The organism is Alteromonas sp. AWJ4_197, from assembly GCF_056160285.1.
In genome coordinates this window covers 346,029-403,699 of record NZ_JBSWWW010000006.1, presented here as the reverse complement: position 1 = coordinate 403,699, position 57,671 = coordinate 346,029, and the positions used below count along the sequence as shown (strand labels likewise).

The 57,671-nt window shown below is 49.3% G+C and carries 50 protein-coding genes (2 of these 50 cut by a window edge); 22 read left to right on the top strand and 28 right to left on the bottom strand.

The window, feature by feature from the left end; translation table 11 throughout:
- The 4 genes in view from ACXAGC_RS15595 to ACXAGC_RS15580 are tightly spaced (at most 2 nt apart) and all read right to left on the bottom strand, a layout consistent with a single transcriptional unit that may run on beyond the window.
- Positions 1–147: the 5' end (the start) of a hypothetical protein gene (locus ACXAGC_RS15595; RefSeq protein ID WP_474845256.1), read on the bottom strand. The gene continues 162 nt to the left of window position 1, outside the view; only the first 147 of its 309 coding nucleotides appear in the window; it begins with the start codon at positions 145–147; its stop codon lies off the left edge, out of view.
- Between the two features lie 2 nt (positions 148–149).
- Entirely contained in the window at positions 150–401 is a 252-nt protein-coding gene (locus ACXAGC_RS15590) for a helix-turn-helix domain-containing protein (RefSeq protein WP_349583825.1), read from the bottom strand.
- Entirely contained in the window at positions 394–2,559 is a 2,166-nt protein-coding gene (locus ACXAGC_RS15585) for a peptidase domain-containing ABC transporter (RefSeq protein WP_474845253.1), read from the bottom strand. The genes ACXAGC_RS15590 and ACXAGC_RS15585 overlap by 8 nt, the downstream gene beginning before the upstream one ends.
- Positions 2,559–3,812, bottom strand: a complete 1,254-nt coding sequence (locus ACXAGC_RS15580) for an HlyD family secretion protein (protein WP_474845251.1) — start codon at positions 3,810–3,812, stop codon at positions 2,559–2,561. The genes ACXAGC_RS15585 and ACXAGC_RS15580 overlap by 1 nt, the downstream gene beginning before the upstream one ends.
- Before the next feature lie 406 nt (positions 3,813–4,218).
- Here ACXAGC_RS15580 and ACXAGC_RS15575 point away from each other — a divergent pair, with 406 nt between their 5' ends.
- Both ACXAGC_RS15575 and ACXAGC_RS15570 read left to right on the top strand, forming a co-directional pair.
- A complete protein-coding gene (locus ACXAGC_RS15575) occupies positions 4,219–5,763 on the top strand; it encodes a hydroxymethylglutaryl-CoA reductase (RefSeq protein ID WP_474845249.1) in 1,545 nt (514 codons plus the stop codon).
- Positions 5,764–5,872: 109 nt separating this feature from the next.
- Complete coding sequence (locus ACXAGC_RS15570; RefSeq protein WP_474845247.1) at positions 5,873–6,886, top strand: hypothetical protein; 1,014 nt, start codon at positions 5,873–5,875, stop codon at positions 6,884–6,886.
- A gap of 44 nt (positions 6,887–6,930) precedes the next feature.
- On the opposite strand, the gene ACXAGC_RS15565 is transcribed toward ACXAGC_RS15570, so the two are convergent.
- From ACXAGC_RS15565 to ACXAGC_RS15550, 4 genes are all read right to left on the bottom strand, one after another.
- A complete protein-coding gene (locus tag ACXAGC_RS15565; protein ID WP_474845372.1) occupies positions 6,931–10,203 on the bottom strand; it encodes an amidohydrolase family protein in 3,273 nt (1,090 codons plus the stop codon).
- 233 nt (positions 10,204–10,436) lie between these two features.
- Entirely contained in the window at positions 10,437–10,610 is a 174-nt protein-coding gene (locus ACXAGC_RS15560) for a hypothetical protein (RefSeq protein ID WP_161599083.1), read from the bottom strand.
- Between the two features lie 92 nt (positions 10,611–10,702).
- Positions 10,703–11,401 carry an NUDIX hydrolase gene (locus ACXAGC_RS15555; protein ID WP_474845245.1) on the bottom strand — a complete coding sequence of 233 codons (699 nt, stop codon included), beginning with the start codon at positions 11,399–11,401 and terminating at the stop codon, positions 10,703–10,705.
- Positions 11,394–11,960, bottom strand: a complete 567-nt coding sequence (locus tag ACXAGC_RS15550; RefSeq protein WP_474845243.1) for a nicotinate-nicotinamide nucleotide adenylyltransferase — start codon at positions 11,958–11,960, stop codon at positions 11,394–11,396. Before ACXAGC_RS15550 ends, ACXAGC_RS15555 begins: the two co-directional genes overlap by 8 nt.
- Before the next feature lie 129 nt (positions 11,961–12,089).
- On the opposite strand from ACXAGC_RS15550, the gene ACXAGC_RS15545 reads away from it, so the two are divergent.
- From ACXAGC_RS15545 to nadE, 3 genes are read left to right on the top strand one after another with little or no spacing between them, the layout of a single operon-like run.
- Positions 12,090–12,725 (top strand): isochorismatase family protein, encoded by a 636-nt coding sequence (locus ACXAGC_RS15545; RefSeq protein WP_474845241.1) that lies wholly within the window; start codon positions 12,090–12,092, stop codon positions 12,723–12,725.
- A 19-nt stretch (positions 12,726–12,744) separates the two neighbouring features.
- Positions 12,745–13,953 carry a nicotinate phosphoribosyltransferase gene (gene pncB, locus ACXAGC_RS15540; protein ID WP_474845239.1) on the top strand — a complete coding sequence of 403 codons (1,209 nt, stop codon included), beginning with the start codon at positions 12,745–12,747 and terminating at the stop codon, positions 13,951–13,953.
- An 8-nt stretch (positions 13,954–13,961) separates the two neighbouring features.
- Positions 13,962–16,076 carry an NAD(+) synthase gene (gene nadE, locus ACXAGC_RS15535; RefSeq protein ID WP_474845237.1) on the top strand — a complete coding sequence of 705 codons (2,115 nt, stop codon included), beginning with the start codon at positions 13,962–13,964 and terminating at the stop codon, positions 16,074–16,076.
- A gap of 67 nt (positions 16,077–16,143) precedes the next feature.
- Here the strand turns inward: nadE and gorA are convergent, their stop codons facing one another.
- Positions 16,144–17,493, bottom strand: coding sequence for a glutathione-disulfide reductase (gorA, locus tag ACXAGC_RS15530; RefSeq protein WP_474845235.1), 1,350 nt, complete (start codon positions 17,491–17,493; stop codon positions 16,144–16,146).
- A gap of 124 nt (positions 17,494–17,617) precedes the next feature.
- Here gorA and ACXAGC_RS15525 point away from each other — a divergent pair, with 124 nt between their 5' ends.
- Positions 17,618–18,955: a sensor histidine kinase gene (locus ACXAGC_RS15525; RefSeq protein WP_474845233.1), complete on the top strand. Its 1,338-nt coding sequence runs from the start codon at positions 17,618–17,620 to the stop codon at positions 18,953–18,955.
- Here ACXAGC_RS15525 and nosR read toward each other — a convergent pair.
- From nosR to ACXAGC_RS15505, 4 genes are read right to left on the bottom strand one after another with little or no spacing between them, the layout of a single operon-like run.
- Positions 18,947–20,281, bottom strand: coding sequence for a response regulator c-di-GMP phosphodiesterase, NosR family (nosR, locus tag ACXAGC_RS15520; protein WP_474845231.1), 1,335 nt, complete (start codon positions 20,279–20,281; stop codon positions 18,947–18,949). The genes ACXAGC_RS15525 and nosR overlap by 9 nt on opposite strands.
- Before the next feature lie 36 nt (positions 20,282–20,317).
- Entirely contained in the window at positions 20,318–21,256 is a 939-nt protein-coding gene (locus ACXAGC_RS15515; RefSeq protein WP_303573862.1) for a sensor histidine kinase, read from the bottom strand.
- 1 nt (position 21,257) lies between these two features.
- Positions 21,258–21,623 carry a hypothetical protein gene (locus ACXAGC_RS15510; RefSeq protein WP_474845229.1) on the bottom strand — a complete coding sequence of 122 codons (366 nt, stop codon included), beginning with the start codon at positions 21,621–21,623 and terminating at the stop codon, positions 21,258–21,260.
- 26 nt (positions 21,624–21,649) lie between these two features.
- A complete protein-coding gene (locus tag ACXAGC_RS15505; protein WP_119499978.1) occupies positions 21,650–22,210 on the bottom strand; it encodes a response regulator in 561 nt (186 codons plus the stop codon).
- Positions 22,211–22,570: 360 nt separating this feature from the next.
- On the opposite strand from ACXAGC_RS15505, the gene ACXAGC_RS15500 reads away from it, so the two are divergent.
- From ACXAGC_RS15500 to ACXAGC_RS15465, 8 genes are all read left to right on the top strand, one after another.
- Positions 22,571–24,274 carry a two-component system response regulator gene (locus tag ACXAGC_RS15500; RefSeq protein WP_474845226.1) on the top strand — a complete coding sequence of 568 codons (1,704 nt, stop codon included), beginning with the start codon at positions 22,571–22,573 and terminating at the stop codon, positions 24,272–24,274.
- A gap of 141 nt (positions 24,275–24,415) precedes the next feature.
- A complete protein-coding gene (gene prlC, locus ACXAGC_RS15495) occupies positions 24,416–26,452 on the top strand; it encodes an oligopeptidase A (protein WP_474845224.1) in 2,037 nt (678 codons plus the stop codon).
- Positions 26,452–27,138, top strand: a complete 687-nt coding sequence (locus tag ACXAGC_RS15490) for a DNA-3-methyladenine glycosylase I (protein WP_474845222.1) — start codon at positions 26,452–26,454, stop codon at positions 27,136–27,138. The genes prlC and ACXAGC_RS15490 overlap by 1 nt, the downstream gene beginning before the upstream one ends.
- 123 nt (positions 27,139–27,261) lie before the next feature.
- The gene (gene ubiE, locus ACXAGC_RS15485; protein WP_474845220.1) at positions 27,262–28,044 is read left to right on the top strand and encodes a bifunctional demethylmenaquinone methyltransferase/2-methoxy-6-polyprenyl-1,4-benzoquinol methylase UbiE; all 783 of its coding nucleotides are present in this window, start codon (positions 27,262–27,264) and stop codon (positions 28,042–28,044) included.
- A complete protein-coding gene (locus ACXAGC_RS15480; RefSeq protein WP_474845218.1) occupies positions 28,044–28,688 on the top strand; it encodes a ubiquinone biosynthesis accessory factor UbiJ in 645 nt (214 codons plus the stop codon). Before ubiE ends, ACXAGC_RS15480 begins: the two co-directional genes overlap by 1 nt.
- A gap of 20 nt (positions 28,689–28,708) precedes the next feature.
- A complete protein-coding gene (gene ubiB, locus ACXAGC_RS15475; RefSeq protein ID WP_474845216.1) occupies positions 28,709–30,349 on the top strand; it encodes a ubiquinone biosynthesis regulatory protein kinase UbiB in 1,641 nt (546 codons plus the stop codon).
- 290 nt (positions 30,350–30,639) lie between these two features.
- Positions 30,640–30,849: a transcription antiterminator/RNA stability regulator CspE gene (gene cspE / locus ACXAGC_RS15470; RefSeq protein WP_108568737.1), complete on the top strand. Its 210-nt coding sequence runs from the start codon at positions 30,640–30,642 to the stop codon at positions 30,847–30,849.
- Between the two features lie 259 nt (positions 30,850–31,108).
- Positions 31,109–31,786: a hypothetical protein gene (locus tag ACXAGC_RS15465; protein WP_474845214.1), complete on the top strand. Its 678-nt coding sequence runs from the start codon at positions 31,109–31,111 to the stop codon at positions 31,784–31,786.
- A gap of 56 nt (positions 31,787–31,842) precedes the next feature.
- Here ACXAGC_RS15465 and ACXAGC_RS15460 read toward each other — a convergent pair whose 3' ends face one another.
- From ACXAGC_RS15460 to fadB, 3 genes are all read right to left on the bottom strand, one after another.
- Entirely contained in the window at positions 31,843–32,007 is a 165-nt protein-coding gene (locus ACXAGC_RS15460; protein ID WP_181013645.1) for a hypothetical protein, read from the bottom strand.
- A 171-nt stretch (positions 32,008–32,178) separates the two neighbouring features.
- Positions 32,179–33,342, bottom strand: a complete 1,164-nt coding sequence (gene fadA, locus ACXAGC_RS15455) for an acetyl-CoA C-acyltransferase FadA (RefSeq protein WP_119499987.1) — start codon at positions 33,340–33,342, stop codon at positions 32,179–32,181.
- 19 nt (positions 33,343–33,361) lie between these two features.
- Positions 33,362–35,512, bottom strand: a complete 2,151-nt coding sequence (gene fadB / locus ACXAGC_RS15450) for a fatty acid oxidation complex subunit alpha FadB (RefSeq protein WP_474845211.1) — start codon at positions 35,510–35,512, stop codon at positions 33,362–33,364.
- Positions 35,513–35,840: 328 nt separating this feature from the next.
- Here fadB and ACXAGC_RS15445 point away from each other — a divergent pair, with 328 nt between their 5' ends.
- From ACXAGC_RS15445 to ACXAGC_RS15435, 3 genes are all read left to right on the top strand, one after another.
- Positions 35,841–37,871, top strand: coding sequence for a transglycosylase SLT domain-containing protein (locus ACXAGC_RS15445; RefSeq protein WP_474845209.1), 2,031 nt, complete (start codon positions 35,841–35,843; stop codon positions 37,869–37,871).
- 65 nt (positions 37,872–37,936) lie between these two features.
- Positions 37,937–39,256, top strand: coding sequence for a Xaa-Pro dipeptidase (pepQ, locus tag ACXAGC_RS15440; RefSeq protein ID WP_474845207.1), 1,320 nt, complete (start codon positions 37,937–37,939; stop codon positions 39,254–39,256).
- 69 nt (positions 39,257–39,325) lie between these two features.
- A complete protein-coding gene (locus tag ACXAGC_RS15435) occupies positions 39,326–39,985 on the top strand; it encodes a ZIP family metal transporter (RefSeq protein WP_474845370.1) in 660 nt (219 codons plus the stop codon).
- Positions 39,986–40,011: 26 nt separating this feature from the next.
- Here ACXAGC_RS15435 and ispB read toward each other — a convergent pair whose 3' ends face one another.
- A complete protein-coding gene (gene ispB / locus ACXAGC_RS15430) occupies positions 40,012–40,986 on the bottom strand; it encodes an octaprenyl diphosphate synthase (RefSeq protein WP_349584550.1) in 975 nt (324 codons plus the stop codon).
- 310 nt (positions 40,987–41,296) lie between these two features.
- Here ispB and rplU point away from each other — a divergent pair, with 310 nt between their 5' ends.
- The 4 genes from rplU (at position 41,297) to folA (ending at position 43,753) form a co-directional block, all read left to right on the top strand.
- Positions 41,297–41,608, top strand: coding sequence for a 50S ribosomal protein L21 (gene rplU / locus ACXAGC_RS15425; RefSeq protein WP_119499992.1), 312 nt, complete (start codon positions 41,297–41,299; stop codon positions 41,606–41,608).
- A 15-nt stretch (positions 41,609–41,623) separates the two neighbouring features.
- A complete protein-coding gene (gene rpmA / locus ACXAGC_RS15420) occupies positions 41,624–41,881 on the top strand; it encodes a 50S ribosomal protein L27 (protein WP_070125553.1) in 258 nt (85 codons plus the stop codon).
- A gap of 182 nt (positions 41,882–42,063) precedes the next feature.
- Positions 42,064–43,227 carry an Obg family GTPase CgtA gene (cgtA, locus tag ACXAGC_RS15415; protein WP_474845204.1) on the top strand — a complete coding sequence of 388 codons (1,164 nt, stop codon included), beginning with the start codon at positions 42,064–42,066 and terminating at the stop codon, positions 43,225–43,227.
- 22 nt (positions 43,228–43,249) lie between these two features.
- Positions 43,250–43,753 (top strand): type 3 dihydrofolate reductase, encoded by a 504-nt coding sequence (gene folA / locus ACXAGC_RS15410; protein ID WP_474845202.1) that lies wholly within the window; start codon positions 43,250–43,252, stop codon positions 43,751–43,753.
- A 97-nt stretch (positions 43,754–43,850) separates the two neighbouring features.
- Here the strand turns inward: folA and rpoS are convergent, their stop codons facing one another.
- The 11 genes from rpoS to ACXAGC_RS15355 all read right to left on the bottom strand — a co-directional run bounded on the left by rpoS (position 43,851) and on the right by ACXAGC_RS15355 (position 53,860).
- Complete coding sequence (gene rpoS / locus ACXAGC_RS15405) at positions 43,851–44,801, bottom strand: RNA polymerase sigma factor RpoS (protein WP_474845368.1); 951 nt, start codon at positions 44,799–44,801, stop codon at positions 43,851–43,853.
- 119 nt (positions 44,802–44,920) lie between these two features.
- Positions 44,921–45,781 (bottom strand): peptidoglycan DD-metalloendopeptidase family protein, encoded by an 861-nt coding sequence (locus tag ACXAGC_RS15400; protein ID WP_474845366.1) that lies wholly within the window; start codon positions 45,779–45,781, stop codon positions 44,921–44,923.
- Positions 45,782–45,799: 18 nt separating this feature from the next.
- On the bottom strand, positions 45,800–46,378 hold the full coding sequence (locus tag ACXAGC_RS15395) for a YqaA family protein (RefSeq protein ID WP_474845200.1): 579 nt from the start codon (positions 46,376–46,378) through the stop codon (positions 45,800–45,802).
- Complete coding sequence (locus ACXAGC_RS15390; RefSeq protein ID WP_119499995.1) at positions 46,375–47,010, bottom strand: protein-L-isoaspartate(D-aspartate) O-methyltransferase; 636 nt, start codon at positions 47,008–47,010, stop codon at positions 46,375–46,377. The genes ACXAGC_RS15395 and ACXAGC_RS15390 overlap by 4 nt, the downstream gene beginning before the upstream one ends.
- Positions 47,011–47,094: 84 nt before the next feature.
- Positions 47,095–47,844, bottom strand: coding sequence for a 5'/3'-nucleotidase SurE (surE, locus tag ACXAGC_RS15385; protein WP_474845198.1), 750 nt, complete (start codon positions 47,842–47,844; stop codon positions 47,095–47,097).
- Between the two features lie 39 nt (positions 47,845–47,883).
- Complete coding sequence (gene truD / locus ACXAGC_RS15380) at positions 47,884–48,954, bottom strand: tRNA pseudouridine(13) synthase TruD (RefSeq protein WP_474845196.1); 1,071 nt, start codon at positions 48,952–48,954, stop codon at positions 47,884–47,886.
- Between the two features lies 1 nt (position 48,955).
- Entirely contained in the window at positions 48,956–49,429 is a 474-nt protein-coding gene (ispF, locus tag ACXAGC_RS15375; protein ID WP_474845194.1) for a 2-C-methyl-D-erythritol 2,4-cyclodiphosphate synthase, read from the bottom strand.
- Positions 49,430–49,443: 14 nt separating this feature from the next.
- Positions 49,444–50,145: a 2-C-methyl-D-erythritol 4-phosphate cytidylyltransferase gene (gene ispD / locus ACXAGC_RS15370; RefSeq protein ID WP_474845192.1), complete on the bottom strand. Its 702-nt coding sequence runs from the start codon at positions 50,143–50,145 to the stop codon at positions 49,444–49,446.
- A gap of 3 nt (positions 50,146–50,148) precedes the next feature.
- Positions 50,149–50,439 (bottom strand): cell division protein FtsB, encoded by a 291-nt coding sequence (gene ftsB / locus ACXAGC_RS15365; protein ID WP_119503280.1) that lies wholly within the window; start codon positions 50,437–50,439, stop codon positions 50,149–50,151.
- 56 nt (positions 50,440–50,495) lie between these two features.
- Positions 50,496–52,205: a TIGR03545 family protein gene (locus tag ACXAGC_RS15360; protein ID WP_474845190.1), complete on the bottom strand. Its 1,710-nt coding sequence runs from the start codon at positions 52,203–52,205 to the stop codon at positions 50,496–50,498.
- Between the two features lie 23 nt (positions 52,206–52,228).
- Positions 52,229–53,860, bottom strand: coding sequence for a methyl-accepting chemotaxis protein (locus ACXAGC_RS15355; protein WP_474845188.1), 1,632 nt, complete (start codon positions 53,858–53,860; stop codon positions 52,229–52,231).
- Between the two features lie 370 nt (positions 53,861–54,230).
- Here ACXAGC_RS15355 and putA point away from each other — a divergent pair, with 370 nt between their 5' ends.
- On the top strand, positions 54,231–57,671 hold the 5' portion of the coding sequence (putA, locus tag ACXAGC_RS15350; protein ID WP_474845186.1) for a bifunctional proline dehydrogenase/L-glutamate gamma-semialdehyde dehydrogenase PutA. It continues 360 nt past the right edge of the window; 3,441 of the gene's 3,801 nt are visible here — the first part of the coding sequence; it begins with the start codon at positions 54,231–54,233; the stop codon falls past the right edge of the window.

Sequence of the window (57,671 nt, the reverse complement as noted above, 5' to 3'; positions counted from 1 at the left end):
CAAACCCACCACCCACATATCGGGTAATGTACTGGTAATCGCGAAATAAATCAGGCAGCACAGCGATGCTGCAGCCATGGGAATGAGACTGTTCATAAACAGGACTTCTGTCTCAAACGCCACGGTTTTATTGATACGAAAGGACATTGCTATCCCTCTTGCTCTATCCGTGTACCGGGCTGATGAAACTGCCGGTAGTAGCTCGCCATCAGTGAGGTACGGTTGTGGATATCCAGCTTGCGGTAAATGTTGGCGCAGTGAAATTTCACCGTTCTCTCGCTGATAAATAGCTGGGAAGCGATTCGCTTATTCGGCAGCCCTTCCATAATTTTATGGGCAACCTGCAGTTCCCGGCGGGAAAGCTGCTCCAGGCGATCATTGATAGGGGTTGGATTAGTCATGACTCTCTCCTTGTTGTTCAATAACGGGGTTGGTACTGACGGGGTAGATTTCGGTTAATTTGCCTGCTTCAAGCCGGAACACACGGTCTGCCATGGCGATGGTTTGCGGCCTGTGGGCGATAATAATGCGGGTGATGTTCAGCTGTTTCAGGTTGTGGTTTACCTGTGCTTCGTTGTGCATATCAAGGTGACTGCTTGCTTCATCGAGGAACAGGATCTGCGGCCGTTGATACAGTGCCCTGGCCAGCATAATCCGCTGGATCTGACCGCCGCTCAGGGTGCTGCCCATGTCGCCGACCAGTGTCTGGTACTGCATTGGCATGGCTACAATGTCATCGTGAATACAGGCCAGTTGTGCCGCGCCTGCTGCCCGCTGAATATCAGGAGAATCACAATAGCCGGCTATATTTTCAAGAATGCTGCCGTTGAGCAGGGCGTCATCCTGATACACTGCCGAGGATACGCCCTTCAGTGCGCCCTGACTGACAGGCTTTGTGCCGAAATATACTGAGCCTGAACTGAGCGGGTGAATACCGGTAATACATTTAAGTAACGTTGATTTTCCGCAGCCGCTTGCACCGGTGATCGCTACTGCTTCGCCGGGGGCAACGGTCAGGTTGATATTTTCAAGTACCGGTGCTGAAAAGCTGTCGTAAGCATAGCTGACCTGTCTAAGGGATAAAGTTGCCGGGCCGGTATTGTCTGTGCCGTCTACACCGGAAAAAGCGACTGGTACGTCTTCACATTCAGCCAGCACCACATCTGATAGCCGGTCAATGTGTAGCGATAACATACGCCATTCCAGTGCGGTGGTGATCAGACTTTCAGCGGCGGTAACAAAGCGGTTTTTGTAGCTGATAAACGCATACAGCATACCGGTGGTCAGTGCATTTTCCATAGCCATCTGTGCGCCAAGGTAAATCACTACAATGTTTTCGGCACCGGTGATGACCTGTTTGGCAATGCTGGTACGCAAACCCCATTTGCCGATACTGATGTCTGCATTTAAGGATGATGTCAGCCGGTTCAGCCAGTGGCCGTGGCGGCTCGCCTCCAGGTTAAATTGCTTGATTGTCTGAATGGCCCGCATGGATTCGATGAAGTGCGTTTGCTCCTTTGAAGCCAGCTCCAGTTTGTTGGCGTGATGAGGCCGGACGCAATGCCAGGCAAACACGCGGAACAGCGCATACAAAAAGGTGATAACAATGACTACCGTGGCCAGAAGCGGCGCATAAACATACATGACTGCCACTGTCACCAGTGCCATCAGTCCGTCCATGATCACGGTAATGAAGCTGGCAGTGAGAAAATCCCGCAATGCATTTAATGAACTGAAACGGGAAATAATGTCGCCGGTGTGCCGGCTGTGAAACCATTTTAGCGGCAGTTGCAGTAAATGACTGAATACCCTGGCGCTCATCAGCAGTTGCAGGCGGCTGGTGAAGTGTAAAAGGATATGTTGGCGTAACGCTGAAGTCAGACATTCAATTAACAGAAAAAGCGCAAAGCCTATGGTTAATGCGGTCAAAAAGTCAGACGATCCTGCGGGCAGCGCATCATCTACCACCATTTGCATGTAATAAGGAGACAACAGGGCAAATAACTGAATAAGCAGGGTAATACAGAAGGTAAGCAGCAAGGTTCTGCGAAGCCCGCTGAGACCTGAGAAGAAACTGCTTATTGTCAGCTTTGGGGTAGCCGTGACCGGTGTAAAAGCCGGGGCCGGAGAGACTTCCAGAGCAATGCCGGTGAAATGAGCGGAAAAACGGGATAACGGCATTTTACGTTTACCCGTGGCCGGATCATGAATGGTTACGCTGTTTTTGTTCACTGCGGTGAGTACCACAAAATGCTTCATATCCCAGTGAACTACGCAGGGCAATTGCAGTTTTGGCAGATCATCCAAGTCCAGTTTCAGCGCTCTTGCAGATAAAGAAAGGCGCTTAGCGATGGTAATAATGTCTCCCAGCGTTGCCCCTTTCAGTGACAAGCCATATTCCTGCCGGAGTTCGGCCAGTGTTCTTTTATCGCCATGGGCCTGCAATATCATACACAGGCAGGCCAGTCCGCATTCTGCGGCTTCCGCCTGATACACCACCGGTGTTTTAACAGAACGGCGAAGGGAAGGGAGCGGGTTTGCTGATAAGAGGGCCTGCATTACCACGCCCCTTTTACAGACAGTAATGGTGCGAAAAGCCATTCAATCAGGCTGGACTCCCGTGTCGTCACATCGGCACTGAAGGTCATGCCGCTTCTCAGTGGTGTTTCCTGTCCGTAGGTGGCGATGCTTTGTTTATTCAGCGAAACCTGAACCAGATATGCCGGTTCGTCTGTGGTGACAGGAAACCATTGCTTACTCTGTGGCTGGATAAGATCGTCAGATATTTGCGTAATAACACCGTCAACGGTGCCGTATTGCTGATAAGGGAAAGCATCCAGTTTAATGCGGACTGACTGACCCTGTTGCAGTAAACCTGCCGACCGGGCTGGCAGCAACACCTTACCGGTAAGGGTGTCAGAAGAGGGTTGTATATTCAGTAGAGGTTTAGACGTATTGATGAAGTCACCGCTACGTACAGACAAATCGGATACCACACCAGCTCTTGATGCGGTAATCACCTTCTTGTGCTGACTGTCCCACTGCAGCATCTGATTGCGTAATGCACTGAGTTGATGCTGAAGATCAAGGCGCTCCTGCTCCTGACTGGCGGGGAGCCTCGCCAGCTCGTGGCGATTTTCGTCAAGGTAGGCGAGCTTACTTTCACGCTCCCGCTGGTATTCCAGTAATTCCTGCTTTAGCGATAACACAGCACGGGCGGCACTGAGATGTTCATTTTTCGCCAGTAATCTGGCATCGGCGAGTGTTGCCATCGAGTTAGCAGACGTTTCTGCCAGAGCGATCCGCTGGCCTACCAGCTCAATGAGTCCGTTAAGCTTGCTAATATCCCGCTCCAGTTGCGTGCCGGTATTTCTGGTCGTTGCAATTGCCAGTTTATGGGCGACAGTGAGATAGCGTAGTTGTTGTTCAAGCTGTTCCTGCTGAACTTCATACTGACTGTGCACTGCAAAATGCACGTCTTCGCCGGAGCCCAGCGTCTGGCCGCTGTTGATTTTAAGTAAGGGGGTTCCCGCCTCAACCTCATCGCCATTTTTCACGAGAATAGCGGCAACCCGTCCGCCGGTATTGTCCGGATAAACCGGCGTACTGCCTTCTGACATTTCCAGCCAGCCGTTGATCCGGGTGAAGGTTTTGTATTCCTGACTATTCAGATACCAGGCCATCACGATGACCCAACCTGTTACCATCAGGCTGATCATCCTGACAGGCAAAGACGGTAAAACAAATACGTCTCCCTGACTGGCTGTCAGCTGATGTTGCAAAGCCTGTTGTCTGAACAGCTTGTGTTCCATGATTTACTCCTTGCTAAATAAAAGTCCGGCAGATTACCCCTGAACAGCATCCTTAACTGATCAATTGAATCCCTGGCATCGTAGTCCCTGACACCTCCTTTTCCGGTAACAGGGGCAATCTGTCGAAAACACATCAGCGTCCTGCTGACGGAATTAAATTTACAAGAAGCAGTGCCGTAGGCTTTCAAATCACGGACACTGGATAATTTGTGTACAAAAAATGTGCGTTATGTCCGTTTTTGTTAAGTCATGTCCGTTTCAGGCAAGTCCTGAAAGGTTGACGGGGGTCAACCCAGTGGCTGGTTTGACCGGGAAAGAAGTGAAATTGTTGTTAACTGACGCTACTGTATTACATTGATAATAAGCGCGTCTCAAAAAGCGTCAGCCATTAAAAAGGAAGTGCCTCATGTTTATCCCCAGCATGCTTTTAAAGCAGTTGTATACCCACGGCAGTCTGCAAAAAACGGAAGATGGTTTGTGCTTTATGCTGAAAAACCGGTTGAAAGACGCCAGTATCAGCGAAATTTTACATATCGTGCTGGATGGCAATCATATTCCGAAAGAGAAAATTACTCTGAAAGTCGGGGCGGACATGCTGCTCTCTGCCGAGGAAATTAATGCAAAAGGGGACATTTCTTTTCCGCTACGGGAAGTTATTACGGTTTTTTTGAACGTGCGGGCAAAGGCCGGGCCTGAAAAGCTTAAATTGGGACTTTCTTTCAAGGCCTCTCCATTCGGTAAGCTGAAGTTTGAAGTCGAAGACAACATTTCAGACATCAGTGCCAAACCGGAGGGGATCCCAAGAGATCTCCATGACGACTATCAGGCAGAAATCATCAAAGCCCGTCAGGCATATTTCGCTTCTGCAACCGGCGCGCCGGTGAATCATGTAGGCAACTATTCCATCGACCCCAACACACTCAAAGGCAATATTGAGCACTTTATTGGTGTGGCGCAGGTGCCCATTGGCATAGCGGGTCCGCTCACCATCGACGGAGAATATGCGAAAGGCGATTTTGTGGTGCCGCTGGCTACCACTGAAGGCACGCTGGTGGCGTCTTATAACCGTGGCATGAAGCTATTGAATATGAGCGGAGGTGTAAAAGCAACGGTGGTTGATGATGCCATGCAACGGGCACCGGTTTTTGTTTTTTCTGATGCGCGCGGGGCACGGGATTTCGTTAAATGGATAAATCAAAATATTGAAAAGATCCGTGAGGAAGCAGAAGCGACATCTTCGGTGGCGAAGCTGACTTACATCGACCATTTCCTGTCTAACAAATTTGCGTTTCTCCGTTTTAACTACAGAACCGGAGATGCCGCCGGTCAGAATATGGTGGGGCGCGCCACATTTGCTGCCTGTGGCTGGATCATGGATCACTACGAAGGGATTGTGAATTTTTATCTGGAGTCTAACTTTGCCACCGACAAAAAGGCCTCGCAGATAAATATTATGCGGACCCGGGGAAAACGGGTTACTGCAGAGGCTACCATCAAGCGCGAGCATTTACTTAGCGTAATGCGCGTGGAACCAAAACAAATTGATTATCATGGCAGAGTAGCGGGTATCGGTTCGTTTTTATCCGGCGTCAATAACACCGGCCTGCATTCGCCTAACGGTATCACCGCCATGTTCATTGCCACGGGACAGGATGTCGCTAATGTCTCTGAATCCTCGGCGGGGATCATGTACTCCGAGCTCACCGAAGAAGGGGATTTATATGTCTCGCTGACTATCCCTTCTCTGATTGTTGCTACCTACGGCGGTGGAACCGGCATAGGTACACAGAAAGAGTGCCTGGAGCTGATGGATTGTTACGGCAAAAATAAAGTGTACAAATTTGCCGAGATTGTAGGAGCGGTGGCACTGGCCGGAGAGATCTCGCTGGCTTCGGCCATTTCTTCATCTGACTGGGTGTCATCTCACGAACAATACGGACGTAACCGGTAACTGAGACGCCGTGCGGGTAACATTCTGAAACTGATCTCCCTTTGCGCAGAGAACTGACCATGCAGTAAACTTTACCGGTGGCATGGTTAAGCAAACAGGGAGTGTTGCTATGCAGAAATCTGCTCAGTATCGTCTTATCTATTTCGTTCTGATGGTCGCTACATTTGCCGGCGGCTATTACTTTCTACCTGACACAATCCGGTTACCGCAGGATAAGTGGCTCACCGCACTTTTTGCAGGCCTGTATTTTATTGTTTTGCCTGCAGCGTACTATGTTTGTGTTGTTGTGAAAGGCAAACAGAAACTGTGGAAAATAATCATCAGTTTTAGTCTCGCGGCGGTGGCCGCGCGGTACACCTTCCCTGAAGATCTTGCTGCTTATTTTGAGTTTATTTCCTGGCTACGTTATCCCATTGCGGCAGTGCTTATTATTCTCGAATTTGCATTGGTTTATATGGTGGTTAAAAGCTTGTGGAAAGCCCGCCATCTTCCCGGTGATCCGAGATTGCATGCTCATAAAGCGTATGCAGAGGATGACAAAAAACGAATGACTGCTGTTTTATGGGCCCATGAACCGGCATCCTGGTTTTATGCCATTCCCCGGTTTACCCGCCGGCATGTGTCGCCCGTGGGGAAACTACATACCAAATCAGACAGCGTGATTTATCAATGCGTGCTGACAGGCGGAATAGTGTTTGCGGCTGCGCTTTCATACTGGCTTTTGGCTGAATGGAGTCATACCGCAGCGGTTATCGTTTGCAGCCTGATCCTCTGGACGATGATTTCTGCCATTGCCAGTATCCGTATAGGAAAGCATTTCTCGCTGTATATTCAGGACGATGATCTGGTCATCAATCCGGGTTTCTACAGTACCCTGTTCGCCAGGCTGTCTGCCATTGAGTCTGCAGAGGCAGGGAGCTGGAGCAGAGCTGACTGTGGTGATGCATTGATTTTGGGGCAGGGTGATGAAGCTAACGTGCGCATCAGATTCAGTAAGCCGGCGCTGTTATATTCAATGATGGCGACATTTGAAGACTGGCAGGATGAGGTTTATCTTATTTGCCGCGATCCACAACAGGTCGCTGACAGTCTCAAACCTGCGATGGCGTTGCCAGCAGCATGAAATAAAAAGGGCGCCTTATCAGGCGCCCGTACAGGTTTAAGGTATCAATGCCTCCAGTGATACATATGCGCTTTGGCGTTGATTTCCTGCGCAGTCTCTTCCGGCATAAACAGTTTGTTATCTGCCTCGAAGAAGAACGGCTTACGCTGTTTACGGCTGCCCACCTCATTCATCGTCGCAGCCTCATAAACCCGTCCGTTCAGCACGGTATACTCAACAAATTCGCTTCTGCGGATATCGCTCAGTACATCACCGTCAATCACAACTAAGTCGGCCAGCTTACCTTTTTCTATACTGCCAAGGTCGTTACCCATGCCTAAGTGTTTGGCACCGTCAATGGTTCCGCCACGCAGGGCTTCCCATGGCGTGAAACCACCCTGAGCCATACTCCACAATTCCCAGTGAGCGGCTAAACCTTCACGCTGGCCATGGGCACCGATGTGCACGCTCACACCTTTGTCGCGCAGTGTTTTTGCATACGCTGCCACTTCGAAGTGATTGTACTGGTTATCCGGTGCGGTAGGACGGCGGATAGCACGGCTGTCGAGAATGGTTGACGGCACATAGCGTAGCAGGCGCTCGTTCTTCCACACTTCAGTTCTGTCGTACCAGTACTCTTCACCCATCAGGCCACCATACGACACCACGAAGGTTGGTGTGTAACCCGATTCTGTGGCTGCCCATAACTGGTTAACATCATCATAGCCTTTCGCCACAGGGAAACTGTGCTCAAGACCGGTATGTCCGTCTACCACCATAGTCAGGTTCTGCTGCATTTTACCGCCGCCTTCCGGCACAACCATCATCTGCTGTTCGTGTGAAGCCCACAGAATTTGCTGACGTTGGTCCCGACGGGGCTGGTTATAACTTTTTACTGAAATCGCACCAGCTTCTTTCAGCCTTTCAACATGGAAATACGCATCATCGTAGTTGTTGATAATGGCTTTATAACCCAGTGACTCGGCACCGTATAAAATCGCGCCGGTGGAATAAATGCGCGGAGCAATAATATCGCCATGTCGTTGCAACTCTGAGGCGGCAAAGATTTCAGTGGTGTCGTTGGATGGATCGTGAATCGTGGTCACACCAAATGCTACGTTGGCAAATTGTCCCCAGTTTTGTTGAGGAATAATTTCGTTACGCCCCTGAGAACCGTGAGCATGGGCATCGACTAAGCCCGGAATAATGGTTTTTCCGTGGGTATCGATGCGCATGGCGTCATCAGGAATAGTAATATCGTCAAGTGAGCCAACGGCTTCAATCCGGTTATCGCGAATAAGCACTACGCCGTTTTCGATGACTTCCTGTGTGTTATCTGCATCACGCATGGTAACGACTTTGCCGCCGACCAGCGCTTTGTAGCCACCGGGTTTATCTGCCTTCGATTTGAAAGACAGGTTCATGCCTTTGGTTTCCGGTTCCGGCAGTGCATCTTTTTCTTTACCGGCAACAAAAGTAAATGCATCTTCCAGTGCGCGCTCGTAATACACCGGTCCGTGGAACCAGCCTACCGACGTACTATCAGGACTCCAGTTCAGGTACTCGCCGGCGCGGGCAGAGAGCTGTGTAACCGGTAATGATGTCATGTCCGGTCCCAGCGTAATTTTCTGACCATTGTCTACGAATGGTGCTACGTAGGTCTTGAACTGGTAAACAAAAGCCACCCACTTTTTATCATGAGACAAACGATATTCGCTGACTTTATCCGCGCCGTATAAATGCGTGCGTTTGTCTTCACCGCGTAAATTAGTGCTGCTCAATTGCGTTTCAGGGTAAGCAGAACCGCCGGCGCGTTCGGTGAAATACACACGACCATCATCACCGGCAAAATGGGGTTGTGCACCACTTTCGCTGACTCTGACTTCAGTGTCGTTCTTCAAATCAGCCACATATAACCCCGGCTCTACCGAATAAGTAGGATCTAACAAATAGCCGCCGCTGAATTTCCGGAATGCGACATAACGGCCATCCGGTGAGAAGCTTGGCTCTACATAATGCCCCGGCTTTTTGGTGATCACTTTCCCTTTGCCACCTTTGGCAGAAACTATGCGTACATCACCCAGCTTTTCGTCATTCCAGGTGGTGTACACAATGAACTTTCCATCGTTGGTATAACGGGGAAAATATTCATCGTGCTCATTTTGTTTCGTAAGGCGGGTCATTTTGCCGCTTTTAATATCTTTAACATAAAGCTTGCCCAGGGCCTGGAACAATATACTTTTGCCGTCCGGCGACTTTTGCGACCAGCGAATCATTTTTACATCGAATTCTTCCGGTGCCACATCCACATCGAAGCGCAGTGCATCTGCATAATGCAGTGTCGCTTTTACGCTGACATCAATATCTCCGATATTGCCGGTTTTAATGTCGATGTTGTGAAACTTACCACCTGTCCAGTAAACCAGAGACTGGCTGTCGGGCATCCAGTCGTAATAGGCAAAGTAGCCTTCTGAACCAAAGCCTTCCTGCATATCCCGCTCAAGGGTAAGGGTTAGCGGTTTCTCAAGGCCGGTTTCCAGCTCTTTGAGGAAAAGCCCGGTTTTGTTTTTAACCCTGCGGATAAAGGCGATGTATTTACCATCCGGTGAGGGCACAGGTACAATAGCGCCACCGGTGCCACTGATAAAACTGTCCTCTTTGCCGGTTTCGCGGTCGAAGCGGGTGATGTCGAAAATCCCTTCAAGGGGATCTCTGTTGTACTCGAAGCCTGCACCCAGCACGGTGTTGTGGGTGTAATAGATGTACTGGCCATCATGTGAGAACACCGGGTCGGCAATATTTTGCTGGTCTGCGTTCCCGTGCTCGCGGGCTTTGATTTGCAGACCGTCACCACCGGCAATGTGATACATCCAGATTTCACCGGCCGGAATACTCCGGCTGGACATAATCCCTTTGGTGGCAACAATGTACTGCCCGTCCGGACTCCATTTCGGAGAATGAATGATGTTTTTCTTTTCCGTAGTCACCTGACGCAAATTACTGCCGTCGATATCCATCACCCACACATTGGACAAACCGCCGCGGTCTGAGATAAACGCAATATGCTTACCGTCCGGCGAAATGGCGGGATGAATGTTCCAGGCAAAATCCTGTGTTAGCGACGTTGCAGCGCCGCCGGATAACGGCACTTTATACAAATCGCCAAGCATATCGAACACCATAAATTTGCCATCCGGTGAGATGTCCAGGCTGGACCAGGTGGTTTCGCTGGTTTCAATATCCACGCTGTTAAGTGCGAAGGGAGGCTTGAGCACATCCCAGTTTTCGTTTTCTGATTTGTCTGTCGTTTCGGCCAGTGCAGCACTGCTGCCCAGCATCAGGCTGACAGCAAGTGCCAGACTGTTTCGGGTGATTTTTATCATTATGCGTTCCGGTAAAGGTACTTGTTGTGTGTTATGCGGCTGGCTGGCATCAATGCCGGCGAACAGCCCGTTTCCCGTTCAGAAGCATACGACACGGCTTACCGGATTTGCAAAGCGGATGGTTTTACTAAAGAGGTTATTCATCGTATCTGGAGGTTTACGACAACGACCCGCAAACTGAGACAGACCTAAAGCGATGCGGAAGAAGGGTCCAGTTCAGTGAGGATCCAGCGGATGCACAAATGAAAAAATGACACCATTAAGGCTGAAAAACCGCTCATCACCAGGTTTGCAGTCAGAACATAGGTTGCAACAAACGCAACAGCGAACAACACAGCGACAGTTGAAATACCCGCTCTCATAATATAACTCTCCATTAAATTTAATGAATGTATTATGCGCGGTATTTCAGAAAGTGCGTAACGGGACTAATTGATAGACTTAATCTTAAAAATTAATCAAACGCACCTTGCATGACCCGGGAGAAAAAGTGGGGCTTTAACGGGTGTTTGTGGGTGTAAAGTTTGGCCCGGCTTCGTTTGACAATTTTACTGTCACCGGTTTCTTCCACTGACATACTTTCTTCAATCCGGTCTCTGAAGTTCTTTTTGTGCAGGGGTTTGCCAAGCACGATTTCATACACCGTTTGCAATTCTGAGAGGGTAAACGGATTCTTGAAAAAGTAATTGGGTTCGGTACTGTATTTTGCGCGGTGATAAAGCCGTTGAAAGGCTTTCTGTATAAGTTGCTGATGGTCAAACGGCAGTGTCAGTGAGGGTGAATCACGCAGAAAATCGCTGACATCATGCCAGTGAACATGCTCAAGACACGGCGCAGAGTCGTCCACCAGACACAAATAAGGACAGGTAATACTCCATCCCTCCGGATCCCGGCTGATGTTACCCTCAAATTCCAGTTTAGCGATATAAGACGGGCTCAGGCCCACCTTTGACTGCAAATTGCGAAGGAGTGTGTCGTTGAGTGTCTGATCCTTGTCGGTATGAACAAATCCGCCCGGCAATGCTAATACGTTGGCATATACCCGCGCATCAGCAGGGCGGCGGATCAGGGCAACTTCCAGCTTATCAGCACGGATACGCAATAAAATGGCGTCAATGGTACACACCGGGGTCGGGTAAGCAGTTTCACGCATATAACTGATGCCTGTTGATGTAGTCAGCCACGGAAGGGGTTATCAGCGATGTTGCGGCATTCCCCTCTGCCAGCGCCTCACGGACCATGGTTGAACGGATAGATTGCCGTTCAGGTACCACCAGAACATGCCACTTTTCTTCAATTTCCTGCGCTTTATAAAACTTCGGCCAGTTTGCTTTGTTATCCGGCCCGATGACGAAAGTAAGCTGATCGCCGCTAAACTGCGTATTGTGTAAGTAAGACAGTACATCGTAGGTGTACACAGGGCTTTCACCGTCACTGATGAGATGCTCAACGGGCAGGGCATGTATACGGTCATCCTGAAGATCACTCACGAACGCATTCAGCATGGCAACCCTGTGACTGTAATCAATCATGTTTTTCGCGAATGCGTGGCAAAAAGAAGGGATGAGCACTACCCGTTCATAGTGATTTGCATGTGCCAGAATCGATTCAATCGCATCAGCATGCCCCTTTGTGGGCGGATTAAACGCTGAACCAAACACCGCTACTTTCATATTGAATACCTTCTTAATGAGTGTTTTTAAAATACTCATTAGTTACCAGAAAGGCAAATAAAACCACGACTTAAAAGACTCCAAATAGGTTAGGTAGTGATTGATTAAATTTTGATTGACTTTAAAGGGTATTGATAGAATACTCTTTAAAAAGTGAGGAGCTTATTGATGACAATTGCATCCGTTAACGTTGATCCGCAAAAAGGGTTTACCCCTTTATGCCCCGATGAACTGCCTGTTCCGGGCGGAGATGAGATCGTACCGGCGTTGCTGGCGCAAAATGCACTGGCGGATTTCATTGTGGGTTCCAGCGATTCTCATTGTGATGCAGCCTTGTTCCGGGTGGAGAACGACGATGAACAGTTTCAACCGCTGGAGCATCCGAATACCGATTGCACATTTAAAATGCACTGCAAGCCGGGAACAAAAGGCTTTGAGCTGCTTGACGGTTTACCTGCGCCCACAGAGTACGATTTTTTCGTCTGGAAAGGCGTGGCTCCCGACCTTCATCCCTATGGCGCCTGTTACCATGACCTGGCTGAAAAGCTGTCCACAGGGTTAATCGAGTACTTACGCTGTAATGACGTGACAACAGTAATTGTAGGTGGCCTGGCGACAGATTTCTGTGTCGCTACTACCGCCCGTCAGCTACAAAATACAGGCCGGTTTACTGTCATATTGCACCTTGATGCGTGCCGGGGCATTGCGCCTGACGGTATCGACACCCAAATTCAATCTCTTAAAGAATCAGGAGTTGTCATCGCCGCTACCATCGACGATGTCAAAAAGGCCCTTGCTGCATAATCCACTAAGAAACAAACCCATGTCCCGAAATTCTCTGTTTAAGGAACACTTAAACTTCTCTGCGTTAGATAACGACTTCTACAAAATGAACATGTGGCAGTGTTTTATGCACCAGTTTCCATATGTTGAAGATGTGGAATACCGGTTTGTGGTGCGCAGCGATGTGGATTTACGTCCATACCGGGCTGAAATTCAACAGGAGCTGGAAAAGCTCGACGGCCTCCGGTTTACGCCGGACCAGATAAGCTGGCTGGAATCCATCCCCTGGTACACGAAAGACTTCATTGAGTGGCTTCGAATGTGGTCTTATCAGACACGCTTTTTGCATTTGTCAGAAGAAGACGGTCAGTTGTCGATTCGTGCGAAAGGCCCCCTGATGCACGTACATAACTTTGAGATGCCAGTATTGTCTACCGTGGCAGAAGTGTACAACCGCCGGAACTATCCAAACAAAACCTACGAGGATGTGCGTCAGCCTTTATTCGAAAAGGTGAAATGGCTGAAAGAACAGCATGAAAAGCACGATTTGTCCGGTTTATCCATTGCTGAGTTTGGTACCCGTCGTCGCTTCAGCTATGAAGCACAGCTTACTGTTATTGATATGCTGAAAAGCATGGTGCCGCAATTTCTTACCGGTACATCGAATATGCATCTGGCGAAAGAGTTCGACATTTTGCCAATCGGTACCATGGCCCATGAAATTTTTATGTTGTCCCAGCAAGTTGGCGTGCAGCTGGTGAATTCACAAAAGCACACCCTTGAAGCCTGGGTGAAGGAGTTCCGTGGCCAGTTGGGTTACGCGTTAACCGATACCATTGGTATGGACGCTTTCGTCCGTGATTTCGATTTGTACTTTGCAAAACTGTTCGATGGTTTAAGACATGACTCCGGTGATCCGATAGAATTCGGGGAAAAGGCGATTCGCATGTATGAGAATTTGCATATTGATCCGCGAACGAAAACCATTATTTTCAGTGACGGGCTGGATTTTAAAACCATGGTAACGCTGTTTTTGCGGTTCCGCGGGCGAATCAAAACATCATTCGGGATTGGTACCTTTTTGTCTAACGATGTTCGCGGCGTGACGCCACTGAATATCGTGATGAAACTGGTACGGGTTAACGGTAAGCCGGTGGCGAAAATATCTGATGCGCCGGGTAAAAACCTTTGCGAAGATCCTGAATTTGTAAGCTACCTGAAAAAGGTATTCGAAGTAGACTGGGCATAAGATCACCTATGGCAAATTACACCCGAATCGGCACAGCAGCGCTGCGTCAAATTCCTTTCGACTTTAAGGGCAATGTTTCCCGAATCCTTGGCGCCGTAGAGCGTGCAATGGACGCCCATATCAATATCCTGCTTATGCCTGAACTTGCACTGACAGGCTACGGGTGTGAAGACAATTTCAGTTACCAGGAATTTAACCAGGCGACGGAAGCTGCGCTGAACGATGTGCTCGCCGGCTATCAGGCGCTGGCCCATGAGCGCGAACATGCCGGCAACATGCTTATTGCTATGGGCATGCCGGTGATGTTTCCGGGCGGGCAGGTGTATAACACCACGGCATTTATCAGTGCTGACGGCCTGCATGGCTTTGCCTGTAAACAATATCTGGCCCGTAATGGCTTGCACTATGAGCCGCGCTGGTTTGAAGCCTGGCCACGGGGCAGGGTGGTAAATCATCCGACATTCAACGTGCCTTTTGGTGATGTGGTAGTGAATGCCGGTGGCCTGCGTATTGGCGTGGAAACCTGCGAAGATGCCTGGGTGGCAAACCGTCCGGGGCGTGATCTCTATCATCGTAACGTGGATGTATTATTAAACCCCAGTGCCTCTCACTTCGCGGTAGGCAAAAATTTTATCCGCGAGCAGTTTATTAAAGAAGGCTCCCGTGCCTTTGGCGTGGTGTACGCCTATGCTAACTTAGCCGGAACGGAAAACGGTACCAGCATTTTCGATGGCGGTTCACTGATTGCTTCAGAAGGTAAAGTGGTTTCCCGTGGTGACCGCTTCAACGTGCGCGACGTGGTGATGAATCAGACGCTGGTGAATGTTAGTGCCAACCGTGTTTCCCGCGTTATCAGTTCTGAAACCATCGATATTGACGACACTAATGTGGTGGATATCGAACTGTCACTCACCCTGCCTAACGATGCCGTGCTGGCTGCACGCAGCAACGACCGCGTAGATTCCGCCAAAGACGAGCTGCCGGTATTCTGGGATGCACTCAGTGGTGATGACTACGCCTACACCGAAATCTGCTATGCGCTGGGCAATGGCTTGTGGGACTGGACTACCCGTACTCACACCGACGGTTACGTGGTGAGTTTGTCCGGCGGTGCGGATTCCGCGCTGGTGGCGGCTTCGGTGTATGTGTCGCATTTCGTGGCGCTGGAACAACTCGGCGTACACGATTACCTGGCGACCTTGCCGAAAGGGTTAGCTGCGAAAATAGACGCCATCGCGCCGGGCGAAGATAAAATTGCCTGGCTGAAAGAAAAGGCCATGCCGAAGGTGTTGCTGTGCTTATATCAGGGCACAGATAACTCCTCTGAAACCACGTTCAACGCAGCGAAATATCTGGCGGAAGAAATTGGTGCAACTTTCCATAGCTGGAATATCGAACCGGTGGTACAGCAATATCACTCGCTGGTAAATGGGTTATATCCGGACCGGCCGCTAAGCTGGAAAACCGACGATATCGCCATGCAAAACATTCAGGCCCGCAGTCGTAGTCCGGGTGTATGGATGCTGGCGAACCGTGAGAACAAATTGCTGATTGCGACTTCTAACTTGTCTGAATCAGCACTGGGTTACGCCACCATGGATGGTGATACGTCCGGTGTGATTTCTGTGATTGCCGGTATCAACAAAACCACTATCCGTAAGGTGAATCGCTGGTTGGAAGAAGTGGGACTGCCGCTGTCTGTTGACGGTAAAAGTGCCCGTCATCAACTGAAAGAAATGCACCGCGTGAACGTACAGCAGCCTACTGCGGAACTGCGCCCGGAAGAGCAGACCGATGAAGCGGATCTGATGCCTTACGTGGTGTGCGATTTCATCATGGATTGCTACCTGGCCCGCCAGATGTGGCCAAAGAGCATTCTGGTGGAACTGATGCTCAACGGCTTCGACAAAGAACACGACATGCGCCAACTGGCTGCTTATGTTGAACGCTGGTTCAGACTGTTCTGCCGCAATCCGTGGAAACGCTACGGCACCCGCGCCGGTTTCCACATCGAACAGGTATCGCTTGATCCGAAAACCTTCCACCGCTTCCCGCTGCTGAATAATGGCTTCAGCGAGCAACTACAGCAAATGTGGGATTATGTTGAGGAAGTAGAGGGGTGATACAGGTCATCTGAACAGAAAAGCCGGTTTATGGAAACCGGCTTTTCTCGTTTATACGGCACGCAAATCAGGTCATGGTGACAAACTCTTCGGCGCTGGTGGGGTGAATCGCAATACAGCTGTCGAAATCGGCTTTGGTTGCGCCCATCTTCATGGCGACAGCAAAACCCTGCAGAATTTCATCCATGCCCATTCCTATACCGTGCAGGCCAACCACCCGTTCCTCTTCACCGGCGCATATAAGCTTCATTTTCGTAGCCTGACGGTGTTTGGTGACAGCCGTGTACATGGCGGCAAACGATGACGTGTAAACTTTCAGGTTTTCCTTACCGTAGGCTTCTTCTGCTTCCGGCTCTGTCATGCCCACAGTGCCTATTGGCGGGTGGCTGAATACGACGGTTGGGATGAGATTGTAATCTAGGTGCGCATCGCTTTGGCCATTGAACAAGCGTTCACTGAGCAAACGTCCGGCTTTAATGGCAACCGGCGTCAACTCTGCATGGCCGGTAACGTCGCCCACACAGTACACGCCATCTACCGTGGTGTTCTGGAATTTATCAACTTTAATGAAACCTTTATCGTCGGTGTCGATACCGGTGTTTTCCAACGCCAACTTGTCGCTGGATGGTACCCGGCCAATGGCCCAGATAAGCACATCGGTTTCAATGATTTCACCGGTGGAAAGGGTGATTTTCAGTGAATCGTCATCCTGCTTTTCCACTTTTTCAATTTCTGAAAACTTATGCAGGGCAGGGCCTTCGCTGTCGATAATTTCCGTGAGCGTTTCAGCAATCATGGGGTCGAAATGACGAAGTGGCTGACCATGACGGATAACCAAATCGGTTTTTGTGCCCAGTGAATGCAGTACGCCCGCCAGTTCCACACCAATGTAGCCGGCTCCTGCAACCACTGCCCGTTCGGGCTGTGTTTGCAGGGCAAAGAAGCCGTCGGAGTCGATGCCGTGTTCTGCACCGGGAATATCCGGGAAGCGCGGACGACCGCCAACGGCTATGGTGATATGTTCTGCGGTGTACTGCTCGCCATCTACTTCAATGGTGTGATCGTCAACGAATGTTGCAAAGCCTTTAATAACGGTAATATCGTTGGCACCAAGCACGCGATCATAGGAAGCGTGGATACGCTCAATGTACGCCTGACGGTTGGCCACCATCACTTCCCAGCTGTAGTTATTGACGGTGACATCAAAACCATAGTCAGGGCCATACTTATGAATGGCTTCTGCCACGTTCGCGCCGAACCACATTGCTTTTTTCGGCACACAGCCCACGTTTACACAGGTACCGCCAATATCAGCACCTTCAATGAGTGCGACTTTCTTGCCGTGCTTTGCTGCCCGGTTGGCCGATGCGATCCCGCCACTGCCACCACCAATACAGATATAATCAAAGGTTTTCATAATCATTTGCCCGTTAAGAGTAATATAGCTATTCTGGCACGAATAATTTCTTCGCTCAAAATGCAACAACTGTCTACACTACGAAGTAGCAAGAAATAAAGTCTAACGGGTTATGCGATGGGATATGAGTAGTATGCCTCAGGTAAATGACACGCGCGGTAATCAATCTGTACACATACTCATGCAAGAGCTGGGAAGTGTACTGTGCCTGGACTGCTCTTTGCACACTCTGCTGGATAAATACATTGAGCTGCTGGTCAATCATTTTGAGGCCCGCTGCGGCTTCTATACACCTTTCTGGTTCGAAGAACTTTCTCTGGTTTCCTCATTGCGGGTATTCAAAGAAGAAGCCTGGTCCGGCGATGATGCTGAACTTGATGCGTTGTGTGAGCGGGCGAGAAAGCGATACGCGGCTTATCCTGATGACACATTTCTTTACGACGGAGATGACGACCCTTTTATTTGTTTGCGGCTTGCTGACAATGGTCACCCGGAAATGTGGTTGATCATCGTGCTTGAAAAGCCATTGAGTGATGAGGCATTGAATGCTTTTGTGCCCCTGGTTAGCTGGTTTCAGAATGGAATGGTGCAATGCCGGCGCAAAACCACGCTGGACAGTACGCAAACCCGCATTGATGAAATGACCCGGGGAATGGCAGAAACCATGGCTCAGCTTGTACAGGCTGAGAAAATGTCGGAGTTAGGCAAACTCACTGCAGGTATCGCTCACGAAATTAATAATCCCATCGGTTACATCCGCTCTAACCTTGAAACCCTTGTGCAGTATGTGGAAACGTTTGAAGAACTGTTTGCAGAAATCGCACAGTGGGCGAAAACTAAACCTGGTTGCTCAGAGATGTTGCAGGAACTGGAAGCCAAATACGATTTGTCATTTTTATTAGAAGATGCCCATGAGATCGTAGCAACTAATGTCAGTGGTATTGATCGTATTCGCGACATAGTCAGTGATTTATATGCGTTTTCCAGGAAGGGCGAAGGTAAGATGATGCCGTTGTCTTTACAGGATGTTATACAGCGGTGCGTGAAGCTCACTAAAACCCGTTTCGATAATCATCATCAGATTCAGGTCGATGTTCACACAGACACCCCTTACTGTGTGGGGGATGCTTCACAGCTTGAGCAGGTGATGATTAATATGATGATAAACGCAGCGCATGCTATGCCAGCTGGAGGCGTGTTATCACTAGACTTAAGCAGTACGGAAAACCGTCTTATTCTGAAAGTGAAAGATACTGGCGTCGGCATGGATAAGGTCACTCAGCAGAAAATTTTCTCGCCATTTTTCACTACCAAGCCCACCGGAGTGGGAACGGGGCTGGGGTTGTCGATTTCTCACGGAATTTTACAGGCGCATAACGCCACTGTGTCGGTGGAAAGCGCAATCAACGAGGGGACTGAATTTACCCTGTCGTTTCCCCTCTACCGCGAATCGTCAGATTGATTCGGGTTCGGCCTGATTTTCTGATTCACCCACGTCCAGCCGGCCAGCTTTAATCGTGATTTCAAACATCTTGCCGTGGTCATCTTCGAACTGACATAGTTTGGCAATCGTTGACTCGGTAAATACATGCCCTTCCGGCAAAATCAGAATATGACTGTCGTTGTACAGGTTGGCCGCCAGTACCATGCCGGGGGTAAGCTCGTTGGCAGTAAACGTGTTGTCTATGTGCTTAGGCAATCCGATTTCCTGTGATTCCAGCAGGATATCCAGATACGTTGCGTCATAACGTGTGTTGCGGTGTTTCTTAAGTTCCTGCTTGGCTTCGTTCGGTGTCATGTGTTTTTCGGTCAGGCGTCCGGTGATTAACCGCCAGTAGTCGCGACTTATCGATAAAATTCGGGCACCGTCAGGGATCTCTTTCGCCACCTTGTGATACAAACCGGAACCGTTCCAGTGTTCAAACTGTAATTCGATAATGTCAGAAATCGGTTGCAGATGCTGGGCAGGTGCCAGGATAGTGGCCGCCTGTTTTGTTTGCGACAGAAAATTCTTTTGTTGCTCGTAGTTCAGCTTGTTAAACGGAGGCGCATAATCCGCCGGTGTCAGACCGAGACATCCCAGTTCACAAATTAAGCTGGCATAACGGATCAGTTTAATTTCCTCTGCGGGTAATCCGGCACGCTCTGCTAAAAGGGTCGCAAGCTCACTGACTTCAATGGCAAACTTGCCATCTATATCAGGGTTGATGCTGATCACATTGAATAACACCTGCTCAAGTGCCAGATTGTGTTTCTCAATGCGCTGAAGCGCCAGTTTGATTTGCTTAGTCCGCTTAATCACCGTTTGTTCTAGATTGGCGTTAATGTCCTTAAGCTTTTTATTCTGCAGTCTTGTCAGTTTTTGCAGTCGGGCATTTTCGTCTTTTAATTTAACCCGCTCGAGCCCTTCTTCCAGGGTATTCATTAATTCCTGATTGTCCCAGGGTTTCTGAAGATAACGGTGGATTTTGCCCTGGTTAACGGCCTTTATGGTTGAATCAATGTCTGCGAAACCGGTGAGGACGACACGGAATGTGTCGGGATATAATTTGGCAACCTGTTCTAGCAATTCTGCGCCTGACATATGCGGCATCTTCATGTCAGATACCACAACGTGAACTGTGTGGCTTTCCAGTAACTCAAGGGCTTTCTTGCCGCTCTCTGCCAGCAACATGTTTATATTCATTTTGAACAGGGCACGCTTCAGCGCCCGAAGAATATTCGGCTCATCATCGACAAACAGAATCGTGTACTTCTTTTCCTCTTGAGTGGGCGTCTGCTCGCTCATGTATTCTCCTGTGAACCACGCTTGCTGCTGCCGGCTTTAGCAGTCTGATTCCGGCTCCTGCTCATCTTCCGGGCCGGTCGTCGGCAGACTTAATGTGAAGGTGCTGCCTACGCCTTCTTTACTGGCGACTTTCAATTCGCCGCCATGTTCTTCGGCAATGCCAAATGAAATCGATAAACCCAGTCCGGTACCTTGCCCCTCAGGCTTGGTGGTGAAAAACGGATGAAACAATTTATCGAGGTGCTCCTGTTTAATTCCGGAGCCGGAATCAGTCACGCTGATATGAACATAGTCCCCTTCATGCCATGACTTAACAATAATTTGCCCTTGTTTGCCGGTAGATTCAATCGCCTGACCAGCATTTATTAACAGGTTAGTAAAGATTTGAGTAATTTTCCCTACATTTATATACACCTTTGGTATATCTTCGAGACGCAATTCCTGCTGACAAATATATTTCAGTTTGTTATTTACCATACTCAATGTGGTACGCATGCACTGGTTAATATCAAACCACTGCCGGTCGTCAGAGTCTATACGGGAGAATAACCGCAGCCCGCGCACAATTTCACTGACACGCTCCAACCCTTCGGCAGATTCATCTACCAGCGCCAGAATATCTTCGCTGATAAATTCGATATCGTGTTCTTCAATGGCACTGGCCAGTTTCGATTTAATCGTGTCCTGCTCAGTATTTTCCGGACTTGCCAGCTTAAGAACCTGCGTCATCACTTCCTGGTAAGCATGAACGTAATCAGCCAGAGTGGACAAGTTACTGGAAACAAAACCTACCGGATTATTAATCTCGTGTGCAACGCCGGCGGCAAGCTGACCGACTGAGGCCATCTTTTCTGCTTGTAACAGTTGTCGCTGAGCATCGCGGAGATCTTTTTGCAGGCTGTCTATCAACCTGTCTTTTTGCTCCAGTTCCAGCTGCAGTTGATCTGCGCTTTTGCCATTTTCATGTTGTGTCATGTTAGCCCGCACTGCGAAAGGTAAAGAATAAGCCCGGTGGCGAAGCCGGATATCCTGTCGGAACGTCATTACGCGTCAGGGCAGGGGAGAGTAAATGTAATGCATCACAGATATGTGGTGCTTTTATCGGGTATTTTACTTCTTTAACTACTGCCATGCTTTGCCCGGATTTTTGCCATCCATCATAAAAATAGCCGGGTATTTCCGATTTATGTAGTTTTGCCGTGTAAATCGCAGAAAAATCAGGTGTTGTGAGTTCTGTCACCGGTGTATCGTCATGCTCAGATGCCAGACAGGCACATGTCATCACGACAAACAGTACCGCACTTAACACCGGGGGATGCAAAAATACAGAACGCTTCACCATTGACAGACTCCTCAGGCAAACAGGGCTTACACCGTCATAAATTTATCTAACAGTTCTGTCAGATCATGATTAGAAAAAGGCTTGGACAGTACCGCGTCAGCGCCAAGATCCAGTGCCCGTTCAAGGCTGTTGTCGTCGAGGGCAGAAATGACAATGATTTTCAGGCGCTTGTATCTTGCCTGCTCGCGGGTAAATTGAATAACACTGTAGCCGTCCATACCCGGCATGCTTAAATCCAGTGTCATCAGTCTCGGATTGTGCTGGCTGAGCATGACACCTGCCTGAAAGCCGCCGGTGGCAATCATAGTGTCGTAGCCCGCACGCCTCGCTACGCGCTGGATTGACTTTGCTACAGGCAATTCGTCGTCTACAATCAAAATGCCAGGTGTTGCTTCTCCCTGCAATTGTGAGGGAACCGGCATATTGTGATGTTCGAGAAATTCAATAAAGTCGTCTACCAGTACACGGTTGTTACCCCGGCCGGGTAACTTAAAACCCTTGAGTTTTCCGCTTTCAATCCAGCGGATGACGGTTCGGAGATTCACATCGCAGTAAGATGCGATTTCGCCAGACGTTAACGTCTTCATAAAGTATTGCTCCGCAAGATGCTCAAATAATGACCTTTGTATTTATAGCACTGAAAATTTAAAGTGACAATAAAGACTAAAGTATAGTAAATGACATTTGTGACAATTGAAGTGTTTGTTTGATTTTTAAGTTTCTGAAAATAAAGGTGTTTATATTTTCTGGATTAGAGAAAATTTACTTTTGTGTAATTATTATACCAATTTATAAGTGTGTACTTATACAAGATACGGTAAAAAGGAATGGTATCGTATAATTACAGGTAAAAGCGGCACTGTCACGTGCCTGCGTTTTGCTTTTAACACACGAGTACATGCGATGCGTGTACTCCGGGTCTCCGGCCCCCGGTAATGAGGTATTTCATGTCTGGTTCTAATGCTGCTGTAACGAGGTTGAACAAACTGGAGCTGCTGATTGTTGATGATGAACCTGCGGTGCTGAGTTCAATCAAACGGGCTGTCCGTCCCTCAGGTTATGTCGTTCATACGGCTCAAAACGGCAAGGAAGCCATGAAGGTACTGGCGAACAATAATATCGCCGTGGTACTTACAGATCACAGGATGCCGGGCATGACCGGTGCGGAGCTGCTGAAATATATTAATCAGTTTTATCCGCAAACCATCACGCTGATGCTGAGCGGAGAAAGCAATTTTGATATGGCGGTGGGCTTGCTGAATAACGGACTGGCGAATAAATATCTTACCAAGCCATGGAATGCAGGGCAGCTCATCAATGAAATTGACCAGGCATTTGAGTATTTTAAAGGACGCCGGAATCATGGCTGGCAACGACGCATCGCAGAACTTACCCGTCAGGTAGATGATGCCGGTGAGCCTCAGATAGCGCCTAATGTGGTCAACATTGATGCCAACGCTGCGCTTATCGCGGTGAAGCTGGTGAATATGGATGATGTTTCCTACAGTCATGGTGAAGATACTATGGCCGCGCTGGTCAGTGAGGTAGGGCAGCTCATTGAAGATGCTGTTGACGGTAACTGTCGTGTACGTTGTGATGAATTCGGGTTGTTCTCCTTTCAGATGCGTGAAACCAATGAAGAAGAACTTGAGTCCTGGTGTGCCATGTTGCGCCGGAAACTGCAGCGCACATACAGTATTGATAAACGGGCAGTGTATTGCCAGGTGGGCGTTGGCTTCCGTGTACTCGGGAAATCGCCGGTAGATTACAACACACTGATAAAGAACCTTGAGCTCACCATTTTACGGGAAATGCACTCCAGCCACGTATCCAATCTCGACGATGGCACCATAGAGCGTTATCAGCGTCAGCAATTTATTCGCGCTGATGTGCAAAATGGTCTAGACAATAATCAGTTCAAACTGGCTTTTCAGCCCAAAGTAACATTGAAAAACGGGTTGGTGGAAGGTGCTGAAGTGTTGCTGCGCTGGCAGCATCATCATCTTGGCTGGGTGCCGCCTGCAGAGTTTGTCCGTCTGGCTGAACTCGACGGTCAGATTGAAGCCATTGGCGAGTGGGTGTTGCGCCAGAGTGTACGTAGTGCCTCTGAGTTGATGCGTTTCAGCCCTGATATCAAGCGTATTTCCATGAACGTGTCGGCCAAACAGCTGCAAAACCACCGGATCGTCCAAATCTTAAAAGACGAAATTGAGCGCTATTCGGTGGACCCTGCATGCCTGGAGCTGGAAATTACAGAAACCGCTATTGCTACCAACTGTGATTACGTGAATGGCCTGCTCTGGCAATTAAAGTTGCTGGGAGTCAAAATCGCCATCGATGATTTTGGTGCCGGTTTTACTTCTATGTCGTACCTCGCGAAACTGCCTGTGGACGTACTGAAGTTAGACAAATCGCTGGTGGACAACATCGATTACGAGGTCAATAAGCGGGAACTGGTGAAAAGCCTCATTGAAACCTGCCAGCGTCTGAATATCGGGACCATCGCCGAAGGAGTTGAAACTGAGCAGGTGCTCCGGATCCTGCAAACTATCGGGTGCGACCAGGTGCAGGGCTTTTATTTCAGCAAGGCAGTACCGAGAAATGAGCTGGAAAAAGTAGTGATTACCCAACCATTTGTGTCAATGATGTAACTGCGCTTGTTTTTGTGTTGTGTGATCCCAACATCTGAGTAAATGTTATTAAGTGAAGCAGGCAGTCTGTGCGGTTGCCTGCTGTGACACTTAGCCACCATAATCAAAGTCACATGACATCAGATAACAAGCGAGATCATTATGACTACCCCTGCTATTGAGCAAGTTGACGGGCTGCCGCTTTTTTCCGGTATCGTTCCGCAAGATATTAAGCCAGCGATTGAAAAAGCCATCGAACATTGTAAAGCCACCATCGACGAAGTGGTGGAAAGTAACGATTTTAGCTATGCCAACGTGGTGGCAAAAATTGAAGAGGCTGATGACCGCCTGGGGAAAATGTGGTCACCGGTCTCCCACATGAACTCTGTGGTCAGCAGTGATGAACTGCGGGAAGCCCACGATGCCTGTTTGCCTTTGTTGTCTGAATACGGCACTTGGGTTGGTCAGCACGAAGGCCTGTTTAATGCCTATAAATCTCTTAAAGAAAGTGACGAATTTGCCGGCCTCGATGAACAGCGTAAGAAGCTGATTGATAATACCATCCGTGACTTTACCTTATCCGGTGTCGCCCTGCCGCCTGAAGAGAAAAAACGCTTCGCTGCCATTCAGGCCCGCTTAAGCGAGCTGTCTTCTACGTTCAGTAACAATGTGATGGACGCCACCATGGGCTGGTCGAAACATGTTACCGATGAGTCAGAACTGGCGGGCTTACCTGAATCCGCACTTGCTGCGGCAGAGCAGGCAGCCCATCAGAAAGATCTGCAGGGCTGGTTGTTCACACTGGATATACCCTCTTACCTGCCTGTCATGATGTATGCCGACAATGCTGCCCTGCGGGAAGAAATGTACCGCGCCTATACGACCCGTGCGTCAGAGCAGGGGCCAAATGGTGGCCAGTGGGATAACACAGCCATCATTCAGGAGACTCTGTCCCTGCGTACTGAAATTGCAAAACTGCTCGGGTTCAGCAGCTATGCGGAGCGGTCTCTGGCAACAAAAATGGCCCAATCTACCGATCAGGTAACAGGATTTCTGGAAGATCTCGCGGCAAAATCACGTCCGCAGGCACAGGAAGAACTGGAGGAAGTCAAAGCGTTTGCTGAATCCGGTTTCGGAATTACGTCACTGAACGCCTGGGATTTACCTTACTACAGTGAAAAACTGAAGCAGGAAAAATACACCATTTCTGATGAAATGCTGCGTCCTTATTTCCCCGAAGACAAAGTGTTGCATGGGCTGTTCCGCGTTGTGCATCAGCTCTATGGTTTGACGATTGTTGAGCAGCCGGGAATCGATGTATGGCACGACGATGTACGCTACTTCACGATTACTGATGACGCGGATGTGATGAGGGGCAGTTTCTACCTTGATTTATATGCACGTGCTAAAAAGCGTGGCGGCGCATGGATGGATGAATGTCGTGTACGCCGCTACAGAGTGGATGGTGAGCTGCAATTACCGGTCGCGTATCTGACCTGTAATTTTAATGGCCCTGTGGGCGGCAAGCCGGCATTGTTCACCCATGACGAAGTGGTTACCTTGTTCCACGAGTTTGGTCACGGCATACATCATATGCTGACTAAAATGTCTGTTGCCGGCGTTTCCGGTATCAATGGCGTGCCCTGGGATGCCGTAGAGCTGCCAAGTCAGTTCCTTGAAAACTGGTGCTGGGAAGAAGAGGCGTTAACCTTTATTTCCGGTCACTATGAAACCGGCGAGCCGTTACCCGATGAACTATTGGATAAAATGCTGGCAGCCAGAGATTACCACTCTGCCATGCAGATGGTGCGTCAGCTGGAATTCAGTTTATTTGATTTCAAAATCCATCAACAGGATGGTGCGAATGTGGATGTTCAGGGAGTACTCGACAGCGTGCGCGGGCAGGTTGCCGTGGTTACACCGCCTTCATTCAATCGTTTCCAGCACAGCTTTGGCCATATATTTGCCGGCGGCTACGCAGCAGGTTATTACAGCTACAAGTGGGCTGAAGTGCTGTCTGCTGACGCGTTCAGCAAATTCGAAGAAGACGGTATATTCAACCGTGATACAGGCAAAGCGTTTTTAGAAAACATCCTTGAGATGGGCGGCAGTAAAGAGCCCATGGAACTTTTCGTTGCGTTCCGGGGCCGTGAGCCTCAGGTAGATGCATTGCTTCGCCACTCGGGGATCAGAACCTGATGGCTGCCGAACCGTTTTCAGAAATTCAAAAACGGGCGGCACAGAGAAAGGGCGGCGCTGCCGCCCTTTCTCATTTAGTCAGTCAGCCTTTATCAGCAAAAGATGTAGCAGCCATTCCTGATGACCGTTTCTTAGCGGCAATGACAAAGAAAGTGTTTCAGTCCGGGTTTGTATGGCGGGTTATTGAAGCCAAATGGCCGGATTTTGAAACCGTTTTCTTTGGCTTTGATATTGAGAAAGTGTTGCTTATGCCCGATGAAATGCTTGAGCAGAAAGCCACTGACAAACGCATCGTGCGCAATTACAAAAAGGTCATGACTGTGCGTGACAACGCTATGATGATTCAGGACATCAAACATCATCATAATAGTTTCGGTGAATTTGTTGCTGGGTTCGGCCCTGAACGTATCACTGAACTCTGGTTGTATCTGAAAAAGCACGGTGCCCGTCTGGGCGGCAATACGGGACCTTATACTTTACGTGCGCTGGGCGTTGATACTTTTTTGTTTTCCCGTGATGTGGAAGACTACCTGCGCAAGCACGAAATCATCGACGGTTCACTGACCAGCCAGAAGTCGTTGAAAGCTGCAAACGCCTGTTTTGCCCAATGGCAGCAGGAAAGCGGGTTGTCGCTGCAGGAAATCAGCCAGACATTGTCACTAAGCTGGGGCCCCAACGGAAATTAATGTTCACCGTCAGGAGAACACTGCAAAGTTTGATCTAAATAAGCGTAGCGGCGGCAAACCACTGTCGTTCGTTACCGCTTTTGGGTACACTTCTTCATACTGAAATTTAAAGACAGGACAGCCATGAGCGATAATACGGCGAGCCGGGCAGATACCGCTGCGGAAACATCCACAACCCATTTTGGCTATAAACAGGTCGATAAAACACAGAAGGCATCTTTAGTTGCCAATGTTTTCGATTCTGTGGCAGCTAAATACGACGTGATGAATGATTTAATGTCGTTAGGCATTCACCGTTTGTGGAAGCGCCACGCCATTGACTGTTCAGGCGTCCGCACAGGGCATAAAGTGCTGGATATCGCCGGCGGTACCGGTGATTTGACAGCAAAGTTTTCACGACTTGTAGGCCCTGCAGGTCAGGTCACTCTGGCAGATATTAACCTGTCCATGCTGAAAGTTGGCCGTGACAAATTACGTGACCGGGGTCTGGTTAACAATATCGATTATGTGCAGGCCGACGCCGAAGCATTGCCGTTTCCTGATAACACCTTTGATGTGGTGACCATGGCATTCGGTTTACGTAACGTGACTGAAAAACAGAACGCCCTGAATTCTATCTACCGCGTATTAAAACCGGGGGGCCGGTTACTGGTGCTTGAGTTTTCTAAGCCCACCACTGAGCAGCTCAGTAAACTGTACGATATGTATTCTTTTCACATTCTTCCTAAAATGGGTCAGCTTGTGGCCAATGATGCTGAGAGCTATCAGTATCTGGCAGAAAGTATCCGCATGCATCCGGATCAGGAGACATTGAAGGGCATGTTTGAACAGGCGGGTTTCGAACAGTGTGACTATCAGAATCTGACCGGCGGCATCGTGGCGTTACACCGGGGATTCAAGTTTTAATGCCTGCCATTGCACTGGTTACGGCCGCTGTTGAAACGGCTCTTAACCGCTTGCTTGCGCTGGATAAGCATGCTGCAGAACGTTTAAAGCCTCTGAACGGTAAGCGGCTTACCATATTCGTTACCGGCACGCCGGTAGCGTTGTCGCTGGTGTTCTCCCATCGCATCGACGTGCTTGGTGAAAACGGTACATTTGAGGATGTGGTCGCGCAACTGGATAAGCATACCTGCTGCGTCCGGGCCGGATTGGATGTGTTACCGGAGCTGAAGCAAAGCAGCAAAATTACCAGCCTTATTCAGGCCGGCAAATTGTCGGTTGAGGGCGAACTTAATATTGCCCAGCAGGCCAGTGCTTTGTTTCAGCAACTGAACATCGACTGGGAGGAAATCGCCTCAGGGTACGTGGGTGATGTGACGGCACATTCGGCGTTTGCGTTATTAACGAAAGCCCGGCAATCTGCCACGCAATTTTTAAACAATGCGAAAGCCGGCCTCAGTAATGCTCTGACCGAAGAGAAAGATATCGCTGTGCCCCGTATAGCGGTTACCTGGTATGCTGACCAGGTCTCGGAACTCAGAGACGATGTGGCCCGTTTTGAAGCCCGGCTGTCAAAACTGGAACAAAACCCTCCTTCTAACGGATAAAGCCTGAACCGGATTTTTTCATGCGTATTGGTCGTCTGTATTTCATCAATAAAATTCTGCTGCAACATGGTCTTGATGAGCTAATTCCATCCCGCTGGTTACCCTGGTATGCCCGCCTGGCGCGGAAACTGATTTTCTGGATCAGCAACGAACATAAAGATAAATCTGCCGGCGAACGGATAACCCTGGCGTTGCAGGCGCTGGGGCCGGTTTTTATCAAGTTCGGTCAGATGTTATCTACACGGCGGGATTTACTGCCACCGGCAATCGCCAATGAGCTGGCCAGGCTACAGGATAAAGTGGCGCCCTTTTCCAGCGACGCCGCCACAGCTATCGTGCTGAAAAGTCTGAATATACCTAAGCTGAACCTGGTGTTCAGCCAGTTCGATGAGCAACCTCTTGCATCAGCTTCTATTGCCCAGGTTCATGCCGCGGTATTAAAAGAGAATGGTCAGCATGTGGTGGTAAAAGTATTGCGACCGGGGATCCGCAAAACTATCGACGCAGATATGGAACTGCTGTATACCCTGGCCGGCGTACTGCAGAAGTGGTTGCCTGATGGCAAGCGCTTGCGTCCGGTGGAGGTTGTTACCGAGTACCAGAAAACCCTTGTGGATGAACTGGATCTGATGCGTGAGTCGGCGAACGGCATACAGCTGCGCAGAAATTTTGAAGGCTCACAGAGCCTCTACGTTCCTGAGATGTACGGTGATTATTGCCGTCATGACGTGCTTGTCATGGAGCGTATATACGGTATTCCTATTTCCAATATTGAAGCCCTGCTGGCGCAAAATACCAATATGAAAAAGCTGGCAGAACGTGGTGTTGAAGTGTTTTTCACCCAGGTGTTCCGTGACAGCTTCTTCCATGCTGACATGCACCCCGGAAACATTTTTGTCTCTGCAGAGCACCCCGAAAATCCGCAGTATATTGCCATCGATTTTGGCATTGTGGGTACGCTTAACAGAGAAGATAAGCGTTACCTGGCGGAAAACTTTATTGCCTTTTTTAACCGGGATTACCGCAAGGTGGCGCAACTTCATGCCGATTCCGGCTGGGTACCTGCCGATACTAATATCGATGAATTTGAAATGGCAATCCGGACGGTGTGCGAGCCTATTTTCCAGAAGCCGCTGGCAGAGATTTCTTTCGGCAACGTTCTGCTTCAGCTGTTTAATACGGCCAGGCGTTTCAATATGGTGGTGCAGCCTCAGCTTGTTTTGCTGCAAAAAACATTACTTTATATCGAAGGGTTAGGGCGGCAACTCTATCCGCAACTGGATTTGTGGCAAACGGCAAAACCGTTTCTCGAAAACTGGATGAAAGAACAGGTTGGTGTCCGTGCCATGTTATCCAAGGTAAAAGATAACCTGCCTTTCTGGTCCGAGAAATTGCCGGAGATGCCTGATCTGCTCTATGACAGCTTAAGGCAGGTAAAAACCATGCCTGTGCAAATAGCCAGAAATCATCAGGAGCTGGCACGTTTGCAGCTGGAAACAGCCAAGGCCAATCATTGGGTGGTGGTCGGGTCCACGTTTATCATTGTGGCGGCCATTCTGCCTGTATATGTTCACCACTGGTCATTCGCTGCACTGAGCGGTGTAGTGGGGTTGGGTTGCTGGATTCAGGGCTGGCGTCATAGTCACCCCAAGTCTTCGTAAGTAAGGGAATCTGACACTCCGGTTACGAAATTGTGATAATTTTCTGTTAGCGGTGAATTTTTGTATCATTTTTCCCGCCAACTGTTATAGTGGTTTTAGGCTGTTTTAGCCTAAGGTCTTTTTAAGACGAGATTATTTTTGTTTCTACCATGATGTTTTGAACGCTCTGGTTACACCTGTAATTGTTGTAAGTTGTTTGTCCATCCCATGTAAGACCCAAATATCCCGTTGCAATGAGGCCACGAGTAAAGCGCCTTTGGCGCAGTTTTATTGAAAGTTTTGAGGTCTACATGTCTAAAGTTACAGGCACCGTTAAATGGTTTAACGCAGATAAAGGTTATGGATTCCTGACTCAGGATAGCGGCGACAAAGATGTATTCGTACATTTCCGTGCTATCGTTTCTGAAGGGTACAAAACCCTGAACGAAGGTCAGCGAGTTGAGTTTGAAGTTGAGCAAGGTCAAAAAGGCCTTCAAGCTGCCAACGTCAACGCTATCTGATTTCAAAAAAACGGTGACATCTGTCACCGTTTTTTATTTCCCCCACCGTTTATCATCGGCGATTGTCATCGCGTCTTAATTGCAGTTGCAATTTTCTCTCTTTCCGCTTTTATTGAATTGTTACACTTAGTTATTAGCATCACCGGCAAGGTTACATTATGTTACTGTTTGAACCGTTGTTATTTGCTTTTATTCTGTGTATCACGCTTATGGACAACCGCGTGGTTTAACATACCGGTATTCTTTTCAAGGAGCATTCATGTCGTATCCGTTTAAGCGACTTTTTCTTTTATTCATTTTAGGCACAACGTTATCCGCAGTTGCGCATGCTCAACAAAATGTAGTGGCTACTTTGCTGGGTAAACCAGTGACAGAGCGCTCTGTATCGCCCACAGAGAAGCAGCTCAATGCACTGGCTAAAACTATGAATGTGTCCCGAGAAATGGCCGTAGCGCAATTTCAGCAGGCCAGACTCACCGAAATCATTGTGGATGGTGTGTTAAAGGATTATGCTGAATCTAAAGGTATCGAACCGGACGCTGAACTGGTGGCACGTTTCGTTGAAGTGTTTAAAGACAGTCTGGATACCGCTACCCCTCCGCCAGAACCCGAGACGGAAGAAGATAAAGAGCTGGCATCAGCATTTACTCCGCCACCAAAACGTAGTGTGCAGGAGATTGCTTCAGAACAGGTTAAACACTGGCAAGTTGAAAAGGCGATGTTCGAGGAGTTTGGCGGTGCAGTTGTCTTTCGCTCCAACACCCCTCAATATCCGGTAGGCGCCTACAACAAATTATTGAAAAAGTACGAGAAAGAAGGAAAGCTGACAATCAATGCAGCAGAATTCTCCGGGGTTTTCTGGCGTAGCTTCGCTCCCCCTTATACTGCAGAAATTGATCCTCAGTATGTGGATTTCAGCCATCCATGGTGGTATTGAAATCGTCATCAGATTACAGCACGGTGATTAAATGCACGTGCTTGAGTCTTTCAGTTTTATCCGGCACGTTTGCGGGGAAACAGACCCGTCCAGAACACGCCTTCTAACACGAAGCCAAGTACAACAAAAAGAAATGCACCGGTTTGATGTCCTGCGCTGTATGCAGTAAGTGCTGCAATCAGCAAGAGGAAAAGCCCCAGACATCTGAAAATCACTTTCATTTTATTCCCTGCAACGGTTAATTGTTGAACTTTCAATATAGCAGAGTGTAGCAGGGATCTGTATACCCCGGCAGGTTTAGTTGTAAGGCTTATGCAGTACTAATCCAATTTCTATATCCGGGCATAAAGAAAGGGCCCGCAGGCCCTTTCTTCAGAGTAATCTATAAAAGATTAAACACGTTCGAAGACGGTAGCAATACCCTGACCTAAGCCAATGCACATGGTGGCGAGGCCCAGAGTTTTATCTTTCGCTTCCATCAGGTTCAGCAAGGTGGTGCTGATACGTGAGCCTGAACAACCCAGCGGGTGACCAAGTGCGATGGCACCGCCGTTCAGGTTGACGTGGTCATCGTATTTTTCCAGCCAGCCCAGTTGTTTGATACACGACAATGCCTGTGCAGCGAAAGCTTCGTTGAACTCGGCAATTTCAATGTCATCCATACTCAGACCCGCCCGTTGCAGCGCCTTTTTAGTGGCTGGTACAGGGCCGTAACCCATGATTGCAGCGTCACAACCTGCCACCGCCATTGAGCGGATTTTTGCCCGTGGCGTTAAGCCCAGTGCTTTCGCTTTGTCAGCTGACATAACGAGCATGGCTGATGCACCGTCTGATATTGCAGAGGCGGTACCGGCGGTGACTGTACCGTTTACCGGATCAAATACGGGGCGTAAGCCGGATAAGGTTTCGACGGTCGTTTCGGGACGAATGACTTCGTCATAATCAACCATTGTCAGCACGCCGTCTGCATCATGGCCCTCAACGGGTACAATTTCATTTGCCCAACGACCTTCAAGGTGGGCCTGATGAGCCAGCTGGTGCGAGCGGGCGCCGAAGGCATCCTGCATCTCACGGCTAATGCCGTTTTGACGACCGAGCAGCTCGGCAGTCATACCCATATTCCCCGATGCTTTGGCGGTATATTTAGCAAGAGCAGGGTGGAAATCGACGTTGAAGGTCATGGGAACGTGACCCATGTGTTCAACGCCGCCTATCATGTATACATCACCGCGACCGCTCATAATACCGCTGGTGGCATCATGCAGGGCCTGCATAGAAGATCCGCACAAACGGTTCACCGTCACTGCCGCTGTGGAGCGGGGAACGTCAGTCAGCAACTGCGCATTTCGGGCAACGTTAAAACCCTGCTCTTTCGTTTGCTGCACACAACCCCAGATAATATCTTCAATCTCAGCAGGATCGAGGTTCGGGTTTCTTTTCAGTAATGCGGTCATCAGGTGGGCAGATAAAGTCTCTGCACGGACATTTCTGAATACGCCACCTTTGGAACGGCCCATAGGTGTGCGAATCGCATCAACAATTACTACATCTTTCATATTCTTCTCCCTGGTTCCGTTACGCGAAATAAGACTTACCGTCAGCGGCCATCTGGCGCACGCCGTCGGAAATCTGATAGATCGGACCTAAGTGGGCATACTTGTCTGCCAGAGCAACAAACTGCTCAAGGCCCAGTGTTTCGATATAACGGAAAATTCCGCCACGGAAAGGAGGGAATCCCAGTCCGTAAAGCAGCGCCATATCGGCTTCTGCAGCACTGGCAACAATGCCTTCTTCCAGACAACGGATAGCCTCGTTTGCCATAGGAATCATCAGGCGGGCAATGATTTCTTCTTTATCAAAGGCTTTTGTTTCAGCAGTGTTTGCGTTGATCAGGCTGTAAGCCTCTTCTGCGGCTTCTTTACTGGGACGTCCCCGTTTGTCAGTACCGAAGTTATAAAAGCCTTTGCCGTTTTTCTGACCCAGGCGTTTCGCTTCGTAAAGCAAAGTGACCGGATCATTCTCAAGTTTCGCCATGCGCTCCGGAATACCTTCAGCCATAACGCCCGCAGCGTGATCAGCCGTATCCATACCTACCACATCCAGCAGGTAAGCAGGCCCCATTGGCCAGCCGAAGTCTTTCTCCATGACCTTATCAACCGCAACGAAATCGGCACCGTCTAGTACCAGTTTGCTGAAGCCGGCAAAGTAAGGGAACAACACACGGTTCACTAAAAAGCCGGGGCAATCATTGACCACAATGGGGGTTTTGCCCATTTTCAGCGTGGTAGCAACGACGGCATTAATTGTGTCGTCAGTGGTTTTCTCACCACGGATGATCTCTACCAGCGGCATGCGATGTACGGGGTTAAAGAAATGCATGCCACAGAAGCGCTCTGGTTTGTCGAGGTTTTCAGCCAGCTGGTTAATGGAAATGGTGGATGTGTTTGAACATATAATGGCGTCATCTGCCACCACACCTTCCACTTCTTTCAGTACGATGCCTTTTACTTTCGGATTTTCGACAACCGCTTCAATGACAACGTCTGCATCTTTCAGCGTGCTGTATTCGAGAGTCGGGGTAATGGCATTTAACGTGGCTGCCATTTTCTTCGCGTCGACTTTGCCGCGCTCCATGCCTTTATTCAGAATTTTGGCGGCTTCACTCAAGCCTAAATCAAGCGCCGGAGTGTTGATGTCTTTCATCACTACCGGTAAGCCTTTGGATGCGCTCTGATAAGCGATTCCACCGCCCATGATGCCGGCGCCGAGAACCGCATTAAGTTTGACTTCTTTGGTGGCGGCTTTGGCCATTTTTTTGCCTTTGCCTTTCACCAGCTGGTCAGCCAGGAAAATACCGATTTGAGCTTGTGCCGCGTCGGTTTTAGCCAGTTTAACAAAGCCCTGGTTTTCCAGTTTCAACGCGCCGTCGCGATCCAGGCCGGCTGCATTTTTAACGGTCTCTACCATCATGTGGGGAGCCGGATAATGTTTACCTGCTTTGGCCGCTACGAATGCCTGCGCCGTGGAAAAACTCATCATTGCTTCATTTTGATTCAGTTTTAACGGTGCTTTTTTATTTGCACGGCGGGTTTCCCAGTCCAGCTTGCCGGCAGCGGCATTGCTTACCATTGTGGTAGCTGCATCAAGAAGCTTCTCCGGTGCCACGACTGCGTCTACCGCACCTTCATCAAGTGCTTGCTGGCCTTTTCTGTCTTTGCCGGTGGTCATCCATTCCAGAGCATTATCGGACCCAATCAGGCGGGGGAGGCGAACGGTACCACCAAAGCCTGGCATCAGGCCCAGTTTGACTTCCGGCAGGCCAATAGAAGCGGTAGTGTCAACAACGCGGAAATCACAAGCCAGTGCCATCTCACAGCCACCGCCCAGCGCGAAGCCATTTACCGCTGCGATGGTGGGGAAGGGAAGATCTTCAAAGCGATCGAATACCTGTGATGTTTTAGCTACCCACGCAAGCACTTCTTCTTCCGGTTGCTCAAACATAGCCGTAAATTCGGTGATATCAGCACCCACGATGAAAGCCGGTTTGCCACTTCTTACTACTGCACCTTTAATGCCACCATGAGCAGCCATAGCCGCAGTGGCTTCATCCAGTTCAGCTACCGTCTGGCGGTCAAATTTGTTGACTGAACCTTGTGCATCAAAAACCAGTTCAGCAATACCATCATCTGACAACGTAACGGTCAGACTCTTGCCTTCGTATATCATTCTCGTCTCCTTCGGCAATGGCGAGGATGTCAGAAATGAGGAACCGGAACTGCAAGCCGGTGTCTTACTCTGACGTGTTAGGGTGGCTTGATTGTGACAATGCCACGGAAAATTTCAATAAAAATTCAAACAAGTGTTTACATTTTTTTCCTAAATGGCGATTGAACAGCAAAAAATCAAGCTCGAATTCACATCACAAGGTTGTATAATGGTAAGGAAATCGGGTGTTCGCCAGCGCTATTTTAAATTTTCGGGTTGTTTTGTTTTTTACCCCTTATTTTCTGGTAACGCCCCTGTCATTCACTCGTTTTTGGATGGATGGTTTTGAATGCAAGTATCTTCGGCCGCTTCCGTGAAGCGCATTCCGGTGTCTTTTCTTGTTGCCAGTTTCTGGCTGGGTGTGATGAGTGTTGCAGGTATTGTGCAAGCTCAGCCAACGCCTTCTTCTCCCGAATCAGAGTTAAAGCGGGCACAGTTTACTGAGCTCGAAAAACAGCTTGGCCGCGCCAGCCGGAAAAAAGTGGCTGCGCTGGAAGACGATGTTGCCGCATTAAAAGACTATCCCCTTTATCCTTATCTTTTGCGGCAGCAAATCGATCAGCGGATGGACATAGCTCACCGTGAAGACATAGAGTCTTTCCTGCTGAATTATCACAACCAGCCTTTTACCTATGGCTTACGTGGCCGCTGGCTCCGTTACCTGGCTACTCATGGTGAAAAGAAAGCGTTTCTTGCTAATTATCGCGATGGCATGGGGGCAACCATTACGTGTCAATATCTGCAATATCAGTTGGAAGACGCGGGCCAGCCTGAATACTGGTTAGAAAAAGTTGAGCCCATCTGGCTGGCAGGCCGTTCACAACCGGACGAATGTGACCCTGTATTCAAAAAATGGCAGCAGGCCGGCATGATGACCGGTGACATGGTGTTAGGTCGAATTGAGAAAGCGGCGTTGTCCGGTAACCCGAAGCTTATTCCTTACCTGAAGCGTAAGCTTCCTGCAAAAGAACAATATCTGGCTGATTTATGGCAGCGTATCCGTACTTCATCATCACTGGTACTGAAGAAGTCTCAGTTTCCGCTGAAGAATAAAGAAACAGAAGGAAAAATTCTTGCTTACGGTATGGAAAAGCTTGCCTGGCGGGATGCCGGTGATGCAATTAAAGCCTGGTACCTCTGGCAGCCGGCGGATGTGTTAACGCATCAGCAGCAACTGGATGTGACCAGGGCAATTGCTCTGAGTCTTGCCATTGACGACAAACCGGAAGCAGATGAATGGTTAAAGCGGGCTGATGTCAGTGGTGCTGCAGATGACGTAAAACGCTGGCATATGTCTTACTTGTTGCGTCATGAAAAATGGCAGGACGTGCTGGATCTAATCGCGGCAGCACCGGAATATGTGCAGCAGGATGAAGCCTATCGTTACTGGCAGGCCCGCAGTCTCGAGGCGATGGGGTTACAGGAGCAGGCTGGTATCCGTTATCGTGAACTGGCTCAGGAACGGAACTATTACGGTTTTATGGCCAGTGCCAGAGTTAATGAGAAACCTTCGCTGAAACACATCTCTACGCCCCGCAGTGACGAAAATATGCAGATGATTGCTGAGCGTCCGGCGGCAAAGCGGGCGCAGGAATTTCTCGCTCTTGGCCGCTTAATTGATGCCAGACGTGAGTGGCGTTATCTGGTGAACTCACTGGATACTTCGCAAGTGAAGGACGCGGCCTTACTGGCCAGCGAGTGGGGTTGGTTCGACCAGGCAATCATCAGTTTTACTCAAAGCGGCTTTCTGGATGACGTGGAGAAGCGCTTCCCTATGGCCTATGCCGAACAGTTTGATGATGTCGGACGGGCCTACGATATCCAGCCTGCATTTGCCATGGCAATTGCCCGCCGGGAAAGCTCGTTTATGGTCGATGCTGTGTCTCCTGCCGGTGCCCGCGGCCTGATGCAGTTAATGCCGGGCACTGCGGGATACATTGCCGAAAAAAGAGTATCCACAGATGAATTGTTTGATGCAGGTCAGAATGTTCAGTTTGGTGTGCAGTACCTGCGTTATCTGATGGACAAAATGGGCGATAATCCGGTACTGGTTTCGGCGTCATATAATGCCGGGTGGCGGCGGGTTATGGAATGGTTACCTGCCGGCAAAAACGTAGAAACGGATATCTGGATTGAAACGATTCCATATAAAGAAACCCGCAGTTACGTAAAAGCGGTGATGGCATACCGTTATATTTACGAACATCAGCTGGGTGAGTCTTCAGGGCTGTTTGAGCAACTGGCAAAATCTGCTATTCCGCCGGCTACCGGCCTTTCTTCTCCCGGAGGAAGGGCAGGCGGCACTTACGCACCCAAATAAGGCCGGTGGCATACCGCCGGTCTTTTACAAATTAAAACAATTAACGACAGAATATATGAGGGTTTATGACCACACTTACCGCGTCCTACCGCGCACATATTGAGACACTTCAGTCCCGTACCAGAGAAGCTTTGCAGCGGGAAGGTCTGGACGGGCTGGTTATTCATGCGGGACAAAGTAAACGGCTTTTCCTCGATGACAATGATTATCCGTTTAAGGTGAATCCTCATTTCAAAGCCTGGGTGCCTGTTGTAGATAACCCGCATTGCTGGCTGGTTGTGAACGGTACCGATAAACCGAAACTCATTTTTTACCGTCCTGTGGATTTCTGGCACAAAGTACCTCCTGAACCGGATGACTTCTGGACGGCTGAGTTCGATATCGTCCTGCTAAAGCAGGCTGACGCTGTTGAAAAACATTTGCCTTACGATAAGCAGAAATATGCCTATGTAGGTGAGTATATTGAAGTGGCCAGCGCATTGGGATTCCACATTGTTAATCCGGACCGGGCGTTAAATTACCTGCACTTTCAGCGGGCGTATAAAACTGATTACGAGATGCTGTGTATGCGCAAAGCCAATAAACTGGCTGTGCAGGGGCACCGTGCTGCCCGCGAAGCATTTATGGCAGGTGAAAGTGAGTTTGCCATTAAGCAGGCTTACAACAGCGCGGCGGGTCAGGGAGACAACGACTTACCTTACACGAGTATTATTGCGCTCAACGAGCATGCATCTATTCTGCATTACATGCATTGTGACAATGCAGCGCCGGATACGTCACGCTCGTTTCTCATTGATGCCGGTGCCTCTTTTCATGGTTATGCCGCCGATATTACGCGGACGTACAGCCACTCAGATCCTCTGTTCGCTGAGCTAATCGCACATGTTGATAAAGTTACGGTGACATTAGGCAATGCACTTAAACCCGGTGTTGCTTATACCGACATTCATATTCTTGCCCACGATGGCATTGCACAAATTCTTCATGATGTGGGACTGGTCAATCTTAAGCCTCAGGAAATTGTTGAAAAACAAATCACCAGTACTTTCTTTCCTCACGGTATAGGCCACTTCCTTGGCTTACAGGTACATGATGTAGGCGGGCTGGTAGCTGATGACCGCGGTACGCCAAAACCGGCACCAGAAGAGCATCCATTCCTGCGTTGTACCCGCGTGGTGGAAGCCCGTCAGATCTTCACTATCGAGCCCGGGTTATATTTCATCGACACGCTGCTGTCCAATTTGAAAGCCAGCGATAACTCTAAGTACATTAACTGGGATATTGTTGACCGGTACCGGCCTTTCGGCGGGATCCGTATTGAAGACAATATCATTGTACACCGGGACAGAAATGAGAATATGACCCGTGATTTGGGTTTGAATTAAGGAGTCAGATCTGTGGTGGATCACAACCTGATCAGCGTGATCTTTATTGCGCTGATTGCCGGATTAGCTATGCCAGCCGGAGCGTTACTGGCCAGGAATGACCGCATTCAGCCTGAGTGGCTGGAGCAGGAAATTCGCCACGGCATCATGGCGCTCGGGGCGGGAGCACTACTTTCAGCTGTAGCACTCGTTCTGGTGCCTGAGGGCATCACTGCGCATACACCTCTGACTGCCACTTTGTGTTTTACCGCAGGCGCTCTGGTATTCATGAGTCTGGATATCTATCTGGCCAGACAGAACACTCCGGCCAGTCAGTTAGCGGCAATGTTAAGTGATTTTGTACCTGAATCTCTGGCGTTGGGAACGACTGCAGCATCCGGAGGTGGAACCCTGTTACTTGGTTTGCTGATTGCTATTCAGAACCTGCCGGAGGGCTTTAATGCTTACCGCGAAATGACAGGCGGAAATTTAAAGTATCAGAATAAACTGATTTGGAAGTTTGCTGCAATGGCGTTGCTGGGGCCGGTGATGGCCGTCGCCGGATTTTACTGGCTGGCTGATTATCCCACAGTCATTGGTGGCATAATGTTGTTTGCCGCCGGAGGGATCCTTTATTCTGTCTTTCAGGATATGGCACCGCAAATTTACGTGGAAAAACAATGGCTGCCACCCATGGGGGCTATTGCAGGTTTCTTGATGGGTATGATCGGATTTATGGTTGAGAATTAGGCCCGCAACATCGGGCCTGAGAAGTCTTATTTAGTTCGTTCTACAGCGATATGCGCTAATGCAATCAGCGCCTGTTTGTAGTCAGATTCCGGCACTGGAGCCAATGCGGCTATGGCTTTCTGCGTTTCTTCATCCGCGCAGCGTTTGGTATATTCCAGCGCACCGGTTTCACTCATAATATTGACTATTCGTGACAGGTGAGGCAGGCCATTTGCTTTCTCAATGGCTTCTCTGATCAGTTGTTTATCCGCTTCATCTTCAGCGTGCCACATGGCATACAACAGGGGCAGGGTAGGCTTACCTTCTGCAAGATCATCGCCGGTGTTCTTACCCATTTCGTCTTTATCAGCCGCATAATCGAGAATGTCGTCAGCTAACTGAAAAGCGGTGCCCAGGTGTTTACCGTAATCCTGCATGGCTTTTTCAATGTGCTCAGGCTGCCCCGTCAGCACAGCGGCAAGCTGTGTTGCTGCTTCAAATAAGCGGGCAGTTTTGCCGTAAATTACGTCAAAATAGCGGGCTTCTGTGGTGTCCGGGTCATTACAGTTCATTAACTGCAATACTTCACCTTCGGCAATACGGTTGGTTGCGTCAGATAAAATCTCCATGACACGCATACTTTGCAGATCGACCATCATCTGGAATGAACGGGAGTAAAGAAAATCGCCCACCAGTACGCTTGCCTGATTACCAAATATTGCATTCGCCGTTTGTTGACCCCGGCGTAATGTGGATTCATCAACCACATCATCATGAAGCAAAGTGGATGTGTGGATAAATTCAATGATCGCGGCCAGCGTGTGATGCTGATCTGTTGTGATCCCCATTGATCTCGCTGCCAGAACAGACAACAACGGGCGCAGCCTTTTTCCGCCACTGTTGACGATGTAAAAGCCTAACTGATTGATTAGAGCAACTTCTGAGTCGACTTGCTGCTGTATAAGCGCATTTACCGCTTTCATGTCCGCAGCTGTCAGCTCGCGGATCGCATTTATGTCCATGGGCATGTCGTGGGTATGTTTTACTGATTTCATTCTGAGCGCTGATTGTACCTGAATCTGAAAGGGTATCCACCCGCATGGTTTAAAAAACTGAAATGAATGAAAAAATAATCCCTTAGCAGCATTTCCCTGAAGGGGAAAATGCAGGTAAAATGCGGGCTTTTAGTAGTTCTGGCAGCGAATTGAGCCGAAGCGCGAAAAATAATCAAATTTTGTGTTTTTCGGGGTTGAGATCTCAGGATGTTTCACGTACAATTCGCGCCCTGTTTTTTGAATTGAAGCGTCAATGAGACGCAGAGCGGAGTAGAATATGTACGCGGTTTTCCAAAGTGGCGGTAAACAGCACCGTGTGGCTGAAGGCCAGACCGTTCGTCTAGAGAAGATCGAAGTCGCGCCGGGCGAGACTGTTGAATTCGATAACGTATTAATGGTTAGCAACGGTGACGACGTTAAGATCGGCACCCCTTTAGTTGCTGGTGGCAAAATTACTGCTGAAGTAGTTCAGCACGGACGTGGCGATAAAATCAAAATCGTTAAGTTCCGTCGTCGTAAACATCACCGTAAACAAGCGGGTCACCGTCAGTGGTTCACAGAAGTGAAAATCACTGGTATCAACGCATAATAGGAGCACGAACACATGGCACACAAAAAAGCTGGTGGTAGTACCAAAAACGGTCGTGATTCAGAAAGTAAACGCCTTGGTGTTAAGCGCTTTGGCGGCGAATCTGTGCTTGCTGGTAACATCATCGTAAGACAACGTGGAACTCGTTTCCACGCTGGCGACAACGTAGGTATCGGTAAAGATCACACGTTGTTTGCTCTGAAAGACGGTAAAGTTCAATTTGACGTTAAAGGCAAGAACAACCGTAAATTCGTGAGCATCATCGGCGAGTAATCGCGGATTGACGTTACGCCGAACAGGCTTAAAAAACCCCGCGTAAGCGGGGTTTTTTGTTTTTAGTAACAAGATTTTTTCCGGGGTCCGCAGCCCTTCACCAGATTGGCGATGTAGTGATTGTCACAATGGTGTAAACTTAGCTTTCAAATACGGTAGTCGACAACGACTCGGAGTGACTAATGAAATTTGTTGATGAAGCTGAAATTCGTGTTGAAGCCGGCGACGGTGGTAACGGCACGGTTGGCTTTAGACGTGAAAAATATATCCCGAAAGGTGGTCCTGACGGCGGTGATGGTGGTGATGGCGGTTCTGTTTATCTGCAGGCCGATGAGAACCTGAACACCCTCATTGATTATCGCTTCGAGCGTTTCCACCGTGCTGAGCGTGGTCAGAATGGCCAGGGCGGAAACTGTACCGGCCGTGCAGGTGAAGATCTTACGGTAATGGTACCGGTTGGTACCCGTGCGACAGATGTGGAAACGGCAGAAGTGCTGGGCGATCTGACTAAGCACGGCCAGCGCCTGAAAGTCGCGCAGGGCGGTTTTCACGGTTTAGGTAATGCCCGCTTTAAAAGTAGCGTAAACCGTGCACCCAGACAGAAAACAAACGGTACGCCAGGTGAAATCCGCAATCTGAAGCTGGAGCTCATGCTGCTTGCCGATGTGGGCCTGCTCGGTATGCCGAATGCCGGTAAATCTACCTTCATCCGCTCTGTGTCTGCTGCTAAACCTAAAGTCGCCGATTACCCCTTTACCACACTGGTACCTAACCTGGGGGTTGTCAGACAGGATTCACAACGTAGTTTCGTTATTGCTGATATTCCCGGACTCATCGAGGGCGCGGCCGACGGTGCCGGTCTGGGTATCCGCTTCCTGAAGCACTTAGAGCGCTGCCGCGTATTGTTACACATGGTTGATCTGTTGCCGGCAGATCAGAGCGATCCCGCGGAAAACGCGAAGAAGATCATAGAAGAACTTGAAAAGTACAGTCCTAAGCTGGCAGCCAAGCCACGCTGGTTAGTGTTCAACAAAGTTGATCTGCTTCTCGAGGAAGAAGTGGAAGCGTTGTGTGAATCAATTAAAGAAAAGCTGGACTGGGATGGTCCTGTTTATCAAATTTCTGCTTTCCAGAAAATGAACACACAACAGCTTTGCCACGAAATCATGAATTACATTGAAACACTGCCTGCCGGCATCGACGAAGACGATGAGAAAGAGACGGTAGAGTTTAAGTGGGATAGTTACGATCGCGAGACCATGCAGGGCGATCTGGATGACGATCTCGATGACGATGATGACTGGGATGAAGACGACTACGACGTTGAAGTAGAATACCGTCGCTGATATCGCGTCTTAAGGAGTAGTGATGAAGATTGCGATGATTGCCGCCATGGCACACAACCGGGTTATCGGCGCTGACAATGATATGCCCTGGCACCTGCCGGCCGATTTGAAGCATTTCAAGGCGGTAACGTTAGGTAAGCCGGTGATCATGGGACGCAGAACCTGGGAGTCAATTGGCAGACCTTTACCTGGCAGACCCAATATCGTCATTACTTCTGCAGCAGCTTCAGATTTTCCTGACACGGTGACTGTGGTTACTAACGTCGACGAGGCACTCAGCGCTGCCAGTGAGATGGTCACGGAAGATGATGAAGTGATGGTGATTGGTGGCGGTAAGGTCTATGAAGCTTTTCTGCCTCAGGCAACCACTCTTTATCTGACACAAATAGCGTTAACTGTCGAAGGTGACACCTGTTTCCCTGATTACGATTCTCAGGGCGACTGGGTACGTTCAGATGTGGTTGAAAACCGTGCCGATGAGCATAATCCTTACGACTACACTTTCTTCACATTAACACGTAAATAGTCTTAAAATACATCAATCGGTATTTTATACAGTGCCGCCCGGTGCAACATACCGGGCAGAACGGCATAAACTGTATGGTCGGGTCAGACGGGTGAAATTACTCACCCATCTGATCGAACAGACTTTCCAGAGACAGTCCCTGATGACCCAGCATATCGCGCAGTCTGCGCAGTGCTTCTACCTGGATCTGACGGACTCGTTCCCGTGTAAGGCCAATTTCCGCACCCACATCTTCAAGGGTAGACGGTTCGTACCCTAATAAACCAAAACGACGTGCTAACACTTCCCGTTGTTTCGGATTTAACTCACCGAGCCATTTCACGATATTCGACTTCATATCGCTGTCCTGCAGGTTATCTTCCGGACCAAATTCATTATGGTCGGCAAGAATATCCAGCAGTGCCTTATCGTTTTCACCACCGATAGGTGTGTCCACCGATGTAATGCGCTCATTCAGGCGAAGCATACGGCTGACTTCGTCAACAGGCTTATCAAGCTCTGTAGCTATTTCTTCTGCAGTAGGCTCGTGGTCGAGCTTCTGTGAGAGCTCACGTGCACAACGCAGATAAACATTTAATTCTTTGACTACGTGAATCGGTAAACGAATCGTGCGGGTTTGATTCATGATCGCCCGTTCGATCGTCTGACGAATCCACCAGGTCGCATACGTAGAGAAACGGAAACCACGTTCAGGATCAAATTTCTCAACTGCACGGATAAGACCCAGGTTACCTTCTTCAATCAGGTCAAGTAATGCCAGACCGCGATTGTTGTAGCGACGGGCAATTTTCACAACCAGACGAAGATTAGATACAATCATACGCTTACGGGAGGCCTCACAGCCTTTCAGTGCGCGACGTGCAAAATAAACTTCTTCTTCTGCGGTAAGTAGGGGTGAGAAGCCAATTTCTCCCAGGTACAACTGGGTGGCATCCAGGTTTTTCGGTAAGTCCTCCTGAACAAATACTGCATCATCCTCAGTATCATCCAGATCATTGTTAATTGCTTCACCAGCTTTCATATCAACTGGCATGTCCATCTCGTTCAACTCATCCCGAGACTTTGATTCGATTACAGCGGCTTTTGTTTGACCCACGACTGCATCTCCTGCGTTGTTGGTTACCCTGCGATGTTCTCCTCAAATTTTCTTATTATTTATTGTTATTATTATCTTTCTGGCAGATACCTTAGGGGGTCTAACGACTTGCCCCGGTATCTCACTTCAAAATGAAGCTTGACCGAATCTGTTCCACTATCTCCCGTTGTCGCAATTTGTTGCCCTGCGGCGACCCATTGCTGCTCCTCTACAAGGAGCTTGTCGTTGTGTGCATAAGCACTCAACAGGGCATCGGTATGTTTAATAATTACCAGGTTACCGTACCCACGTAATGCACTGCCTGCGTAAACCACTTTGCCTTCCGCAGCGGCCAGAACTGGTGCGCCTCTTTGTGCGCTGAAATCCAACCCTTTGTTGCCCGATTCCGCATTACTGAATGTTAACGCTATGTTACCTTTACTGGGCCAAACCCATTTTGACACCCTTTCGGGGAAATCCCTTCTGGCTGAATCTTTGACACCTTTCGTCAAAGGTTTGACACTAGTAACTTCTTGGTTGTTAACATTAATTTCACGACCACTGTACGCCTGTGGTTTATCCCGGTCAACACTCCTTTCGTCGTATATATCGCTGGTCGTACCAGTTTTTTCTTGAACTTTTGGCTTAGAAGTGTTCCCTGTCAACGCTGTCACAGATTGTGGGTATAAGCGTAAAGTTTGACCCGGGTAAATATCGTAAGGTGCTGATAAAGAATTGTATTTAGCAAGATCTCTATAGTCATTTCCGGTAAACCAGGCGATAGCGAACAACGTATCACCCTTTTTTACCAGATAAGTTTTACTTTCTGACCCTTTTTCAGAATATTCAGTCTGACTATTGAGTAAAGTCACCGGTGCAGGGGCTGTTCTGCCACTGCAACCCGTCAAAAAAATGGCGAAAATGCAGGCGATTGAAGCATTTGTTGCTCGCATTTTGCCCATTAATCTACCTTAGTGGAGTAAAAAGTACGCAAGAACGGCCAGTCCGATTGTTAACCAACCGAGTATTTCCACGTATTCACGGAGTTTAGCTTCCATGGCTGCACCACCCCATTTCATGAGACCGGCAACCAGAAAGAAGCGGGCTCCACGACCTATTGCAGACGCTACAATAAAAGGTACCAGAGCCATATTAAGAACACCGGCACTGATGGTGAAAACTTTATATGGTATAGGAGAGAAGCCGGCGAGGAAGACAACCCATACGCCATAGGTTTCAAACCAGTCGACAGTGGTTTGCAGTTTTTCTTCGTAACCCGCAGAGATAATAAGTGGTTCCAGCCACGCCTCAAAAGTGAAAAATCCCAGTGCATAGCCGGCAATGCCGCCGAGCACGGATGCAATAGTGGTCAGGGCAGCAAATAACCATGCACGGTTGGGCTGTGACATGGACATTGGCGCCAGCATTACGTCCGGTGGTATGGGGAAAAACATAGATTCTGCGAAACTCAGTCCCGCAAGATAGCGATTAGCATGCTTGTGACGGGCCCATCGCAACGCCAGGTCATAGCATGGTTGAAAAATTTTCACTGAAGCTCTCCTGCAACCAGTGGTACAAAACGCACAGCTTCAATGGTCTCTGTTTTAAGCTCACCATCAATTCTGTCTACACATAACAAATTTTGCTGTTCGCTGCCTACCGGAATAATCAAACGGCCACCTTCTTCAAGCTGGTCGCAGAGATCCTGTGGCAGGCTGCTCGCTGCGGCGGTAACCAGAATGGCATCATACGGGCCTTTACTGGGCCAGCCTTTCCAGCCATCGCCATGTTTCATGGAAATATTGTGCAGGTTGAGTTGATTCATCCGGCGCTTCGCTTGAAACTGCAACGACTTGATACGTTCAACACTGTAAACGTGACCAAAAAGTTGTGCGAGGATTGCGGTCTGGTAGCCTGAGCCGGTACCAATTTCCAGAATCTTCCTTGGACTGTTAGAGGCTTTCAGCAGCAACTCCGTCATCTTGGCGACAATATAGGGCTGAGAAATCGTTTGTCCCTGTCCTATGGGTAACGCTGTATTTTGATAAGCTTTGTGTTTGAGGGCATCGGGTAAAAATAATTCCCTTGGCGTGGATGCAATAGCGGTCAGTACTTTTTGATCCCGTACGCCCTCGCTGAACAAAAGCTCAGCGAGCATTTCACCTTTTTTCAATGTTCTCATTGCTGCAAATGATTTCCTGTTTTTCCCGTATCTTATTTCCGGCAGCCGGTTTGTGGTTAGCTGCCTTCACAGGATTTATTGTTATCAGAGTTTTTTATTCAGCCAGTCTTCCATGTTAGTGAGGCTGTGATGAGCTGTCATGTCCACGCTTAATGGTGTCACAGAGCAGTAACCGTTAGCGATGGCATGAAAATCTGTGTCAGGGCCGGCATCCTGTTCGGCTCCGGCCGGACCGTACCAGTAAATTTCCCGACCGAAAGCATCTTTGGCTTTTACCATGGCTTCGGCACGATGTCTGCGCCCCTGACGTGTCACTTTGATACCGGCGAGTGCATCGTATGGCACATCCGGCACATTTACGTTCAAAATTTGATTGGGGGGTAAAGGATGCGCCTGCAATTTGCGGATAATATCCAGCACCACACGGGCTGCGGTTTCAAAGTGTTTGCCTTCGTGGCTGGCCAGTGAAACGGCAATGGCCGGCAGACCCATGTACCGCCCTTCGGTTGCTGCTGCTACCGTGCCGGAGTAAATAACGTCGTCACCCAGATTTGCGCCATGGTTAATACCCGACACCACCAGCTCCGGGTCGTCGTCAAGGAAACAATTTACGCCCAGGTGAACACAGTCAGAGGGCGTGCCATTCACCGAATAAAAGCCGTTATCCAGTTGCTGAATGCGGAGCGGACTGTGCAGCGACAGCGCGTTGCTGGCACCGCTGCAATTGCGGTCCGGCGCGATCACGGTGACATCGTGCTCTGCGGCAAGTGTTTCGAATAAAACAGCAATGCCTTTGGCGAATACACTGTCGTCGTTACTTAAAAGAATACGCATGAAGGCTCCTGACGTTTTTTGTCCGGTAAGTCGCTTATACTAACTGCCGGCTGTTTCACCATTTGTGTCAACACAATCACGTAACACGGTAGTGGCATAACAACCGGACGGTAAGCTGAAAGAAACAATTACTGTATCACCGTTATGTTGCCATTCAAGTTGCGCCGGCCAGATTTTTATCGGTCTGCGTTCCTGTTTCAGGCCGGCTTCACTGAGATAACTGGTAACCTCAGGATATTTACCTGCTACAGCCAGTTCAAGCTCTGCCGCTTCACCGGTAACCGGTACATCACCTTTTCCCCACAGCGGCGCCGTGGGTGATAAATCTTTATCTTCGTAACGGGCTTGCAACCCGCTATCTTCACCGTTTTCAGTAAAATAGCTGTGAGACCCGCTGAGCATCAGTGCGTCACCACTTATTACATCATTCAGTTTACCAAGACGAATGCGCTCACTGATGACCTCATTAAACAGCCAGCTACGTAGGGCGGACAGTGCCATATTGCGTTTGTTGCGGTTGCGGATAGCTTCCCCGGCAATCATTTTTTCTGCCAGTTGCAGGTTACCGCCTTCCTGACGCTCGCCGGTCTCAGCGATCCGGACACTGCCAAAACGCTGCTCGCCGAAGTAATTGGGCACGCCGTTTCTGGCAGCCTGTTGCAGCGCCTCTGTCAGCGCAGTAACGTCGCTGACGGCACGCAGGGTAATGGTGAAATGGTTCCCTTTGAGCTGCCCGGTGCGTAATTTCCTATTGTGCCGTTCATGCTTAAGGATCTTTACGCCTTCAAGTTCCAGTCCTGAAAAGTCGAAATCCGGTTTTCCCGGAGCATGTAATCCGAACCACTGGCGGGTAACCGCGTATTTGTCTTTTCGTCCTGCGTAGGTCACATTCCGTAATGGCAAGCCGGTAAATTTAGCCAGTTGCTCAGCGACCCAGGCAGTATTGGCCAGCTTTTTTTCGACCCACAAAAATTGATGTTCACCGTCACCGCTGAAACTGTAGCCAAGATCTTCGGTGACAACGAAGTCTTCAGGATGCGTCTTGAGTGCGGCGGTGCAGACCGGAGGAGTATCACTGTACAGCCAGTGCTGAGTGCGTAACGTGCTCATGTTATTCAGCTCTGATCAGCACAACAGCGTGGGCTGCAATGCCTTCTTTGCGGCCGGTGAAGCCCAATTTTTCTGTTGTCGTGGCTTTTACGTTGATATCGTCAACAGCGCACCCGCAGTCACTGGCGAGAACTTCCAGCATAGTTTGTATGTGAGGAGCCATTTTCGGGGCCTGCGCAATAATAGTTATATCAGCATTGCTCAGCACATATCCCTTTTCTTTCAGTAACCCGACTACGTGCCGGAGCAGAAAACGGCTGTCCACACCAGACCATTCGTCATCAGTGTCCGGGAAGTGTTTACCAATATCTCCCATTGCAGCAGCGCCCAAAAGTGCATCACACAATGCATGAATTAATACATCGCCGTCAGAATGGGCCAGTAAGCCCTGCTCGTAATCTATGCTGACGCCGCCAATAACAATGGGGCCTTCACCACCAAATTTATGAACGTCGTAACCATGACCAATACGCATAGGTGCCTCTTAAATTATAAAGTTTGGGTTTGTTGCAGATAAAATGCTGCCAGCGGCATATCGGCAGGGCGTGTAATTTTGATATTTGCCGGATTACTGTCAATAAGGGCTACCTTGTGACCGGCCGCTTCCATGGCTGAGGCTTCATCGGTAACGGGAATATTCTTTTCCTGTGCCTGTATTAATGCCTGCCTGAGTTCGCCGGCACGAAACAGTTGGGGCGTCAGCGCATGCCATAGTTTTTCTCTGCATTCAGTGTGGGAAACAATATTGTTTTTACTCGCCATTTCCCGCTTCATCGTGTCTTTGACCGGCGTTGCCAGAATGCCGCCTGCCACGTCATCCCGTTCTCCGACCTGCAAAAGTGTGTCTATATCAGTCAGAGACACGCAGGGCCTCGCCGCATCGTGGACCAGGGCCCAGTCATTGTCGTTCAATTGTGAGAGGGCGGCGAATACCGAGTCTGCCCGTTCTGCACCACCATCAACCACAGTCAGCCAGGGAGCATTAGCCACCGGCAACTCCGGAAAGAAGGGATCGCCGGCACTGACCGCTACTACAATATGAGAAATTTTCGGATGGGCGTGCAACGCAGAAAGCGTATGCTCCAGAATGGTTTTTTCGCCGAGCCTGAGATATTGCTTAGGTCTGTCAGCTTGCATGCGGCTGCCGACACCTGCTGCCGGTACCACAGCAACTACAGAAGGATGAGACATGGACTATTCGTTATCCGCGGGAAGGATCCGGTAGAAGGTTTCGCCCTGCTTAATCAGGCCCAGCTCATTTCTGGCCCGCTCTTCAATAGACTCAAGGCCGATTTTTAAATCGCTGATATCAGCCTTAAGCAGATTGTTTCGCTGGGCAAGGTTGTCGTTCTGTAACGACTGTTGCTGAACTTCCTGTTTAAGCGCAAGGTAGTCTGGCAGTGAATTCTTACCGAACCACAAGCGGTACTGGAGTAATCCCAGCAACACTATCAGTACAACGGTAACCCACTTATCTTGCCACACGGCAAACACCTTAACGTTAAATAAATGACTATTATGCCTGTACTGGCCCGGCGGGTCTACTGACCAAGCTTGCTTTTAAGTTTGTCCAGCAGTTTATCCTTTTGCTTATCTATCACGCTGTTCAGCTGTGTTTTTAATAACCCTTCCAGTTCGCTGCTGTCTCCCTGCGCTGCTTTCAGCATGCTCTCCACACTCACCAGTTCGGTTTGTGTGTCTGACTGCAGGGCGCTGATCTTACTGTTGAGCTTATTCATGGCTTCGTCCAGCTTATCCTGTTGAGATGCCGTTAACTCTGTAAGTGCAGCCTGTGCCAGCTTATTATCGAGATCTGACTTTATACTGAAGCCGGGATCATTGAGTGTACCGGATAACGCCATTTGCAAATCCAGCGACGATAGCTGTTTCAGTGCATTGGCAATGGCGGTAGTGAGTTTATTGGTGCCGGCTGCTTCCATCGCCAGCCCGGCAAGATCGATATCGCTGCCGCCACTGAGCTGGTTATCTTTAACAGACATACTTCCGGTGGCACTCATCAGGGCTTTTTGTAAAGCGGCAGAGAGTTTCTCACTTTTGACCATGGGAATATCTGCCAGATTAATGCCAGATAGCGACCATTGCTGGAAGGCCTCAACCACGCCGTCGTCTATGCGGAACTGGCCTGACGACTCAAACTGCTTAAGTAAGGCACCGGCAGCAGAAATGGTGAAGGTAGTCGCATCACCGGCCACATCGTGCATGTTGGTGATGTTCTTCCATACGCTGCCAATGCTTTCATCCTGCCATTTCACTGACACTTCTGCGTCTTTAACCAGAATATAAGGTAAATCAGCAGGGGCCTCTTCTGCAGGTTGCGTATCGCCCTGTATCAGAGGCAACACAATTTCTACGGCAGACATGAGATACTGTGTATATTCCGCGGCTTTGTCGCCGAACACCATCTGCGTAACCTGTTGCATGGCGGCATCGTCGCCGGCGATAACATTTTTAATGAACTGGTAATCCTGCTGCGGGGCGTTCTTCAGGGCTTTGAGGCTGTCTGACAGGGCGGTTCTGGCATCCCCCGCTTTGTCAGTGAACTCCCGGATTCTGGTCCGGTCTGAGGTAATTTCCGCTTTCAGAGACTCAAGCTTTTCCTTTGCAGAAAGCAGGGTTTGAGGATCTTTATAATCTGTATTTTTCAGAGCCTCAATCTCTGATTTATAGAATGCGATTCGGGATTTGTCCGGCAGCGCCTTGTAGTTCGCTTTTAAATCTTCAGAGTAAGTGGTGTAAGCCTGTTGCGCCTGTTCCACCGCCGCAGTAGTTTTCAGCGGGGAGCGGGCCAGTAATTCATCCACCGTAGGTACAGCATCTTTGGCTTTTTGTTTCATTTCGTCAAAGGTCAGACTCTGAGTTGGCTGACGGTATACCGCGCCTGGCGTACTTCTGGGCTGATTGAACTGCACATCCAGCACAGACAGTTTATTCACAATGACCTGATCTGACAGCAAGGGCATCAATGCTATATCGCCGGAGGCTTTTCCTACCAACACCTGATTCCTTGCCGGAGTCGTGGCATCCGTCAGTTGCACATTTTCAAGGGTAAAAGTAGTGGGGTACAGCGAGTGATCGAAACTGCCGATGTTTACCTCAGCTCCGTAAGATTCCGACAACTGAGATTCCAGTACGGACTTGATGAGGGCATTGGCAAACAGCCAGTACGCCACCACCAGCAAAACGATAATGAAAACGGGATAGTAGCGTTTCTTTACCCTCAAACCTGACATGAATAACTCCTGGTTGGATGCGGTCAGTACTGGAATTTTCGCATAGCCTGACGCGCCTGCTCAACATGACCTGCCAGTGCAATACTGGTTTGTGTCATTTCTTCTACGTTACTCACAGTATGCCTTGCGGACTCAGAAAGTTCATTAATTCGCAGGTTTACTTCCTGTGCCGCGTCACTTTGCTGACCGGTAGCCTCCGCAATATGCCGGTTCTTAGCGGCGATGTCAGACATAATACTTAATAGAGTACGTAACGTTTCATCTGCCTGCCTGATATTTGCAACGGTGCTGTCTACAGCGGACTGGCTGGTTTTAACTGCGTTCACTGCGGCAGATGATCCACTTTGTAACTCCTGAATCATCTGCTGAATTTCATCAGTACTCTGACCGGTTCTGCTGGCGAGCGTACGTACTTCATCGGCCACCACTGCAAACCCGCGACCCTGTTCTCCGGCGCGGGCAGCCTCAATAGCCGCGTTCAGTGCCAGTAAATTAGTTTGTTCAGAAATACCCCGGATAACATCAAGCACGCTGCCAATCTTGTCGCTCTGCTGGGCAAGCTGGCTCACCGTATTCACCACTGATTCAATACTCTGGTTCAGCGACTGAATGTCTGTCACCGACTGTGTAACAGCCTGAATCCCTGCTTTTGCACTTTGCCCCGCCGACTCCGTAGAGTGGTCAGCCTCTGTAGCATGACGACTGACATCGCCAATATTCACGGTCATTTCTTCCATTGCAGAGGCAACCTGTATGGCATTGTGACTCTGCGTTTGTGCCTGACTTTCGCTAGACTGACGGATATCGGCTAACCGCGAACCTTCCTGGGCTACCTCTTCTATTGCACCATGGAGAGACTGCAGTGACTCCCTCACCTTCGCCACAAACGCATTGTAATGGCGGCTGAGTCTGGCTATTTCATCATTTCCGTCCTCAGGCAGTTCACGGGTTAAGTCACCCTGACCCTGGGAAATATCTTTCATCCGCTCAGTGGTTGCCCGTAGCGGAGTAATAATGCTCTGACCAATTAACCAGGCAAACAGAATAACTAGGATCAAACACACCACGCCCAGGCCGATAAACACATTGCGGATATGAGAAAACGCTGCGTCGAGACGGGTAAGATAAATGCCGGTGCCAACGGTCCACTGCCAGGGAGCGAAACGTTTTACGTAGGATATTTTATCCACGGCTTTTTCGGAATTAGGCAATGGCCAGACGTAGGGAACAAAGCCTTCATTCTCTGACTTCACCAGCCGTGCCATGGTGACGAAGAACTTATCGCCGTTAGCGTCTTTAAAATCCGTTAAATCCTGACCTTCAAGTGCCGGCTTGATGGGGTGCATGACCATGGCCGGCGTATCATCCTGGATCCACAAATAGTTACCGTCGTCATAGCGTATTGCTGCTATAACACCTTTGGCCTGCATTTGTGCTTCAGCGATGGTCATATCCCCGTTTTCTGACAACGTGGAAAAGTGTTCCAGTACCGAGTAAGCCGACTCAACGATGTGCTTCGTCTCTTCATAAGCCTTATCTTTTTGCGCTTCATAGTGTTGCTGCAACACTACCACTGTCATTAAAAGCAGCAGGCCTGCTACCAGCAGTACAAGAAAGGCTAACCGTTGAACAACGCTGAAATTTCGTAGCTTCATGCTATCTCATCCATTTGTTTATGAAGGGAGTGTAGGAAAGCTTTCGTCATTCCGCCATATGAAAAGCGGTGAATATCAGTAAGAAAGTTGTATTTTCCGCTGGCCTTTTTCCAGGCCCGTTCAGGGATGTACATCTTTTTATACAATTCGCGCCGGACGACAGAAAAGTCAGGACAGAGCGCCCCTTTTCCTTACCGGGGTTTGTGATAGCATGCCGCCGCTGAAAGCCGGTCGTGATCTTTACAGGTCAGGGAACATATTAATGATCAACAATCGACTTTACTTGCTATTTCAGCCCCTGAAGGGCATCGTGAGTGCAAGAATCAACCAGCAGGTAATGACAACACCATACAGATAAAGAAGGGTTTCAATGCTCACTAATGACAATCTCAATTCGCTGCCTTCTATTCGTCAGCGCATCCGCGACCACTACCGTATCGATGAATCCACCGCGATAGATCAAATTCTGCCTGTTGCCGAAGTCAATCCCAGAGCACGAAGCCGGGCCTGGGAGCGAGCACGTAAAATGGTGCTGCAAATCCGCCGGGAGCAGGAAAGTCATGGCGGCGTTGATGCTTTACTCAATGAATATTCGCTGTCTACCTCTGAAGGTGTGGTGTTGATGTGTCTGGCCGAAGCTCTGCTTCGTGTGCCGGATAAAGCCACTCAGGACGAGCTTATCCGTGACAAACTGTCAAAAGGTCAGTGGACTCCGCACCTGGGGAACTCAGATTCCATGTTCGTTAACGCATCGGCATGGGGTCTTCTGTTAACCGGCAACATGGTCAACTATGCGGACAAGCGTCGTAAAGAGCAGTTCGGCTTACTGAAACAGACCCTTGGTAGATTGGGTGAACCGGTTATCCGCCGTGCAATGAATATTGCTATGCGGGTTATGGGCCGTCAGTTTGTTATGGGTGAAACCATTGCTGATGCGGTAGAGCGGGCGAAAGAGAAAGAGAAGAAAGGTTACGTCTATTCTTACGACATGCTGGGCGAAGGTGCCCGCACCATGGAAGATGCAGATCGTTACTACGACGCTTACGTTAAGGCCATTAAAGAAATCGGCAAAGCGGCAGCAGGTCGCGGGCCCAAGCGTTCTCCCGGGATTTCTGTCAAGCTGTCGGCGATCCATCCCCGCTATGAATTTTTACATGCAGAACGGGTGATGGCGGAAATTCCGCCCAAGCTGAAAGCCCTGTGTATGATGGCGAAAGAGTACGACATTGGCCTCACCGTTGACGCTGAAGAAGCGGATCGTCTGGACATTTCTCTGGACGTCATCGAAACCGTATTCCGCGACCCGGACCTTGAGGGCTGGACAGGATTTGGTCTGGCAGTTCAGGCTTATCAGAAACGGGCTATTCATGTCATTGAGTGGTTACGCACGCTGACCCTGGAAGTGGGTCGCAGCTTGATGGTGCGACTGGTTAAAGGCGCTTACTGGGATACAGAAATTAAGATGACCCAGCAGGCTGGTGTGGACGGTTTCCCTGTATTTACACGAAAATCCTCGACTGACGTGTCTTATCATGCCTGTGCTAACCGTTTGCTGGATTATCGTGATTCGATTTACCCCCAGTTTGCTACCCATAATGCGTACAGCGCATCGGTGATCATTGAGCTGGCCGGTGATGACAAAGACGGGTTTGAGTTCCAGTGTCTTCACGGTATGGGCGACACCCTTTACGATCAGGTTGTGACGCAGGAAAAAATTCAGTGCCGCGTTTATGCGCCGGTGGGTGAGCATGAAGATCTGCTGGCTTACCTGGTTCGCCGCCTGCTGGAAAACGGGGCGAACTCATCTTTCGTTAACGCAATTGTTGATGATGAAAAGCCGGTTGAATCACTTCTGGAAGACCCGGTCGAGAAAACCCAGCGTCTTAAAACCCGTTACAACAAGCAAATCAGTGCCCCACGCGATCTTTACGCGCCGGAGCGTGACAACTCCCGCGGTCTTGACCTCACTGATGTTAACGCCGTGCACGCGCTTCAGCATGAACTGGCCCGCTGGAAAAATTATTATGTGGTAACTGACGGTAAATTACCGGAAGGGGCCACGGCAGTCCTGAACCCTGCCAACAAATCTGATGTGGTGGGTTTCCATCATTATGCAGAACAAAAACAGATGACAGAAGCGCTGGACAAAGCCCACAACGGTTTTGCGGCCTGGTCAAAACGTTCTGTGGAAGAACGGGCGGACATTCTTGAACGCACGGCTTTTGCCCTTGAGCGTCATATGGGCGAACTGATTGCCATTTGTATCCGTGAAGCAGGTAAAGTTACGCAGGACAGTATCGACGAAGTCCGTGAAGCTGTGGATTTCTGTCGTTATTATGCTGTCCGTGCCCGTGAGCTGGACGAGGATCAGCGTTTTGTTCCCCGTGGTGTTGTGCTGTGTATCAGCCCCTGGAACTTCCCGCTGGCGATTTTCTTAGGTCAGGTGGTGGCAGCTTTAGCGACCGGTAATACGGTGGTGGCGAAGCCTGCTGAACAAACCAGTATGATCGCTAAACGTGCGCTGGAAATTATGCACACAGTGGGTCTGCCGGAAGATGCTCTGCAACTGATTATTGCGCCCGGCAAGCATGTCGGCAGTACATTACTGCCTGATGAGCGCATTAAAGCGGTGATGTTCACCGGTTCAACCCAAACCGGTACGTTGATTTCCCAGTTACTGGCAGAGCGGGGCGGTGAGCAGGTTCCTCTGATTGCTGAAACCGGTGGTCAGAACTGTATGATTGTTGATTCAACGGCCTTACCTGAGCAGGTGGTGGATGATGTGGTTCATTCCGGCTTCCAGAGCGCCGGTCAGCGCTGTTCTGCATTGCGGGTGCTTTACGTTCAGGAAGACATTGCTGATGATTTAACTGACATGCTCATCGGCGCGATGAAGGAATTGAGTATCGGCGATCCGGCCCTTCTCAGTACTGACGTAGGTCCGGTGATTGACGAAAAAGCTTTCAACAGCCTGAAACAGCACGAAGAAGTGATGCAGGATAAAGGTAAGTTGCTTTATCAATGTGAGATCCCGGAAGGTTGCACTGACGGTTATTTCTTCCCGCCAACTCTTTACGAGATCAAGAGCATTGATGTGCTGGAGCGTGAGGTTTTCGGTCCGGTCATTCATATCGTCCGCTTTAAAGGTAAAGAGATCGGCGAAGTGGTGGACAAGATCAACAGCACCGGGTTTGGCCTGACAATGGGCATTCACTCCCGCATTGAAGAAAGGGCAAACGAACTGGCTGCCCGCAGCCGTGCCGGTAACGTTTATGTTAACCGCAATATGATCGGCGCCATTGTCGGCGTACAGCCATTCGGCGGACGGGGACTATCCGGTACCGGGCCTAAAGCCGGCGGTCCGAACTATCTGCGCCGTCTGATGCAGGAGCGTGCTACACCGAAGCCTTCTCAGGTCGACGATATCGATAATCTGGATGCTGCATTGTCCGGTGAGAAGCAGGACGCCGAAGCTGCAACCCGCCTGATGAATCAGGGTGTTAATGTTGAAGCGCAATGGCGACATACTCCGCTGAACGACCGTATTTCTATGGTGCGTCAGTTACTGGCAAAGCTTGCCAGAGTCGACATTGTTGATGAACTGGCAGATGACTTAAACCGCACCCTGGCAACCGCCCGTCAGCAACTGACAACGGTTGAACGCACATTGTCCAAACCCACACAGCTGCCGGGGCCGACTGGTGAGTCTAACAAGCTTTACCTTGAACCCCGTGGCGTACTGGTTTGTTTCGCCGATAAAGGCGTGACATTCGAATACTGGACGTTGTCTATCGTGACTGCACTGGCAACC

Bases quoted from the DNA above. Each gene is read 5' to 3' on its own strand.
- ACXAGC_RS15550 (WP_474845243.1), bottom strand. From the start codon at position 11,960: ATGAGTATTTTAAAAACACTCATTAAGAAGGTATTCAATATGAAAGTA.
- ACXAGC_RS15400 (WP_474845366.1), bottom strand. From the start codon at position 45,781: ATGCGAGCAACAAATGCTTCAATCGCCTGCATTTTCGCCATTTTTTTG.
- cspE (WP_108568737.1), top strand. From the start codon at position 30,640: ATGTCTAAAGTTACAGGCACCGTTAAATGGTTTAACGCAGATAAAGGT.
- pepQ (WP_474845207.1), top strand. From the start codon at position 37,937: ATGACCACACTTACCGCGTCCTACCGCGCACATATTGAGACACTTCAG.
- ACXAGC_RS15575 (WP_474845249.1), top strand. From the start codon at position 4,219: ATGTTTATCCCCAGCATGCTTTTAAAGCAGTTGTATACCCACGGCAGT.
- ACXAGC_RS15465 (WP_474845214.1), top strand. From the start codon at position 31,109: ATGTCGTATCCGTTTAAGCGACTTTTTCTTTTATTCATTTTAGGCACA.
- ispB (WP_349584550.1), bottom strand. From the start codon at position 40,986: ATGGACATAAATGCGATCCGCGAGCTGACAGCTGCGGACATGAAAGCG.
- ACXAGC_RS15490 (WP_474845222.1), top strand. From the start codon at position 26,452: ATGGCTGCCGAACCGTTTTCAGAAATTCAAAAACGGGCGGCACAGAGA.
- ACXAGC_RS15570 (WP_474845247.1), top strand. From the start codon at position 5,873: ATGCAGAAATCTGCTCAGTATCGTCTTATCTATTTCGTTCTGATGGTC.
- rpmA (WP_070125553.1), top strand. From the start codon at position 41,624: ATGGCACACAAAAAAGCTGGTGGTAGTACCAAAAACGGTCGTGATTCA.
- ACXAGC_RS15555 (WP_474845245.1), bottom strand. From the start codon at position 11,401: ATGCGTGAAACTGCTTACCCGACCCCGGTGTGTACCATTGACGCCATT.
- ACXAGC_RS15500 (WP_474845226.1), top strand. From the start codon at position 22,571: ATGTCTGGTTCTAATGCTGCTGTAACGAGGTTGAACAAACTGGAGCTG.
- folA (WP_474845202.1), top strand. From the start codon at position 43,250: ATGAAGATTGCGATGATTGCCGCCATGGCACACAACCGGGTTATCGGC.
- ACXAGC_RS15460 (WP_181013645.1), bottom strand. From the start codon at position 32,007: ATGAAAGTGATTTTCAGATGTCTGGGGCTTTTCCTCTTGCTGATTGCA.
- gorA (WP_474845235.1), bottom strand. From the start codon at position 17,493: ATGAAAACCTTTGATTATATCTGTATTGGTGGTGGCAGTGGCGGGATC.
- ACXAGC_RS15510 (WP_474845229.1), bottom strand. From the start codon at position 21,623: ATGGTGAAGCGTTCTGTATTTTTGCATCCCCCGGTGTTAAGTGCGGTA.
- pncB (WP_474845239.1), top strand. From the start codon at position 12,745: ATGTCCCGAAATTCTCTGTTTAAGGAACACTTAAACTTCTCTGCGTTA.
- fadB (WP_474845211.1), bottom strand. From the start codon at position 35,512: ATGATATACGAAGGCAAGAGTCTGACCGTTACGTTGTCAGATGATGGT.
- ACXAGC_RS15580 (WP_474845251.1), bottom strand. From the start codon at position 3,812: ATGGAACACAAGCTGTTCAGACAACAGGCTTTGCAACATCAGCTGACA.
- ACXAGC_RS15565 (WP_474845372.1), bottom strand. From the start codon at position 10,203: ATGCTGGGCAGCAGTGCTGCACTGGCCGAAACGACAGACAAATCAGAA.
- nadE (WP_474845237.1), top strand. From the start codon at position 13,962: ATGGCAAATTACACCCGAATCGGCACAGCAGCGCTGCGTCAAATTCCT.
- ACXAGC_RS15445 (WP_474845209.1), top strand. From the start codon at position 35,841: ATGCAAGTATCTTCGGCCGCTTCCGTGAAGCGCATTCCGGTGTCTTTT.
- ispD (WP_474845192.1), bottom strand. From the start codon at position 50,145: ATGTCTCATCCTTCTGTAGTTGCTGTGGTACCGGCAGCAGGTGTCGGC.
- cgtA (WP_474845204.1), top strand. From the start codon at position 42,064: ATGAAATTTGTTGATGAAGCTGAAATTCGTGTTGAAGCCGGCGACGGT.
- surE (WP_474845198.1), bottom strand. From the start codon at position 47,844: ATGCGTATTCTTTTAAGTAACGACGACAGTGTATTCGCCAAAGGCATT.
- ACXAGC_RS15585 (WP_474845253.1), bottom strand. From the start codon at position 2,559: ATGCAGGCCCTCTTATCAGCAAACCCGCTCCCTTCCCTTCGCCGTTCT.
- ACXAGC_RS15560 (WP_161599083.1), bottom strand. From the start codon at position 10,610: ATGAGAGCGGGTATTTCAACTGTCGCTGTGTTGTTCGCTGTTGCGTTT.
- truD (WP_474845196.1), bottom strand. From the start codon at position 48,954: ATGAGCACGTTACGCACTCAGCACTGGCTGTACAGTGATACTCCTCCG.
- ubiE (WP_474845220.1), top strand. From the start codon at position 27,262: ATGAGCGATAATACGGCGAGCCGGGCAGATACCGCTGCGGAAACATCC.
- ACXAGC_RS15525 (WP_474845233.1), top strand. From the start codon at position 17,618: ATGAGTAGTATGCCTCAGGTAAATGACACGCGCGGTAATCAATCTGTA.
- ubiB (WP_474845216.1), top strand. From the start codon at position 28,709: ATGCGTATTGGTCGTCTGTATTTCATCAATAAAATTCTGCTGCAACAT.
- ACXAGC_RS15390 (WP_119499995.1), bottom strand. From the start codon at position 47,010: ATGAGAACATTGAAAAAAGGTGAAATGCTCGCTGAGCTTTTGTTCAGC.
- ACXAGC_RS15590 (WP_349583825.1), bottom strand. From the start codon at position 401: ATGACTAATCCAACCCCTATCAATGATCGCCTGGAGCAGCTTTCCCGC.
- fadA (WP_119499987.1), bottom strand. From the start codon at position 33,342: ATGAAAGATGTAGTAATTGTTGATGCGATTCGCACACCTATGGGCCGT.
- ACXAGC_RS15505 (WP_119499978.1), bottom strand. From the start codon at position 22,210: ATGAAGACGTTAACGTCTGGCGAAATCGCATCTTACTGCGATGTGAAT.
- ispF (WP_474845194.1), bottom strand. From the start codon at position 49,429: ATGCGTATTGGTCATGGTTACGACGTTCATAAATTTGGTGGTGAAGGC.
- ACXAGC_RS15355 (WP_474845188.1), bottom strand. From the start codon at position 53,860: ATGAAGCTACGAAATTTCAGCGTTGTTCAACGGTTAGCCTTTCTTGTA.
- prlC (WP_474845224.1), top strand. From the start codon at position 24,416: ATGACTACCCCTGCTATTGAGCAAGTTGACGGGCTGCCGCTTTTTTCC.
- ACXAGC_RS15515 (WP_303573862.1), bottom strand. From the start codon at position 21,256: ATGACACAACATGAAAATGGCAAAAGCGCAGATCAACTGCAGCTGGAA.
- ACXAGC_RS15360 (WP_474845190.1), bottom strand. From the start codon at position 52,205: ATGTCAGGTTTGAGGGTAAAGAAACGCTACTATCCCGTTTTCATTATC.
- rplU (WP_119499992.1), top strand. From the start codon at position 41,297: ATGTACGCGGTTTTCCAAAGTGGCGGTAAACAGCACCGTGTGGCTGAA.
- ACXAGC_RS15480 (WP_474845218.1), top strand. From the start codon at position 28,044: ATGCCTGCCATTGCACTGGTTACGGCCGCTGTTGAAACGGCTCTTAAC.
- ACXAGC_RS15545 (WP_474845241.1), top strand. From the start codon at position 12,090: ATGACAATTGCATCCGTTAACGTTGATCCGCAAAAAGGGTTTACCCCT.
- nosR (WP_474845231.1), bottom strand. From the start codon at position 20,281: ATGAGCGAGCAGACGCCCACTCAAGAGGAAAAGAAGTACACGATTCTG.
- ACXAGC_RS15435 (WP_474845370.1), top strand. From the start codon at position 39,326: ATGCCAGCCGGAGCGTTACTGGCCAGGAATGACCGCATTCAGCCTGAG.